Origin of the sequence: Streptomyces amakusaensis, assembly GCF_039532665.1 — a bacterium.
GTDB classification, from domain to species: domain Bacteria; phylum Actinomycetota; class Actinomycetes; order Streptomycetales; family Streptomycetaceae; genus Streptomyces; species Streptomyces amakusaensis.
Genome location: NZ_BAAASB010000004.1, coordinates 230,686 through 288,356, shown reverse-complemented (window position 1 = coordinate 288,356; position 57,671 = coordinate 230,686). Strand labels below are relative to the sequence as shown.

46 protein-coding genes and 1 pseudogene (2 of these 47 only partly in view) are annotated in these 57,671 nt (G+C 73.1%); 22 read left to right on the top strand and 25 right to left on the bottom strand.

Annotation, left to right across the window (positions count from 1 at the left end; genetic code table 11):
- On the top strand, positions 1-550 hold the 3' portion of the coding sequence (gene ligD / locus ABD371_RS08785; RefSeq protein ID WP_344474593.1) for a non-homologous end-joining DNA ligase. The gene continues 461 nt to the left of window position 1, outside the view; the window shows 550 of its 1,011 coding nt (coding positions 462-1,011); its start codon lies off the left edge, out of view; the stop codon is at positions 548-550.
- Between the two features lie 28 nt (positions 551-578).
- On the opposite strand, the gene ABD371_RS08780 is transcribed toward ligD, so the two are convergent.
- Together ABD371_RS08780 and ABD371_RS08775 are read right to left on the bottom strand one after the other, a co-directional pair.
- Entirely contained in the window at positions 579-2,816 is a 2,238-nt protein-coding gene (locus tag ABD371_RS08780) for an OmpL47-type beta-barrel domain-containing protein (protein WP_344474591.1), read from the bottom strand.
- Positions 2,813-5,311: a ThuA domain-containing protein gene (locus tag ABD371_RS08775; RefSeq protein ID WP_344474589.1), complete on the bottom strand. Its 2,499-nt coding sequence runs from the start codon at positions 5,309-5,311 to the stop codon at positions 2,813-2,815. The genes ABD371_RS08780 and ABD371_RS08775 overlap by 4 nt, the downstream gene beginning before the upstream one ends.
- A gap of 224 nt (positions 5,312-5,535) precedes the next feature.
- Here ABD371_RS08775 and ABD371_RS08770 point away from each other — a divergent pair, with 224 nt between their 5' ends.
- The 3 genes from ABD371_RS08770 (at position 5,536) to ABD371_RS08760 (ending at position 7,730) form a co-directional block, all read left to right on the top strand.
- Positions 5,536-6,519, top strand: coding sequence for a multicopper oxidase domain-containing protein (locus ABD371_RS08770; protein ID WP_344474988.1), 984 nt, complete (start codon positions 5,536-5,538; stop codon positions 6,517-6,519).
- A 95-nt stretch (positions 6,520-6,614) separates the two neighbouring features.
- The gene (locus ABD371_RS08765) at positions 6,615-7,406 is read left to right on the top strand and encodes a VOC family protein (protein ID WP_344474587.1); all 792 of its coding nucleotides are present in this window, start codon (positions 6,615-6,617) and stop codon (positions 7,404-7,406) included.
- Between the two features lie 69 nt (positions 7,407-7,475).
- Positions 7,476-7,730, top strand: coding sequence for a WhiB family transcriptional regulator (locus ABD371_RS08760; RefSeq protein WP_190123543.1), 255 nt, complete (start codon positions 7,476-7,478; stop codon positions 7,728-7,730).
- Between the two features lie 39 nt (positions 7,731-7,769).
- Here the strand turns inward: ABD371_RS08760 and ABD371_RS08755 are convergent, their stop codons facing one another.
- From ABD371_RS08755 to ssgD, 8 genes are all read right to left on the bottom strand, one after another.
- Entirely contained in the window at positions 7,770-8,348 is a 579-nt protein-coding gene (locus ABD371_RS08755) for a hypothetical protein (RefSeq protein WP_344474584.1), read from the bottom strand.
- A gap of 25 nt (positions 8,349-8,373) precedes the next feature.
- Positions 8,374-9,009 (bottom strand): hypothetical protein, encoded by a 636-nt coding sequence (locus ABD371_RS08750; RefSeq protein ID WP_344474582.1) that lies wholly within the window; start codon positions 9,007-9,009, stop codon positions 8,374-8,376.
- 72 nt (positions 9,010-9,081) lie between these two features.
- Entirely contained in the window at positions 9,082-10,323 is a 1,242-nt protein-coding gene (locus ABD371_RS08745; RefSeq protein ID WP_344474580.1) for a spectrin repeat-containing protein, read from the bottom strand.
- Entirely contained in the window at positions 10,316-10,612 is a 297-nt protein-coding gene (locus ABD371_RS08740; RefSeq protein WP_344474578.1) for a WXG100 family type VII secretion target, read from the bottom strand. Before ABD371_RS08740 ends, ABD371_RS08745 begins: the two co-directional genes overlap by 8 nt.
- Before the next feature lie 82 nt (positions 10,613-10,694).
- Complete coding sequence (locus tag ABD371_RS08735) at positions 10,695-11,669, bottom strand: acyl-ACP desaturase (protein WP_344474576.1); 975 nt, start codon at positions 11,667-11,669, stop codon at positions 10,695-10,697.
- A 226-nt stretch (positions 11,670-11,895) separates the two neighbouring features.
- Positions 11,896-14,190: an ATP-binding cassette domain-containing protein gene (locus ABD371_RS08730; RefSeq protein WP_344474574.1), complete on the bottom strand. Its 2,295-nt coding sequence runs from the start codon at positions 14,188-14,190 to the stop codon at positions 11,896-11,898.
- A 69-nt stretch (positions 14,191-14,259) separates the two neighbouring features.
- Positions 14,260-15,909 carry an ABC-F family ATP-binding cassette domain-containing protein gene (locus ABD371_RS08725; protein ID WP_344474572.1) on the bottom strand — a complete coding sequence of 550 codons (1,650 nt, stop codon included), beginning with the start codon at positions 15,907-15,909 and terminating at the stop codon, positions 14,260-14,262.
- A 366-nt stretch (positions 15,910-16,275) separates the two neighbouring features.
- The gene (gene ssgD / locus ABD371_RS08720) at positions 16,276-16,692 is read right to left on the bottom strand and encodes a spore wall synthesis regulator SsgD (protein ID WP_344474571.1); all 417 of its coding nucleotides are present in this window, start codon (positions 16,690-16,692) and stop codon (positions 16,276-16,278) included.
- A gap of 180 nt (positions 16,693-16,872) precedes the next feature.
- Here ssgD and ABD371_RS08715 point away from each other — a divergent pair, with 180 nt between their 5' ends.
- Both ABD371_RS08715 and ABD371_RS08710 read left to right on the top strand, forming a co-directional pair.
- Complete coding sequence (locus ABD371_RS08715) at positions 16,873-18,015, top strand: WD40/YVTN/BNR-like repeat-containing protein (RefSeq protein WP_344474569.1); 1,143 nt, start codon at positions 16,873-16,875, stop codon at positions 18,013-18,015.
- A 151-nt stretch (positions 18,016-18,166) separates the two neighbouring features.
- Entirely contained in the window at positions 18,167-19,900 is a 1,734-nt protein-coding gene (locus ABD371_RS08710) for a glycosyltransferase (protein ID WP_344474567.1), read from the top strand.
- Positions 19,901-19,925: 25 nt separating this feature from the next.
- Here the strand turns inward: ABD371_RS08710 and ABD371_RS08705 are convergent, their stop codons facing one another.
- On the bottom strand, positions 19,926-20,579 hold the full coding sequence (locus ABD371_RS08705; protein ID WP_344474565.1) for an NAD(P)-dependent oxidoreductase: 654 nt from the start codon (positions 20,577-20,579) through the stop codon (positions 19,926-19,928).
- Between the two features lie 102 nt (positions 20,580-20,681).
- Here ABD371_RS08705 and ABD371_RS08700 point away from each other — a divergent pair, with 102 nt between their 5' ends.
- On the top strand, positions 20,682-21,062 hold the full coding sequence (locus tag ABD371_RS08700) for a winged helix-turn-helix transcriptional regulator (protein WP_344474563.1): 381 nt from the start codon (positions 20,682-20,684) through the stop codon (positions 21,060-21,062).
- 316 nt (positions 21,063-21,378) lie between these two features.
- Positions 21,379-24,624, top strand: coding sequence for a S8 family peptidase (locus tag ABD371_RS08695; protein ID WP_344474561.1), 3,246 nt, complete (start codon positions 21,379-21,381; stop codon positions 24,622-24,624).
- A 67-nt stretch (positions 24,625-24,691) separates the two neighbouring features.
- Here the strand turns inward: ABD371_RS08695 and ABD371_RS08690 are convergent, their stop codons facing one another.
- The 3 genes from ABD371_RS08690 to ABD371_RS08680 all read right to left on the bottom strand — a co-directional run bounded on the left by ABD371_RS08690 (position 24,692) and on the right by ABD371_RS08680 (position 26,933).
- Positions 24,692-24,925: a hypothetical protein gene (locus ABD371_RS08690; protein ID WP_344474559.1), complete on the bottom strand. Its 234-nt coding sequence runs from the start codon at positions 24,923-24,925 to the stop codon at positions 24,692-24,694.
- 201 nt (positions 24,926-25,126) lie between these two features.
- Positions 25,127-26,044, bottom strand: coding sequence for an NAD(P)-dependent oxidoreductase (locus tag ABD371_RS08685; protein WP_344474557.1), 918 nt, complete (start codon positions 26,042-26,044; stop codon positions 25,127-25,129).
- Complete coding sequence (locus ABD371_RS08680) at positions 26,037-26,933, bottom strand: NAD(P)-dependent oxidoreductase (RefSeq protein ID WP_344474555.1); 897 nt, start codon at positions 26,931-26,933, stop codon at positions 26,037-26,039. The genes ABD371_RS08685 and ABD371_RS08680 overlap by 8 nt, the downstream gene beginning before the upstream one ends.
- Positions 26,934-27,058: 125 nt before the next feature.
- Between ABD371_RS08680 and ABD371_RS08675 the strand changes: the two genes are divergently transcribed.
- Entirely contained in the window at positions 27,059-30,193 is a 3,135-nt protein-coding gene (locus tag ABD371_RS08675) for an AfsR/SARP family transcriptional regulator (protein ID WP_344474553.1), read from the top strand.
- A 611-nt stretch (positions 30,194-30,804) separates the two neighbouring features.
- On the opposite strand, the gene ABD371_RS08670 is transcribed toward ABD371_RS08675, so the two are convergent.
- Positions 30,805-31,104 carry a YciI family protein gene (locus ABD371_RS08670; protein WP_344474551.1) on the bottom strand — a complete coding sequence of 100 codons (300 nt, stop codon included), beginning with the start codon at positions 31,102-31,104 and terminating at the stop codon, positions 30,805-30,807.
- Between the two features lie 117 nt (positions 31,105-31,221).
- On the opposite strand from ABD371_RS08670, the gene ABD371_RS08665 reads away from it, so the two are divergent.
- The gene (locus ABD371_RS08665) at positions 31,222-31,914 is read left to right on the top strand and encodes an endonuclease V (protein WP_344474549.1); all 693 of its coding nucleotides are present in this window, start codon (positions 31,222-31,224) and stop codon (positions 31,912-31,914) included.
- 12 nt (positions 31,915-31,926) lie between these two features.
- Here ABD371_RS08665 and ABD371_RS08660 read toward each other — a convergent pair whose 3' ends face one another.
- Positions 31,927-33,126 (bottom strand): saccharopine dehydrogenase family protein, encoded by a 1,200-nt coding sequence (locus tag ABD371_RS08660; RefSeq protein ID WP_344474547.1) that lies wholly within the window; start codon positions 33,124-33,126, stop codon positions 31,927-31,929.
- Positions 33,127-33,365: 239 nt separating this feature from the next.
- Between ABD371_RS08660 and ABD371_RS08655 the strand changes: the two genes are divergently transcribed.
- The 3 genes from ABD371_RS08655 (at position 33,366) to ABD371_RS08645 (ending at position 38,099) form a co-directional block, all read left to right on the top strand.
- Positions 33,366-34,508 (top strand): CaiB/BaiF CoA transferase family protein, encoded by a 1,143-nt coding sequence (locus ABD371_RS08655; protein WP_344474545.1) that lies wholly within the window; start codon positions 33,366-33,368, stop codon positions 34,506-34,508.
- A 64-nt stretch (positions 34,509-34,572) separates the two neighbouring features.
- Positions 34,573-35,790, top strand: coding sequence for an acetyl-CoA C-acetyltransferase (locus tag ABD371_RS08650; protein WP_344474543.1), 1,218 nt, complete (start codon positions 34,573-34,575; stop codon positions 35,788-35,790).
- Between the two features lie 80 nt (positions 35,791-35,870).
- Positions 35,871-38,099 (top strand): 3-hydroxyacyl-CoA dehydrogenase NAD-binding domain-containing protein, encoded by a 2,229-nt coding sequence (locus ABD371_RS08645; protein WP_344474542.1) that lies wholly within the window; start codon positions 35,871-35,873, stop codon positions 38,097-38,099.
- Between the two features lie 41 nt (positions 38,100-38,140).
- Here the strand turns inward: ABD371_RS08645 and ABD371_RS08640 are convergent, their stop codons facing one another.
- From ABD371_RS08640 to sph, 4 genes are all read right to left on the bottom strand, one after another.
- Complete coding sequence (locus ABD371_RS08640; protein WP_344474540.1) at positions 38,141-39,079, bottom strand: aminoglycoside phosphotransferase family protein; 939 nt, start codon at positions 39,077-39,079, stop codon at positions 38,141-38,143.
- Positions 39,080-39,089: 10 nt separating this feature from the next.
- On the bottom strand, positions 39,090-39,899 hold the full coding sequence (locus ABD371_RS08635; RefSeq protein WP_344474538.1) for a MerR family transcriptional regulator: 810 nt from the start codon (positions 39,897-39,899) through the stop codon (positions 39,090-39,092).
- 192 nt (positions 39,900-40,091) lie between these two features.
- Entirely contained in the window at positions 40,092-41,159 is a 1,068-nt protein-coding gene (locus tag ABD371_RS08630; RefSeq protein ID WP_344474536.1) for a S1 family peptidase, read from the bottom strand.
- 150 nt (positions 41,160-41,309) lie between these two features.
- Positions 41,310-42,296, bottom strand: a complete 987-nt coding sequence (gene sph / locus ABD371_RS08625) for a sphingomyelin phosphodiesterase (protein ID WP_344474534.1) — start codon at positions 42,294-42,296, stop codon at positions 41,310-41,312.
- 186 nt (positions 42,297-42,482) lie between these two features.
- On the opposite strand from sph, the gene ABD371_RS08620 reads away from it, so the two are divergent.
- The 4 genes from ABD371_RS08620 (at position 42,483) to ABD371_RS08605 (ending at position 47,943) form a co-directional block, all read left to right on the top strand.
- The gene (locus ABD371_RS08620) at positions 42,483-44,462 is read left to right on the top strand and encodes a Xaa-Pro dipeptidyl-peptidase (RefSeq protein WP_344474532.1); all 1,980 of its coding nucleotides are present in this window, start codon (positions 42,483-42,485) and stop codon (positions 44,460-44,462) included.
- Positions 44,459-45,739 (top strand): M14 family metallopeptidase, encoded by a 1,281-nt coding sequence (locus ABD371_RS08615; RefSeq protein ID WP_344474530.1) that lies wholly within the window; start codon positions 44,459-44,461, stop codon positions 45,737-45,739. The genes ABD371_RS08620 and ABD371_RS08615 overlap by 4 nt, the downstream gene beginning before the upstream one ends.
- 83 nt (positions 45,740-45,822) lie before the next feature.
- On the top strand, positions 45,823-47,544 hold the full coding sequence (locus ABD371_RS08610; RefSeq protein ID WP_344474528.1) for a BCCT family transporter: 1,722 nt from the start codon (positions 45,823-45,825) through the stop codon (positions 47,542-47,544).
- A gap of 156 nt (positions 47,545-47,700) precedes the next feature.
- Positions 47,701-47,943 carry a hypothetical protein gene (locus ABD371_RS08605; RefSeq protein WP_344474526.1) on the top strand — a complete coding sequence of 81 codons (243 nt, stop codon included), beginning with the start codon at positions 47,701-47,703 and terminating at the stop codon, positions 47,941-47,943.
- Between the two features lie 25 nt (positions 47,944-47,968).
- On the opposite strand, the gene ABD371_RS08600 is transcribed toward ABD371_RS08605, so the two are convergent.
- Positions 47,969-48,937 carry an FAD-dependent oxidoreductase gene (locus tag ABD371_RS08600; RefSeq protein WP_344474524.1) on the bottom strand — a complete coding sequence of 323 codons (969 nt, stop codon included), beginning with the start codon at positions 48,935-48,937 and terminating at the stop codon, positions 47,969-47,971.
- Between the two features lie 63 nt (positions 48,938-49,000).
- Between ABD371_RS08600 and ABD371_RS08595 the strand changes: the two genes are divergently transcribed.
- Positions 49,001-49,480, top strand: coding sequence for a hypothetical protein (locus tag ABD371_RS08595; RefSeq protein WP_344474522.1), 480 nt, complete (start codon positions 49,001-49,003; stop codon positions 49,478-49,480).
- 190 nt (positions 49,481-49,670) lie between these two features.
- Positions 49,671-51,308: an ABC-F family ATP-binding cassette domain-containing protein gene (locus ABD371_RS08590; RefSeq protein ID WP_344474520.1), complete on the top strand. Its 1,638-nt coding sequence runs from the start codon at positions 49,671-49,673 to the stop codon at positions 51,306-51,308.
- 71 nt (positions 51,309-51,379) lie between these two features.
- Here the strand turns inward: ABD371_RS08590 and ABD371_RS08585 are convergent, their stop codons facing one another.
- Positions 51,380-53,803, bottom strand: coding sequence for a Tex family protein (locus tag ABD371_RS08585; protein WP_344474518.1), 2,424 nt, complete (start codon positions 53,801-53,803; stop codon positions 51,380-51,382).
- A gap of 220 nt (positions 53,804-54,023) precedes the next feature.
- On the opposite strand from ABD371_RS08585, the gene ABD371_RS08580 reads away from it, so the two are divergent.
- On the top strand, positions 54,024-54,665 hold the full coding sequence (locus tag ABD371_RS08580) for a DJ-1/PfpI family protein (protein WP_344474516.1): 642 nt from the start codon (positions 54,024-54,026) through the stop codon (positions 54,663-54,665).
- 6 nt (positions 54,666-54,671) lie between these two features.
- Here the strand turns inward: ABD371_RS08580 and ABD371_RS08575 are convergent, their stop codons facing one another.
- Entirely contained in the window at positions 54,672-55,451 is a 780-nt protein-coding gene (locus tag ABD371_RS08575) for an enoyl-CoA hydratase/isomerase family protein (RefSeq protein WP_344474514.1), read from the bottom strand.
- Between the two features lie 75 nt (positions 55,452-55,526).
- On the opposite strand from ABD371_RS08575, the gene ABD371_RS08570 reads away from it, so the two are divergent.
- Positions 55,527-56,165: an HdeD family acid-resistance protein gene (locus ABD371_RS08570; protein ID WP_344474512.1), complete on the top strand. Its 639-nt coding sequence runs from the start codon at positions 55,527-55,529 to the stop codon at positions 56,163-56,165.
- A 150-nt stretch (positions 56,166-56,315) separates the two neighbouring features.
- Positions 56,316-56,765: pseudogene (locus ABD371_RS08565) on the top strand (ATP-binding protein); the annotation flags it as partial.
- A gap of 52 nt (positions 56,766-56,817) precedes the next feature.
- On the opposite strand, the gene idi reads toward ABD371_RS08565, so the two are convergent.
- The gene (gene idi, locus ABD371_RS08560) at positions 56,818-57,441 is read right to left on the bottom strand and encodes an isopentenyl-diphosphate Delta-isomerase (protein ID WP_344474507.1); all 624 of its coding nucleotides are present in this window, start codon (positions 57,439-57,441) and stop codon (positions 56,818-56,820) included.
- A gap of 169 nt (positions 57,442-57,610) precedes the next feature.
- Positions 57,611-57,671, bottom strand: the end of a protein-coding gene (locus ABD371_RS08555) for a cation diffusion facilitator family transporter (RefSeq protein WP_344474504.1). Its footprint extends 881 nt past the window's final position; only the last 61 of its 942 coding nucleotides appear in the window; its start codon lies beyond the right edge, outside the window; its stop codon occupies positions 57,611-57,613.

The following is a 57,671-nucleotide window of genomic DNA, read 5'->3' as shown; positions in this document are numbered from 1 at the left end:
GCGCGCCGTCCTCGACGAGGCCGGGCTGCGCGGCTGGCCCAAGACCTCCGGCGGGCGCGGCCTGCACGTCTTCGTCCCCATCGAACCCCGCTGGACCTTCACCCAGGTCAGACGGGCCGCGATCGCCGTGGGACGCCAGCTGGAACAGCGCATGCCGGACCGGGTCACCATCAAGTGGTGGAAGGAGGAACGCGGTGAGCGCATCTTCGTCGACTACAACCAGACCGCCCGCGACCGCACCATCGCCTCCGCCTACTCGGTACGCCCCCGCCCGCACGCCCCGGTCTCCGCGCCGCTGCGCTGGGAGGAGATCGACGACGCCGTCCCCCGGGACTTCGACATCGTCTCGATGACCGCCCGGTACGCGCAGGCCGGCGATGTCCACGCGGACATGGACGAGCACCGCTTCAGCCTGGAGACCCTGCTGGAGGCGGCCCGCCGCGACGAGGCGGACCACGGCCTGGGCGATCTGCCCTATCCGCCCGAGTACCCGAAGATGCCGGGCGAACCCAAACGCGTCCAGCCGAGCCGCGCCCGCCACCCGGAGTGACGGCGGACGCGGCTCTTCCGCCCCCCGGCTACAGCTCCTGGATCCGGATGTCGCGGTACGAGATCACATCCGCCGTGCCGTGGACCTGGAGCCCGATGTACCCCGACGCGTAGCGCCTGCCGTCGCTCCCCGGGTCCCCGTCGCGCGGCGGGACGAAGTCCTGGCCGCCGGTGTTCTCGAAGCTGTTGATCAGCACACCGTCGCGCAGCACCGAGTACGTCTGGCCCACCACCCGGATCTCGTAGTCGTTCCAGGTGCCCTTGGGCGTCACCCCGGCCCCGGCGAGCCCGACCCGGTCGAAGCCGTACACCGAACCGGTCTTGTACAGGTCGCCGTCGGGCCGGTCGAGGATCTGCACCTCATGGCCGAACTTCACGGCCACCCACTCGGGGCGCGGCTCCTCCGGATGGTCGTGCACCCCGGGGAAGCGGACGAAGACCCCGCTGTTGGCGTTCCCCGGGCCGGGGGCGTCGTCCCGCCACTGGAGCTTCAGCGAGAAGTCCCCGTACCGCCGCTGGGGGAACCACAGCATCCCCATGCCGCCCCGCTCGGTGCCGCTGGTCATCGAACCGTCGGGGTTGAGGGCGAAGGAGCCGCCGCCCACCTGCTGCCAGCGGTCGAACGACGAACGGGTGCCGTCGAAGAGGCTCCGGTAGCCGGTGTTCTGACCGGGCCGGCCGATGCCGGACCGCTCGGCCGCCGCGTGGATCTCCCGCCGCTCGCGCGCGTCGAGCACACCGTCCGAGAGCAGCCCGTCCAGGACCCCGCCGACGTGCTTGAGGAAGAGCGCGTGCGAGGACCAGGACTTCTCGTCCTCGATCAGTTCGTTGACCGTGCAGCGGGACCGGGTCATCCGGTTGGGCACCCCGCTGTCGACCGTGCCGACGATCACGGTGAGCCGCTCGTCCCACTCGGGGCACCCGGGAGCGGGCACCCCGCCGCCCTCGGCGACCGTGAAGGCCGTCCGCCGCGCCTGCGAGGTGTTGCCGGCCCCGTCGGTCGCCCGGTGCAGCACCGTGTGGAAGCCCACCCGGTCGACGAGCACCGGGGCCGTGTAGGCCAGATAGGGCCCGCCGTCGAGCGAGTACTCGACCTTCGCGACCCCCGAGCCCCCGGTGTCGGCCGCGTTGACCGTCACCCGCGCGCTCGTCACATAAGCACCGTCCGAATTCAGCCGCCCGGCCACCTCGGCGGCCGTCACCGGCGGCTCCCGGTCCGGCGGGGGCGTCGCGACCACGGTGAAGCGGACCGTCTGTTCGGCGGAGGTGTTGCCGGCCCGGTCGGTGGCCCGGTGGCGGAGGGTGTGCGCGCCGCTGGTGTTCACCACGACGGGCGCGGTGTACGGCTGCCACGCGCCGCCCCCGCCGAGCGCGTACTCGATCCTGTCGACCCCCGAACCGGCGTCGGACGCGGTCACGGTCACCGTGGCCGTGTCCAGATACCGCCCCTGGTCGTCGCGTTCGCCGCCGACCGTGCCCGAGGTCTCCGGCGGGGTGGTGTCGCCGCTCGGCGGGGCCGCCACGGTGAAGCGGACCGTCTGTTCGGCGGAGGTGTTGCCGGCCCGGTCGGTGGCCCGGTGGCGGAGGGTGTGCGCGCCGGTGGCGCTCACCACGACCGGCGCGGTGTACGCCTGCCAGGGCCCGTCCGCCCCCGTCGCGTACTCGACCCGGTCGACGCCCGAGCCCTCGTCGGTCGCGGTCACCGTCACCGTGGCGCGGCCGAGGTACGCGCCGTCCGCGTCGCGTTCGCCCTCCACCCGCGCCGAGACGGCGGGCGCGGTGGTGTCCCCGCCGGTGTTCTCGGTGACGGTCAGGATCCCCCGCATCGCCCCATGGCCGGGAAGGGCGCAGTGGAAGCGGTACCGCCCGGGGGTGAGGGTCACCTCCGCCGTGTACCGGCCGCCCCGGTCGTCGTCGGGCGAGGCGAGGATGTTCAGGGGTACGTCGCTGTTGAACTCCGGGTCCGAGACCTCGAAGGTCAGGGTGTGCGGCATCCCCGTCGTATTGCCCGTCGCCCGGCTGTTCTCGAAGACGATCGTCGTCCGCCCCGCCACCGCCGTGGCGGGCGAGGAGAGATAGCGGTCCACCGGATCCCCGGCCGTCCAGGTCAGCACCTGCTCCGCCGCCGCCCGGGCCCCGGATCCGCCCGGCCCGGACTGCGCGGCGGCGGACCCGGTCAGCCCGGTCAGCAGCCCGGCGACCAGCGCCACCGATGCCACCAGGGCCGTCCACAGCCGTCTCGGCCCATGTCGTGACGGATGCCTCATCGGGTCGCCGCCTTCCGCGCCAGCCGGTCCGCGGCCGGGGTGGGCCCTCCGCCGTGGTACGTGATCCGCCAGAGCGCCGACCGGGAGTCCGAGGTGAAGAAGCCGCGCCCGTAGTCCAGGACATAGAGCGAACCGTCCGGCGCGAACTTCCAGTCCATGAGGTTGCGGATGCCGTTCGCCCCGACTGGGACGATCCTCTTCAGGGACTCGGCGTGCACCGGGACACCGCCCCTGCCCACCGTCGCGGGGTCGGTGAGCACCGCGTGCCGGGGCTGGTCGCCGTCGTAGAAGTCGCCGAGGAACCACTTGCCGTCCCAGTACGCGGGCCACTTCACCGTGCTCGCGCTCGCCGCGTCGTGGCGGTAGACGGGACCGTTCATCGCCGCCTGCCCGCCGCCCTTGAGCCAGGGCAGCAGCAGCTTCTGCTCGGACAGCAGATAGGAGGGCACGCCGTTCGCGTCGCGCGGGAAGTCGGGGCCGCCGCCCTGGGGCGCGTACCAGACGGTGTTGGACGTGACCGGCGGCAGCCTCACCAGCCCGTCGTTGTTCGGGGACTCGTTCCTGGGGGCGGCGCAGTCGTACCAGCCCCGGGGGACGGCCGGATCGGGCAGGGCGCGGTCCCGGTAGGGCTGGTTGTTGCCCATGCAGAACGGCCAGCCGTGGTTGCCCGCCCGGGTGATCGCGGCGAAGGTGTCGTACTTCGCCGGGCCCCACACCGGGGACGGCGAACCCGCGTCCGGGCCGACCCACCCCGCGTACAGGATGTCCGTCCGGCGGTCGACGAAGATCCGCGCCGGGTTGCGCACCCCCATCACATAGATCTCGCCCCGGGTCTTCCCACCCCCTTCGTCCGGCTCCCGGCCGGTGAAGAGATTCCCCTCGGGGAGGGTGTAGGAGCCGTCGTCCTCGGGGTGGATCCGCAGGATCTTCCCGTTCAGATTGTTGGTGTTGCCGGAGGTGCGCCGGGCGTCGGCGAAGGACAGACCCCGGTACGCGGGCTCCGGATTGTTGCCCGAGTAGCCGCCGCTGAAGCCGGAGGAGTTGTTGTCCCCGGTGGCGATGTAGAGATTGCCCCGGGAGTCCCAGGCCATTCCGCCGCCCGCGTGACAGCAGCTGTGGATCTGCACCTGCCAGGAGAGCAGCACCTTCTCACTGGCGAGGTCGAGGAGGCCCGAGGCGTGGTCGAAGGTGAAACGCGAGACCCTGCGGTCGGCCGTCCGCCGCTCGCGGTCGATCCGCCCGTGCGGTGTGTAGTGCAGATACACCCGGCCGTTGGAGGTGAAGCGGGGGTCCAGCTCGATGCCGAGCAGCCCCTCCTCGTTCTTGACCAGCTCACCGCCGCCGCCCTTGTTGCCGAAGACGCTCAGCTCCCCGGCGAGGGTGACCCGCTTGGTGGCCGGGTCGTACACATGGATCTGGCCCGTGCCCCTGCCGACGTCCGGGCTGTTCCAGTCGGTGACCACGGGACGGCCGGCGTCCGCCCCGCCGCGCCCGATGTAGAACACCTTCCCGTCGGGCGCCACGACCAGGCCGTGCGGCTCGCCGATCTGGTCGTTGAGCCCCGGCTGATTGGGCCGGGTGACCCGCTCGGCCGTGTAGTTGGCGTCGATCGTCGCCGAGCAGTCGGCGCGCGAGAGCCGGGCGGTCCAGGCCAGCGCGCCGCGCAGATGCTCCCGGAAGTCGGTCTCGGCGAAGCTGTCGGCCGTACCGCCCATCCCGGTGTAGAAGGAGCGCCCGCCGTCGTAGTCGCGGCACCAGGAGATCGGGTGGTCCCAGCCGTTCGCCCCGGGGCCCGGGGTGTACGAACTCTCCCTGACCCGGGCCACCGTGTGCACCCGGCCCGAGGGGTTCACCGCCCAGTCGAACCACTTGTCCGGCCGCTTCCACCGGAGCGGCAGCCCCGCGGTGGCCGGATGCCGGCGGTCGCCGACCTCCACCACCGCCCGGGAGACGGCGCTCGCCGCTCCCGCCGGGCGGGCGCCGACCAGCCCGGTGAACCAGTCGGAGTACGGTTCCGTCCGCGCCGCGTCATGGATGCCGAGGAAGCCCCCGCCCGCCTCCATGTACGCCTCCAGGCCCGCCTCCTGCTCCGGGTCGAGCACATCGCCGCCGCCGGTGAGGAAGACCACCGCGTGGAAGGAGCCGAGCCGCGCCGCGTCGGTGAAGACCGAGGGATCGTCCGTGGCCCTCGTCGCGAACCGCCCGCCGGCCGGGCCGCTCAGCCCGATGGACTCGATCGCCGCGATGCCCGCGTCCACCGCCGGGGACTCGGCGGTCGCGGAGGCGTGGAAGACCAGCACCGTGACCTCCGCGCCGCCGGGCGGCGAGGGCAGGGACAACGTTGTCCGTCTCGGTTCCGGCGGCGGCTGCGCGGACGCCGCCGTACCCCCGCCGAGCAGGGAGACGGTCAGCGAGACAGTCAGGGCCCCGGCTCCGAGGAGCGCCGTCAGGGCGCGTCCCGGCGATCTCGACCCGCGACGCGGCGTGCGCTGCATGGGCCACCCACCCCTCTGTGGTGATGACAACAGCACTGGAAGCTAGACCTCTTCGCCCGCCGCGCCAAGAGGCGGGGACGCAAAAGAACGAACTTTGTCCTGAGCGTGGAAAAACGATGGCCCCCCGGCTACCGTATGGCCGTCCCGGGGGCCCGAAGACCCGTCAACGACCGGGGTGGAGCGGAGAGTTCGCCATGGGCATGGGCATGGGTATGGGCATGGGCATGGACCGGCGGAGCTTCGGCCGACGGCGGCTGCTGGCGGGCGGGACCGTCGCGGCCATGGGGGTGACATCGTTGTCGCTGCCCGACTCCCCGTTCGCCGGGGCCGCTTTCGCCGCCAACGTACCGAAGACCGCCCCGGCGGGCGGCCGGGTGCGCCATCTGCGGCTCTGCGCGGAGCGGCTCGCCGACGGGCGGATGGGCTACGGCCCGGCGAAGGGCGCGGCGACGGTCCCCGGCCCGCTGATCGAGCTGACCGAGGGCGACACCCTCCACATCGAGTTCGAGAACACCACGGACGTGGCCGTCAGCCTCCACGCCCACGGCGTCGACTACGACATCGCCAACGACGGCACCCGCCTCAGCCGCAGCCATGTCGAGCCCGGCGCCACCCGCACCTACACCTGGCGCACCCACGCGCCGGGCCGCCGCGCCGACGGCACCTGGCGGCCGGGCAGCGCGGGCTACTGGCATTACCACGACCATGTGGTCGGCACCGATCACGGCACGGGCGGCATCCGCAAGGGGCTCTACGGGCCGGTGGTCGTCCGGCGCGCGGGCGACATCCTGCCGGACAAGCAGTTCACGATCGTCTTCAACGACATGACGGTCAACAACCGGCCGGCGCACACGGGCCCCGACTTCCGGACCACGGTGGGCGAGCGCGTCGAGATCATCATGATCACGCACGGCGAGCTGTACCACACCTTCCATCTGCACGGACATCGCTGGGCCGACAACAGAACCGGTCTGCTCCAGGGCCCGGACGACGTCAGCCGGGTGATCGACAACAAGATCACCGGCCCGGCCGACTCCTTCGGCTTCCAGATCGTCGCGGGCGAGAACGCGGGCGCGGGCGCGTGGATGTACCACTGCCATGTGCAGAGCCACTCGGACATGGGGATGGCCGGGTTCCTGCTGGTCGCGAAGCCGGACGGCACGATCCCGGGGTACGAGCCCCACCACGGCTCCGCCGGTCCCGGCTGACCCCCGCCCCTCCGTATCGGATGCGGTCCCGTCCGTTCCGCAGCAGACTCGAAGGAGAGGGCCGAACGCGACCCCCCGCCCCGAGGAGCGCGCCCATGCTCACCACCCGGTATGTCACCGGCTCCCCCAACTGGCTCGATCTGGGGACGCCCGACGTCGCGGCGGCGGACCGGTTCTACCGAGGTCTGTTCGGCTGGGTCTTCGAGTCGGCCGGCCCCCAGGCCGGCGGCTACGGAATGTTCCGCCTGGACGACGCCACCGCGGCGGGCGGCATGACCGTGCCCCCCGAACAGGGCCCGGCCTCCTGGCACGTCTACTTCCAGTCGCCGGACGCCGACGCCACGGCCGAGGCCGTGCGTCTGCACGGCGGCACGGTCCTCTTCGAGCCCATGGACGTCTTCGACTTCGGCCGCATGGCCGTCTTCACCGACCCCTCGGGCATCGGCTTCGGCGTCTGGCAGCCCCGCGACTACAAGGGCCTCGGCGTCGTCGGCGTCCCCGGCAGCCTCTGCTGGCTGGAGCTGTACACCCCCGACACCGACGCGGGCCTCGCCTTCTACACCCAGGTCTTCGGCTGGGACACCTCCTCGATGCCCTACCCGGACGGATCCGGCTCCTACCCGCTGGCCCACCCCTCGGGCACGGGCGAGGACGCCATGTTCGCCGGGGCCGTCCCCGTCTCCGCCGACCCCACCGGCTCCGGCCCCCACTGGCTGCCCTACTTCGCCGTCCCTGACTGCGACACCGCCGTCGCCCTGGCCCGCGAGACCGGCGGCACCGTGCGCCTGCCCCCCGTCGACATGCCGGGCGTGGGACGATTCTCCCAGCTCACCGACCCCGCCGGCGCGAAGTTCGCCGTGATCCAGGGCGAGCCCCAGCCGGAGTGAGACCGTCCGCCCGAGGGCGTTGATGCTTCATTGAGCTGCCGTTTATCCGACTGGTGAAGGGTGAACGGCATGCCGATCACGCCGATCAACACCACCGTCGACGACGACCTCTCCTGGCAGGAAACCGCGCTGTGCGCGCAGACCGGACCGGAGTTCTTCTTCCCGGCCCCCGGTTCCTCCACCCAGGAGGCGAAGCTGCTGTGCGGGGCGTGCGAGGGGCGGGTGGAGTGCCTGGAGTACGCCCTGCGGCACGACGAGAAGTTCGGCGTCTGGGGCGGCATGTCCGAACGCGAGCGCGACCGCCTCAAGCGCGCCCGAGCCTGACCCCCACCCCCACCCCCACCCCCGCCCTCACCCTCACCCTCACGTCCTCCTGACCCTCCCCCCCTTCACCAACTCCGCCCGCTCCGCGAGCACATCCGCCTCGGCCCCGCCTCCCGGCCCGCCGCCCCCGGGGGGCTCGGGGACCACCCGTACGGGGAAGTGGCCGCCGACGGGGGAGATGACGCCGCCGTAGCGGGGGTCGCCGGCGAACCAGATGAGGTCGGGGGAAGGGTTCTGTTTTCTCGCGAGGTCCACCGCGAACGGTGTGAGCCGGAGAACCGGCGCGTGGTCGTCGGCGAATCTGACCCTGATGACTTTCGGGCTCTCGGCCGCACGGCGCGGGTAGTCACACGGGTAGGCCCGCCAGGGGTAGCTCTTGAGGATCCTGGAAACACGCGCTGTACGCCGCAGGGCGAGCGATGTCACCCACAGGAGCAAGGGGTAGACGCAGAGGCTGAAGACGGCCAGGCCCACCAGGTCCCGCACAGGCTTGCCGAAGCCCGCCCGGACGGCCGCGCCGGTCAGCAGCAGGACCAGGACCAGCCAGGCCCAGCGCCTCGCGACGAGACGACGGTGGCCCGCCGCGGTGGGGGGGGGTGCCCGAAGGCCGCACCGCATGGCGGTGGTGCGGGTGGCTGAGACGTCATGTGATCAGATCCTGAATACGGGAGTGGCGTCGGACAGGTGCGTCGGGAGCCGGTTCACTGAAGGACAACGTCCGGGCGATTGCTTCGAGGATGTCCGTGTACGCCTCGGAGTGGTGGACGGCGGCGCTGGTCAGGTCCGCGACCGCGCAATGTCCCCCGTCGGGGCAGGCCACTGCCAGCCGGGCCTGGAAGATCCCGGTCGGCTCGGCGGTGATGCCCACGGCGCTGAGCGCCTCTCTCGACGGGACCGCCAAAGATCCCGCGACCAGGGCGGCGGGACCGATGGGCAGCTCGACGAATCTGCGTGTGCTGTCGCTCCAGAGGGGTGAGTCGGCGAGCGCCAGCCCGCTCCGGGCGGTCGTCAGATTCCTTGTCGGGGACGCGGTCTCGACCACGGACAGCGAGAGCAGCGAGAGGCTCGTCCCGTACGCCTCGTCGGGATGCACGCCCATCGCCGTGTAGACGCTCCCGAGGCCTCGCATCTCATGGAGCAGCGTGACCAGCGTCCGGGCGTCCCTGATCGTGGCTTCGACCGCGGCCGTGCTGTCGAGTACCGGCGCCAGCAGTGACGTCGTGACCTCTTCCAGGGAGTCCAGATCGATTCGGTCGAGGGAGTGGTAGCCCGGAGGCACGCGAAACCACATGCGTGGCGGTGGAGCTGCGGATCCGTCGTGGATCACATCCATGCGATGTCTCCTTCGGTTTCAGCGGGAGAGGAATGCCCACGCGTGCGCGAGTTTGGCGGCGGAGCCGGGACCGTCATCGATCAGCACTCGCGCACCGTCCACGCCTGTCGCGCCGTCGGCGAATGTCTCGTTGTCGTCCCACGGTGTGTGATGGCCGACCGCTGTGGCCGCTCCGCCCGCAGGGAGGCCGTAGGCCACCGTCTTTCTCACCGCGCCGGGGGTGCTCTGCAGTGCCCACCCGGTCAGAGGGTTCTCCACGCTCCGCATCTCCCGCATCATGGTCTTCGCGCCGTCGGCGAACCCTTGGGAGCCCGCCCGCGCCGCCGCGGCCAGAGCGCCTGCTTCCGTGACGCCTCCGCTCGCCTGCACCGCGGCGGACGCGGCCTTGGCGCCGCCGGCGATGGCTGCCACACCTGGTACGGAACCGAGGGCGTCGCCGGCCAGCGTCACCGCGTTGTCCCAGAATTCGGCGTCGTACTCACCCTTGGAGAAGCCGTCGCGCAGTGACTCCCGAACCTCCGAATCGGTGACGTGAAGGGCGAAAGCACCCATGCTCGCGCCGGTCGCGACGAAGAGCACGGCCAGCCCCAGGGGCGGACAGGCCGCGCCGAGGAGAAGGGCGAGGAACCCGGCTCCGGCGGAGACGTCGGACAGCAGGTCTCCCAGCCCCTCTTCCTCCACCCACTTCAGAACCTTCTCCAACACCCCCGGCTCCTCCGGAGCCCACCTCTCCGCCGCCTCGTCCAGGGACTTCGCGATGCGCCGCGCCTGCGCGTGGTGTTCCTCCTCCAGCTCGCGGGCGAGGTTGAGGACGGAATCCAGGGCGTCCTGGGCGTCGGTGACGGCCGTGGCGGCGGTGCGGAGGGTGTGGGGTGGGGTGGTGGGGGTGGCGCGGAGGTGGAGTTCGTGGGTGCGGGCGCGGGTGAGGGCCTGGGCGCAGAGGCCGGCGCGGGTGTCGTAGCGGCGGGCGGTGGCCTGGTGGCTGAGGAGGTCGTCGTGCCAGCGGGAGAGTTCGCGGGCGGCGTGGGAGACGGAGCGGTGGGCGTCGCGGAGGTAGCGGGGGAGTTCGCCGTCGAGGGCGGTACGGAAGGCGTCGGCGGCCTGGCCGTGCCAGAAGGAGCTTTCGCCGAGGAGCTGGTCGAGCAGCCGGTGGGCGGTGGCGAGGGAGGCGGCGGAGGTGGCGAGCCCGGTGCGGAGGGCGGCGATCGCCGGGGGGCTGCCGGGGGTCGGGTTCCAGCCGAGGTGGGGGTGGTCACTCATGAGGGGCCACCGTGCGGAAGGAGGCCGCGACGGCCGCGTTGACCTGGGTGTAGCCCTGGTGGCTGAGTCGCACCCCGTCGTGGATGGAGCCGATCCGGTCCCGTAGGCGCTCGGCCCCGTACGCCCAGCGCTCCTGGAAGGCGTCGCAGGCCGCGTCCAGTTCGCCGGTGCCCAGCTGGTCCGCGCGGGCCCGGCTCAGGGCCCGTCCGGCGTCGGTGAGCGAGGACAGTGACCGCCTCAGCGCACGCGAGAGACGGTCCAGTTCATCGGTGTCCACCTGGAGATCCATGGCGGAACACCCCGGCAGATCATCGGGCCGGCTCCCCAACCGCTGTCCCCCGCACGGGTGACGGGGGAGACCGGCGGGTGGTTCAGCCGGCGGCGCGGGCGGCCATCCGGGCCTTGCGGGCGGCGAGCTTCTCGTCGAACTTGCTGGCCTCGGAGTCCAGGCCGTTCATGTAGAGACCCAGCTCCTCCTGGGCCTTGAGCCCCTCGGGGCCGAGCCCGTCGATCTCCAGGACCTTGAGGAAGCGCAGCACCGGGGAGAGGACGTCGTCGTGGTGGATGCGCATGTTGTAGATCTCGCCGATGGCCATCTGGGCGGCGGCCCGCTCGAAGCCGGGCATGCCGTGGCCGGGCATCCGGAAGTTGACGACGACGTCCCGCACGGACTGCATGGTCAGATCGGGGGCGATCTCGAAGGCCGCGCCCAGGAGATTGCGGTAGAAGACCATGTGCAGGTTCTCGTCGGTCGCGATCCGGGCCAGCATCCGGTCGCAGACGGGGTCCCCGGACTGGTGGCCGGTGTTGCGGTGGGAGACCCGGGTGGCCAGCTCCTGGAAGGCGACGTACGCCACCGAGTGCAGCATCGAGTGCCGGTTGTCGGACTCGAAGCCCTCCGCCATGTGCGCCATCCGGAACTGCTCCAGCTTGTCCGGGTCGACGGCGCGGGAGGTCAGCAGGTAGTCGCGCATCACGATGCCGTGCCGGCCCTCCTCCGCGGTCCAGCGGTGCACCCAGGTGCCCCACGCGCCGTCGCGGCCGAAGAGGGTGGCGATCTCATGGTGGTAGCTGGGGAGGTTGTCCTCGGTCAGCAGATTGACCACGAGGGCGATGCGGCCTATGTCGGTGACCTTGGACTGCTGCGGCTCCCAGGCCTCGCCGTCCTCGAAGATGCCGGGGAAGTTGCGCCCGTCGGTGAAGGGGACGTACTCGTGCGGCATCCAGTCCTTGGCGACCTTGAGGTGCCGGTTCAGCTCGTTCTCCACGACCTCTTCCAGCGCGTACAGCAGCCGTGCGTCGGTCCACGCGTCCGAGCTGCCGAGGTGGGGAGAGGTGATGGTCACGGGTGGCTCCTGAAAACGGGGAGAAGTACCTACGGGTTCGTAGGTTACGAAACCGTAGGTTAAGGGCGCTGTAAGCCCGCGACCAAGTCGGTCACCCGTTCGCTCCCCTCCCGCTCGATCACGAGGAGTCATGAACCCCAGGCCGGAGACGTGACCGACCGGCGCGCGGCAGGCGCTCCGCGCTCCGGGAAGGGGCGGGGCGACACACGTCACACCCCCTTTCGGGTCACTCGGACCGTCCGGCGGGCCCCAGGGCCCGGCGCAGATACTCCGCCGTGAAGGACTCCGGGTGCTCCAGCAGCCGCGCCGGAGTTCCCTCGAAGACCAGCTCGCCGCCGTGCTTCCCGCCGTCCGGCCCCAGGTCGACGATCCAGTCGGCGCGCTTGACCACTTCCATGTCGTGCTCCACGCAGATCACCGAGTTCCCCGCGTCCACCAGCCGGTCCAGCAGCCCGAGGAGGGTGTCCACGTCGGACAGGTGCAGCCCGGTCGTCGGCTCGTCCAGGACATAGACGCTGCCCGTGCGGTGCAGCTGGGTCGCGAGCTTCAGCCGCTGGCGCTCCCCGCCGGAGAGCGAGTTCAGCGGCTGGCCGAGGGTGAGATAGCCGAGCCCCACCTCGTCGAGGGTGCGCAGCTTCCGCAGGGCCTCCCGGTCCGCGAGTCCGGTGGCGGAGGCCGAGAAGAAGCCGGCCGCGCGGACCGCCGTCATGTCCAGGACGTCGGCGACGGAGCTGCCGTCCACCCGCAGCTCCAGCACCTCGTCCTGGAAGCGCCGTCCCTCGCACACCGGACAGCCGGTCGTCACCGGGTCCATGAACGCGAGATCGGTGTAGATCACCCCGCGCCCCGCGCACTCCCGGCACGCCCCCTCGGAGTTGAAGCTGAAGAGTCCCGGCCGGACGCCGTTCTCGCGGGCGAAGACCTTGCGTACGGTGTCCATCAGGCCCAGGAAGGAGGCGGGCGTCGACCGGGGGGACGCGGTGATCGCGCCCTGGTCGATCACGACCGCCTCCGGGTAGGCCGCCGTGAACACCTTCGACACCAGGGTCGACTTGCCGGAACCCGCGACTCCGGTGACCGCCGTGAGCACACCGGTGGGGAAGCGCACATCAATGCCCTTGAGGTTGTGCAGATCGGCCCCGGTCACCGGCAGCCAGCCGGAGGGAGACCGGAACGACTCCTTCAGCGCGGTGCGGCGGCGCAGCCGGCGGCCGGTGGGGGTGTCGGCGTCCCGGAGCAGCGCCCCCGGCCCCTGGTAGACGATCCGCCCGCCGTCCGCGCCCGCTCCCGGGCCCATGTCGACCACATGGTCCGCGATCGCGATCACATCCGGGTCGTGCTCCACCACCAGCACGGTGTTGCCCCGGTCCCGCAGCCGGACCAGCAGTTCGACCAGCCGGCCCACGTCGCGCGGGTGCAGGCCCACGCTCGGCTCGTCGAAGATGAAGGTCAGCCCGGTCAGCGAGGAGCCCAGATGGCGCACCGTCTTGAGCCGCTGGCCCTCGCCGCCGGAGAGGGTGGTGGTCTCCCGGTCCAGGGAGAGATAGCCGAGCCCGATGTCCACCAGCCGCTCCAGCCGGCTCCGCGCGGCGGCGGCGACCGGGCCGGCCACCGGATCGTCGATCCGGCCGAGGACCTTCACCAGGTCGGCCACCTCCATACGGGCGTAGTCGGCGATGCCCAGCCCGTCGATCCGGGTGGCCAGCGCCGCCTCGTTCAGCCGGGCCCCGCCGCAGGCCGTGCAGGGCAGGCGGGTCACGAAGCGGTCCGCGGCGGCCCGGCGCTTCTCGGAGAGCTCGGCGGTGTCCCGCTTGAGATGGAGCCGGGTGAACCGGTTGACGACCCCCTCGAACCGGGCCTCGTACGAGCCCGTCCTCATCTCCAGCCGGACCGTGAAGCCGGACCCGTGGAGCAGCAGCTCCCGGTCCGCCGCGGAGAACTCGCCGACGGGCTTGTCCGGGTCGAAGCGGCCGGACTCGGCGTACAGCTTCCACTCCCAGCCGCCCACCGAGAGTCCGGGCAGCAGCAGCGCGCCCTCGTTCAGCGACTTGGTCCGGTCGATGGCCCGCTCGACGTCGAGATGGAGGGTCCGGCCGATGCCGTCGCAGACCGCGCACATGCCGGCCGGGTCGTTGAACGAGTACGCGGTCGCGGTTCCCGCGCTCGGGGAGCCGTGGCGCGAGAACAGCACCCGGAGCACCGAGTTGATGTCGGTCATGGTGCCGACGGTCGAGCGCGCGTTGCCGCCCACGGGCCGCTGGTCCACCACGATCGCCACCGACAGCTCGTCGATCTCCTCGGCCTGGGGCCGCTCGTACTTCGGCAGCCGGTTTCTGATGAACCAGGAGTAGGTCTCGTTGAGCTGCCGCTGTGACTCGACGGCGATGGTGTCGAAGACGATGGAGGACTTGCCCGAGCCGGAGACGCCGGTGAAGACGGTGATCCGATTTCGGGGGAGGGTCAGGGAGACGTCCTTGAGGTTGTTCTCCCGTGCCCCGACGATGACGATGTTCCGGTTCATGCCGCCGAAGCTAGCCGGGAATCCAGACATCTTCTGTCCGGATTCCCGGCAGGATTCACCAGGGACCCACTACACCTCCGGCCGGTGCAGCCTGCCCGCGCGGACGTCCTCCGCGGAGACGTCGTGGAGACCGTCGTCCAGCAGCAGCCAGCGGGTGATCCCGATCGACTCCAGGAACGGCACGTCGTGGCCGGCCACGACGAGTGCCCCCTCGTACCCCTCCAGCGCCGCCGTCAGCTTCCGGACGCTCGCCATGTCCAGGTTGTTCGTCGGCTCGTCGAGCAGCAGCAGCCGGGGCGCGGGATCCGCCAGCAGCTGGGCCGCCAGGGCGGCCCGGAAGCGCTCGCCGCCGGAGAGCGTCCCCGCGGGCTGATCGGCGCGGGACCCCTTGAAGAGGAAGCGCGCCAGCTGTGCCCTGATCCGGTTGTTGGTCGCGGTGGGCGCGGTACGGGCGACATTCTCGGCCACGCTCAGCTCGTCGTCGAGGACATCGAGCCGCTGGGGCAGAAAGCGGAGCGGTACGTGTGCCGTCGCCTCGCCCGCGGCCGGGGCCAGCTCGCCCGCGATGGTGCGGAGCAGGGTGGTCTTGCCCGCGCCGTTGCGGCCCACCAGGGCGATCCGCTCCGGGCCGTGGATCTCGAAGAGGCCCTCGATCCGGCCGCCGTGCCGCAGTTCGAGGCCGTCCAGCCGCAGCACCCCCTGGCCGGGGTGGACCGCGGTGTGCGGCAGCTCGATCCGGATCTCCTCGTCGTCGCGGACCGCCTCCACGGCGTCGTCGAGCCGCTCCCTCGCCTGGGCGAGCTTCTCGTTCTGAAGGACCTTGTAGCGGCCCGCCGAGACCTGGGCGGTGCGTTTGAGGCCGTTCGCCACGATCTTCGGCACCCGCTTCTGCTCCTGCATCTTCTTCCCGAACCGCTTCCGGCGGGCCAGCTTGACCTGCGCGTCCTCCAGATCGCGCCGCTGCCGCTGCACATCGGCCTCGGCGACCCGCACCATGCGCGCGGCGGCCTCCTGCTCCACGGCGAGGGCCTCCTCGTACGCGGAGTAGTTGCCGCCGTACCAGGTCACCTCGCCGTCGTGCAGATCGGCGATCTGATCGACCAGCTCCAGGAGTTCCCGGTCGTGACTGACCACGATCATCACTCCGGGCCAGGAGGCGACCGCGTCGTACAGCCGCCGCCGGGCGTACAGATCGAGATTGTTGGTGGGCTCGTCGAGCAGCAGTACGTCCGGCCTGGCCAGCAGCAGCGCGGCCAGCCGCAGCAGTACGCCCTCGCCGCCCGAGACCTCGCCGATGGTGCGGTCGAGGCCGATCCGGTCGAGGCCGAGCTGATCGAGGGTGGCGCGGGCGCGCTCCTCCACGTCCCAGTCGTCGCCGACGGCCGTGAAGTGCCGCTCGCTCGCGTCGCCCGCCTCGATGGCGTGCAGCGCGGCGCGGGTGGCGGCGATGCCCAGCACCTCGTCCACCCGCAGCGCGGTGTCGAGGACCACGTTCTGCGGCAGCCAGCCGATCTCGCCGTTGACGCGGACGGTGCCTTCGGCCGGGGTCAGCTCCCCGGCGAGCAGTTTCAGCAGGGTCGACTTGCCCGAGCCGTTGAGGCCGATGAGCCCCGTCCGCCCGGGGCCCACGGCCAGCTGGAAGCCGTCGAAGACCTCGGTGCCGTCGGGCCAGGTGAAGGAGATCGAGGAACAGAGAACATGAGGCGCGGTGGTAGCCAAAACGGGTCTCCCGGTTGCGTGGAGTGGATGGGGGCAACAGGTGGAGACACCGGGGGGTGCGTACGACGGGGCCGAGGATTCGCCGAGGGTCACGGAAGGGGACGGAGAGTGTCCCGGCCGGAAGGAACGGCTCGAACGCCGAGGTCGCACACATCGCGCACACGCCGGATACGGCGGTGACGCACGGTGTCCCAAGACCTCAGACGAGCAACGTCCTTCTCCAATCGGCGGCAACAGAAGCGGTTCCACCGTAAGGAGAGGCGGGGGCGGGTGTCAAAGGGATTAGTTCCGGCCACGGCGGTTCCCGGCCCCGCACCGGCGCGCGCCGCCGTGTTCTCGTGCGTGCCGTGCCCGTCGTGCCCGCCGTCAGCGGGCGTCGCGCAGCAGCTCGGTCAGATCCTGGTCGAGATCGAGAAGGAGGTGCTCATGGCCGCCGGGGACGATCCCCTCGGCGCGCCGCAGAAACCGGCGCAGCTCGCTGGTGCGGACATGCACCAGCGCCACCCCCTCCTGGGCGTGGAACTCCAGCACCGTACGGCCGTAGCCGTACGGAGCCACCCGTACGTCGCCGACCCCGGCCGACTCCTCGATGCCGGCCGCCAGCAGTTCCCGCCCGAATCGCCAGGTGATGTCCGTCCCCTCCAGCGTCGCCTGCGCCGGGAAGTCGATCCGTACGGCGAAGGGGTCCTTCCGGTCGTAGCGGAGCGTGGCCGGAACGGTCTCCATCCGGGGCGCGGAGGCGACCAGTCTGGCCTGTACGGCCTGTTTGATGACGGTGGACAAAACCGGCTCCTTCTCACGCGGCTGACGTAAAACGCCCTCAACGGACAGTTGAAGAGACGTCGGGCGGGACTGTCGCGTCATCGCGCGGCCGGGTGAGCTGTGTCACCGCCCGGCGGGGGAGCGCTCGGGCCGGTCCGCCCCTCTGGACGGGCTTTGACGGGTGGGCTAGCTTCCAGCGCCATGACGTCCATGGGGAAGACGAGACGAATGGTGTCGGCAGTGGTGTGCGCGGTGGCGGTGGCCGCCGTGCTCGCCGCTCCGGCACGGGCCACGCCCGCGCCCGCGCCCGCATCCGTGCCGGCGGCGGACGACGGCCGGGCGGGTCCGGGGTGGAGCCTCAAGGAGACCGGCACGGACGCGCGCTTCCGGGGACTGGCGGCCGTCAGCCGCAGCACCGCCTGGGTCGCGGGCTCCCGGGGAACCGTGCTCCGGACCGCCGACGGCGGGCGCACCTGGCGCGATGTCTCACCGCCCGAGGCGCGCGGGCTGGAGTTCCGCGACATCGAGGCCTTCGACGGCAGCCGGGCCGTGGTGCTCGCCATCGGGGAGGGCGAGGCGTCCCGCGTCTACCGCACCGCCGACGGCGGAAACACCTGGACCGAGACGTTCCGCAACACCGATCCACGAGCGTTCTACGACTGCGTCGCCTTCTTCGACCGCCGCAACGGCCTCGCCATGAGCGATCCCGTGGACGGCAAGTACCGCATCCTGTCCACCCGCGACGGCGGTCGCTCCTGGCAGGTGCTGCCCACCGCCGGGATGCCCGAGGCCCAGCCGGGCGAGGCCGGGTTCGCCGCCAGTGGGCAGTGCCTGGTCACCTCGGGCGCCAAGGACGTCTGGCTGGCGACCGGCGGCGGGGCCACGGGCCGGGTGCTGCACTCCGCCGACCGGGGAGTGACCTGGACCGCCGCCGAATCGGGCATCCCGGCCGGGGACCCGGCGCGCGGAGTCTTCGCGCTAGCCTTCCGCGACCGCGCGCACGGCATCGCCGTCGGCGGCGACTACCGCACCGGACAGCCGTCCCCCCGGGCCGCCTCGGTCACCCGCGACGGCGGTCGCACCTGGCAGGGGTCGGCCCAGCCGCCGCCCGCCTACCGCTCCGGCGTCGCCTGGCTGCCCCACACCCCCGCGACCGCCCTCGCGGTCGGCCCCACCGGCACCGATCTCACCCTGAACGGCGGCCGCACCTGGCGAACCGTCGACACCGGCTCGTACGACACCGTCGACTGCGCCCCCGGCTTCGGCCTCGGCTGCTGGGCCTCCGGCGAGAAGGGCCGCGTCGCCCGTCTGGAGGCGGGCACCGAACCCCGGGACCGGCCGTAGAACCACTCCCGCCGGGCATTCGGGGAAGCCCGAACCCGGAGTGCCCGGCGGTCCGACATCCGTATCTTCTCTCTGGCGACACGCGTCACGTCACACGTCACGCGTCACGCGGCACACCGTCCGCACCACGACCAGAGACGGAAGAACTCCCATGGCCCCCGACACCCTTTCGCCCGCCGTCACCGCCGTCCGGCCCACCAGGGCCCGAACGTGGGCCCGGTACGGCGGGCTGGCCTGCACCGCGCTGACCGTCGGTCAGCAAGCGCTCCTGATCGCCGGGGGCGGCGGCCTCCTCCCCGGATGGCAGCCCTGGCCGCTGCTGCTGCTCGCCGCACCGCTGCTGTGGTGGGGCCGAGGCCGCCGCGCCCCCGCCGCCCGGCACGAGCGGCTCCGGGCCGTCGCCGCCCGCGTCCCCGGCCGGGCGGCCTTAGCCCTGGTCCTGGCCATGGCGGTGGCGGTGTGGGCCGTGCTCCAGGACCATGAACCCTGGATCGGGCACGAGGAATCGGTTTACGCCAACAAGGCCCGCTCATGGGCCGACCCCTCGATGCCGGCGGCGGGCTGGGGCCCCTACCGTCCGCCGGGGCTGCCCCTGCTCGGCTCGCTGGCGCTGCGCGTCCACGCCGATGTCGGGGCTCTGCGCGCGGTCGGCCTGCTCCTGGTGCTGGCCACCCTGACCCTGGGATACGCGATCGCCGCCCGCTGGACCACCCCCCGGCGCGCCGCCCTGGCCATGCTGCTCGTCCTCGGCGGACTGGGCTTTCTGCGCAGGATGCCCGCGTTCCTCAACGACACCGGCAGTACCGGCCTGTTGCTCGTCACCGTCTTCATCCTGGTCAGGACCGTGGAGAACCCCGGATCCTCCCGTGCGCTCCTCGCCCTGCCCCCGGTGGTGCTCGCCGCGTTCTACCTCCGCTTCGGAGTGGTGGGCAATCTGTGCGCCATCGCCCTGGCCGCCCTGCTGGCCTACGGCCCGCGCGCCTGGCTCCCCCACGGAAGGCGTCTCGCGGCGGCGGGCGCGGTCATTCTGCTGGGCCTGACACCGCACTTCGTGTACGCCACCCAGGTCACCGGATGGCCCCTCGGGCTCATCACCTGGGCCACTTCCCAGGCCGAGCGCAGCTTCATGGGCGACGGATTCCTCTACTACCTGGCGATATTCCCCTACCGGCTGGCCGGGGACCTCGGAGCCGTCGTCATGTTCGCCGGCCTGGCGGCGACCGTCCGCGCGGCCCGGTCACTGCGCGCGGCCCGCCGCGAACAGGGCACGCCCCGCGAACAGCGCACGCCCCGCGAACACGGCGCGCCCGCGGGCCCCGGGGCGAGGGACCGCCGGATCCTCTTCCTCGGCACCACCGCCGTACTCGTCCCCGTACTCCTCGGATTCGCGACCGACGGCGAGCCGCGCTTCGTCTACCTCTCCGTCATCCTGCTGACCGTCCTCGGCGTCGACGCCCTCGCGACCCTCGCCGACGGCGTGGCACGCCCCGTCCTCGCGGCCGTGACGGCGCTCGCCCTGCTCGCCGTCCCCGCCACCGCCCAGGTCGTGGCCCACGGAGCGATGCCCGGACCCATGTCCCAGCACCGCTCCACCGTCCCGGTGGCCCGCGCCCTGGCCGCCGGGGGCGCGCCCTGTCTGCTGGTCACCGGGTACGAGCCGGAGAGCGGCTGGTACTCCGGGTGCGACGCGATGACCTACCGCCAGTACCGCGCCCTGGACGGCCCGCCGTCCGGCACCCGCGTCAGCTTCATACGCTACGAACGGGGCCGCCTCCAGCCGAGCGCGGCGGGGGTCGAACGCCTCGTCGGCGGCCTTCCGTCCGAGGAGCGGCGCATCCCCACCGAGGGCGTCCTCGGCACGGCCACGGTCGTCACCGTCGGATGACACCGGCCGTGCCCCCGGCGGAGTGTCAGAAGCCCACCGCGGTCAGCGAACGGTGGTGCTTCGGGGCCTCGATCTCGTCGACGAGCGCCACCGCGAGGTCCGCGTAGGAGAAGACGGACGTGTTCTCCCCGGCGGGCAGCACCCGGCTGTCGCCGGTCCGGTAACGGCCGGTGCGCGCCGCCTCGTTGTCCAGGACGACGGGCGGCGGTGCGAGCACCAGCCAGTCGACGCCGGTCTCGGCGGAGCGGAGCGCTTCGAGTTCCGCCGAGTGGCCGAGGGAGAAGTTCCGTGCCTCCGGGGGGAAACCCGGGGCGTCGTGCACCGGCACTCCGGGGGCGGTCTCCAGCGTGGTCCCGATGCCGATCAGGATCAGCCGGCCGACTTCGGCGCGGGTCAGACCTTCCAGCAGGGCGTGCGCGGCGTTCACATAGAACAGCTCCGACGGGATGTCGAGGCGGGCGCTGGCGTTGATCGCCGCGTCATGGCCCGCCGCGACCGCCGCGACGCTGTCCGCCAGGGTGACGTCCCCGGCTGCCACGACGACACCGGGGCCGGTCAGGTCCGGGTGCCTGGCCGGATCCCGTACGACCGCGGTGACCTCGTGGCCCCGGGAGACCGCCTCGGCGACCGCGTGGCGGCCCGCTCGTCCACCGGCTCCGAAGATGACGATTCTGCTCATGAGGACTCCGTCCGACCGGGCCGGCGGAGTGCCGGCCGACGTGGTGAACGCTAGGCGCCGGCCCCTTGGTTACCGCAAAGATAGTTACGTACTCTCGCCAGTGTGAGCCAACCACTCAACCCCGAGATGTTCGCCGGATGCACCCACACCACCCCGCCGATCCGCATCGGCGGCAAGTGGACCGCGAAGGTCATCAGATGTCTGGAAGCCGGCCCCCGGCGCTTCTCCGAATTGCAGGTCCCGCTGCGCGGCATCACGCCGAAGGTGCTGACCGAGACGCTGCGGGCGATGGAGCGGGACGCGCTGATCACCCGTACCGTCCACCCCGAGATCCCGCCGAGGGTCGAGTACGGGCTGACCCCGCTCGGCCGCACGCTCCTCGCACCCATGAACGCCGGCTGCGCATGGGCCGAGGCACATCTGACCGAGTTGCTCGACGCCCGGGACGCGCACGACGCCCGTGAAGTGGTACCTGAGATGTAGAACCCGGGGCGGGCAATTCGCCTTCCCTCCTTATGGGGAATGACCAGGTGATTGCCCGGACGGGTCCTTGATGAGTACTGCTTGATTTGTACATCACGTGAATCCTGGAGGCCCGTCGCGGAATGGGTCAATACTGCCGGTCGATGGATGGGGCGGGGAATTCTCCGCCTCGCCGATTCGATTGTCTCCAGGGGGAGATGTGGGCAGTAGCAGGAAAAGAGCGTTTCTCTCCGCGACGGCTGTCGCGGTGACCGTCGCGCTGTCGGCGGGAATGGCCGGGCCGTCCTCGGCCGGGGGAAGCGGCGGGGAACGGGCCGTGGGGGAAGAGACGGCGGGATCCGGGCGGAAGGGCTTACCCGGGCACCGGATCACGCTGATCACGGGCGACCGGGTGCGGGTCGACGCCCGGGGCGAGGTCGTCGGCGTCGAGCCCGCCAAGGGGCGCGAGAAGGTGCCGATCCACACGCGGACGGGGCAGGGGCGCACCCTGGTGATCCCCTCGGACGCGCAGCGGCTCGTCGGCGACGGCACCCTCGACGAGCGCCTCTTCGACATCACCGAGCTGAACAGGCGCGAGAGCCGGGCGGTCTACGGCGACGGCGTCAAGGTGATCGTCGGCTACCGGGACACGGCCGCCCGGGAAGCCGGGAGCGGGATCCGCGCCGCCGCCGGGACCGCCCGAACCCTCGCCTCGCTGAACGCGGACGCCGTCACCGTGCCCGCCCGCGACGCGGCCGCCTTCTGGGAGAGCCTCACCCGTACCGCCGACGGCGGAGGCGGGCGCGGCGTGACCGCCGGGGTCGACCGGATCTCGCTGGACGGGGTGTACACGGCCCGTGCCGCCGCCGGTACGGCCCGGACCGCCGCGTCCGACGCGCACCGGCGGGCGGGGTACGACGGCACCGGGGTGAAGATCGCGGTACTGGACTCGGGGGTCGACGAGACCCATCGGGATCTCGCGGGCCGGGTCGTCGCCGAGCGGAACTTCTCCCGCTCCCCGGACAGTGAGGACCGTTACGGGCAGGGCACGCAGGTCGCGTCGGTGGCGGCGGGCAGCGGGGCGGCGTCGAACGGTGCCCACCGGGGTGTGGCCCCCGGGGCCGAGGTGCTCAGCGGCAAGGTGCTGGACGACCGGGGCAGGACCACCGCGTCGACGATCATCGCGGGGATCGACTGGGCCGTGGCCCGGGGCGCGGACATCGTCAATCTCAGCCTCATGGGCAGTGGCCGGGACGAGAACGACCCGCTGGAGACCCATGTCGACCGGGTCACCGCCGAGCGGGGTGTGCTGTTCGCCGTGGCGGCGGGCGACGACGGCCCCGATCCGCGCTCGATCGCCTCGCCGGGCCGGGCGGAGGGCGCACTCACCGTCGGCGCGGTGGACGGGCAGGGCCGGATCGCCGGCTTCTCCGCAGTCGGCCCGCGTGAGGGCGGCGGGGTCAAGCCCGATCTCACCGCCCCCGGTGTGGACATCACGGCGGCGGCCGCCCCCGGCACCTCGGACGGCCAGAGCCCGCCCGGCCATGTGTCCTTCTCCGGCACGGCGGCGGCCACCCCGCACGCGGCCGGTGTCGCGGCCCTGCTCAAGCAGCGGCACCCGAAGTGGAAGGCCGCCGAGCTGAAGAGCGTGCTGACGGGCTCGGCGAAGAACGGCACGCACAAGCACACGCCGTTCGAGCAGGGGGCCGGCCGGGTCGCGGCCGACCGGGCCCTGGAACAGCGGGTGTTCGCCGAGCGGTCGACCGTGACATTCGGGACACAGCGGTATCCGCACACCGACGACACGCCCGTGACCCGCTCGATCGACTACCGCAACACCGGCGGCGAGGATCTCACCCTCGATCTGACGGTGACTGCGGACGGCCCGGACGGCAGGCCCGCCCCGGAGGGCTTCTTCACCCTCGGCCGGAACCGGATCACTGTCCCGGCGGGCGGCACCGCCTCGGTGGAGCTGACGGCGGACACCCGGCTCGGCGGGGGCGTCAACGGCGACTACGCCGCGACCGTCGTCGCGAGCGGCGGCGGCCAGAGCGTGCGTACCACCGCCGGTGTGGAGCGCGAGGTCGAGTCGTACGACCTGACGGTGCGCCACATCGACCGGCACGGGAAGCCGGGCCGGGACTTCCGCACCGTCCTCGGCACGCTCCGGCTGGACAACCCGAAGTTCCACCGGCTGAAGCCGGGCGACGAGTCCGGCAGTTCCACCATTCGGCTGCCGCGGGGAACGTACCGGCTGGACTCCATCCACGCGGCGGATCCCCGTGATTCCACCAAGGGCTACGACTGGCTCTCGCAGCCCAAACTCTCCGTGGACCGGCACATGACGTTCACCGTCGACGCCCGTACCACCAGGCCTGTCGACATCACACCGCCGGACGCCAAGGCGAAGTCGTCCCATGTTTCGGTCTTCAGTTCCGTGCGGTTCTCCGAGGAATGGAATGTGGTGGAGGACATCGGGGCCGTCTCCTTCAAGAATTTCCGCACCGCGCACATCGGACCGGACGTCACCGACGGTTCGCTCACCCAGTCCTGGACGGGCCACTGGAGCAAGGGGAATTCGGTCCAGTACAGCACCGTCCACGGCGGTCCCGTCCAGCGGTTCGCGACCGGCCACGTCAAGCGCTTCAAGGCCCGGGACATGGCCACGGTACGGATCGGAGCAGGTGCCTCGGCCCCCGGGAAGCGGATGGGCGGCACGGTGCTCGGCCAACTTCCCCACGGGCTGGCCGCCCGGTCGCACGGCATATCGCCCCAGCCGGCCCCCGGCGTCCGGACCCTGTATCTCTCCGCCGTCGGCGGAGCCACCTGGGAGCTGACCGCCGATCAGTACGGCAAGAGCGGGGACAGGGCCGAGGCCAGGTACTACTTTCCGCGCGACGAGGCCTTCCGGGCGGGGAAGACCTACACGAGAACGGTGAACACCCCGGTCTTCGCACCGAGGATCGCCGACGGCGAGGGAGTCTTCCGCGAGGAGGACAGCATCACCGGCGCGCTGCCGGTGTTCTCGGACGGTGCCGGAAACGAGGGGTGGTCCACGTACTCCTCGGTGAAGACCACCCTCCACCGGGGCAAGACCAGGATCGGTGAGAACAACGATCCCCTCACCGGCGACGAATCGTTCGCGGTCGGCCCCGCCGACGCCCCCTACACCCTGTCCACCTCCGTCACCCGCTCGCCGGAGCTGGCGAAGGCCGGCAGCCGCATCGACGCGAGCTGGACCTTCCGCTCGAAGCGGCCCGGCACGGAGGAGAAGGTGGCGCTGCCGGTGTCCGTCGCCCGGCTGAAGGCGGCCGTAAGCCCGGACGGCACCGCTCCGGCGGGCCGTACCCAGCGGGTGCCGGTCACCGTGCAGGGCGCGGCGGCGGGCGGGAACCTCCGCTCGCTGGAGGTCTCGGCCTCCTACGACCACGGCAGGACCTGGAAGAAGCTCCCGGTCACCCGGGGCGGGGTGACGGTCGGGAACCCGGCGAAGGGCAAGGCGATCACCTTCCGTTCGGTGGTCACCGACAAGAAGGGCAACCAGGGAACGGTGACGCTCTACGACGCCTACTACGGCAAGTAGATCCCCCGGCCCCCGGTCCCCCCTGAGAGCTGATCCCCGTCGTCGGGTCCGGGCCCGGCGGCGGGGATCAGCCCGTGATCCTGCCGAGCACCAGCATCAGGACCAGCAGCACCGTGAGCACCGCCAGACCGATGAAGCCCGCCCGGCCGCCTCGCCGGGCCGTGAAGATCCCGAGGACCGTCACCAGCGTGGCCAGGGGCACTCCGTACCGCGCGATCGCCGTCAGCGTGCCGATGAAGCGGACGGAGCCCCGGACGCCGTCCTGGCAGGAGTCGCAGGCGATCGCGAGCAGTGGTCCCACCAGCCACACCAGACCGCCGAAGACCACTACCGCGAAGGCGAGAAGGACCAGCAGGCTCTTGGGGAGAGGCGCCTCGAAGGGGTCGGGACCGGCGGCTTCGGCAGCGGTATCGGCTTCGGGTGCGGTGCCGGTTCGGTATCGGTGTGATCCATGGGACGGACGCTACGCAGCCCTCCGCCCGGCCGGTATCCGCGCCCGTACTCAGCCGACCGGACCCCGCACCCGAGTACCCCCGCCCTGGGTGTTCCGGGCCCGCAGCAGTTCGAAGACGCTGGAGAAGCTGTCCTGCCCGTGCCCGTCGGCCGCCCGCCGGTCGAGCAGGGCCTTGAGGGGATCGTGTACGTCGGTGGCGACGCCGCCCGCGGCGCTGAGCCGGACGAGGTTGCCGACCGCGACCCGGTTCAGATCGACGGTGGAGACGCCCTCCGCGTACGCCCCCGACCCCGCCTCCCGTGCCAGCTCGGGAAGGAAGGCGGCCATGCCGTTGAGCCATTGGGCCGCGAGCGGGGCGAGGACCTCGGGAGGGGTGCCCACCGAGTCCAGCAGCGCGGCGGAGTGCAGGAATCCGGCGAGGGCGGCGTAGCCGGTGCCCAGCACGGCGAGGTCGTGGATCTCCGCCGCGCCGGGGTCGGTGCCGAAGTAGTGCGCGGGCGACATCACCTCCAGCTCGGGACGGAAGGAGGTGAAGGCCTCCCGGGAGCCGCTGTAGAGGAAGAAGCCGTCGGGGGTCGCGACCGTCTGGGGCAGGGCCATCATGGCCCCGTCGAGATAGTCGGCACCGTGCTCCGCGACCCAGGCGGCGATCTCCCGGGCCTCGTCGGGCGTGCTGTTCGCCAGGTTGACCACGGTTTTGCCGGGCAGCGCCGCGGCGGCCGGGCCCAGCGCCTGCCGTACCGCGCCGGGGCCGAGGAGGGGCACGATCACCAGCGGGGCCGCCGTCACGGCTTCGGCGGCGGTGGCCGCGCCAAGAGCACCCCGCGCCACCAGGGGCTCCGCCTTCGCGGCGGTACGGTTCCACACGGTCACCCGGTGACCGGTGCCGAGGAACGCGCCGGCGATCGCCGCGCCCATCCGGCCGAGCCCGAGGACCGTCACGGAGGGCTTCGTACGCTCAGACATTCCGCTCACCCTTCGCGATGGTCGCGACGACGCTCGCGACGCCGCTCGTGCCGTGGCCGTCGGCGGACGCCCGCTCCAGCAGGGTCTTGAACAGGTCCGGCACATCGGTGCCGATGCCCCGGCTCCCGCTGGTGTGCACAAGATGGTCCATCGCCGCCCGGTGCACCTCCACGGTGCCGTCGTCGTCCGGGAATCCGCCGTCCTCGATCTGACGGGCGTGCTCCGTCATCAGCGAGGTGACGAAGGACATGTGCTCCCGCGCCACCGCCGTGAAGACGGTCGGGTCCACGCCCGCCGTGCCCACCAGCGCGACCGAGTGGTAGAAGCCGGCCAGCGCGCCCCAGACCAGGCCGAACAGCGCGGTGTCGTACACCGGGGCCAGCGCCGGGTCACCGCCGAGGTACACCGAGTTGCCCAGGCTCGCCAACTCCTCCCGGTGCGCGGCGAAGGCGCCCTCGGAGCCGCTGAAGACGAACAGCGCCTCGGGACGGCCGACCAGCCGGGTGCCGCTCATGGCGGCCCCGTCGAGATAGCCGACGCCGTGCTCCGCCGCCCACCCGGCCACCCTGACGGCGTCCTGGGGAGTGCCGGAGGTCAGATTGACCAGCGTCCGGCCGCGCAGCCGGTCCGCCACCGGGCCGAGCAGGCCCTCGACGGCCGCGTAGTCCGGCAGGCACACCACGACGAGGGGGCTCGCGGCGACCGCCGCCGCCAGGCCGGCCGCCGGGACGGCTCCCTGCGCCGCCAGGGCGTCGGCCTTCGCGGCGGTACGGTTCCACACGGTCGTGGCGTGGCCCGCGCCGAGGAACGCCTGGGCCAGCCGGGTCCCCAACTGCCCCAGGCCGATCACCGACACCGCCGACTGCTCGTGCTTCTCGTTCTCGTTCACGGTCACTCCCGCACTTCCCTCGACTTCTCGTATGAGCCGTTCTCTTCGGCCGGTTCCACCTTCCCCAGCCGCGCTGTCGGGCCTCTGTCGGACCGCTGTCGGCCCCGCACGGCTACCGTGCGGTCATGTACTTCTCCGTGCTGGGCCCCCTCACCGTCTCCACGGCGACCGGCGAACAGATCGACGTCCCCGAGGCGAAGGTCCGCGCCCTGCTGGCCGCCCTTCTCGTCCACGAGGGCCGTACGGTCTCGTCCGACCGGCTGGTGGACCAGCTGTGGGGCGAGCGCGCGCCCCGGAACCCGGCCGGGGCCCTCCAGACGAAGGTCTCCCGGCTGCGCGCCGCGCTGGAGCGGGCCGGGACGGGGGCCGGAGCGCTGGTGGAGTCGAGGGCTCCGGGATATCTGCTGCGGACCGCCCCCGAGCGGGTGGACTCCCGCCGGTTCGCCGCCCTGACCGCCGAGGCGTACGACACCGAATCCCCGCGCGCCAGGGCGGATCTGCTGACGGACGCCCTGGCGCTGTGGAAGGGGGACGCCTTCGCCGGTCTGCGCGAGGTCGAAGTCCTGCGCACGGCCGCCGAGGTCCTTGAGGAGCAGCGGCTGACCGCGCTGGAGACACTCGCCGAAGCCCGGCTGGAACTGGGCGAACACCACGCGCTCACCGGGGAGCTGGGCGAACTGGCGGACCGTCACCCGCTGCGGGAGCGGCTGAGGGCCGTCCACATCCGGGCGCTGTACCGGGCCGGCCGGCAGTCCGAGGCGCTGGCCGCCTACACCGGGCTGCGGAAGCTGCTCGCCGAGGAGCTGGGGGTGGACCCCGGCCCGGAGCTGGCCGCGCTCCACCGGTCGATCCTCCGGCACGACGACGAGACGCCCGAGCGGGCACCGGCCGTCCGCGGGCGCGGTGACAGCGCCCTGCCGGCCCCGCTCACCGGGCTCATCGGCAGGGCGGAAGCGGTGTCCGCCGTGACCGAACTGCTCGCCGCGCACCGGCTGGTGACGCTCACCGGCCCCGGCGGCGTCGGCAAGACCCGGCTGGCCGAGGAAGTCGCCGGGCGGGTGGCCGCCGGCCGCCCCGACGGCGTCCGGATGGTCGGTCTCGCCGGATCCCTGGACGTGGCCGAGCAGCTGAGCGCCGCCCTGGGCATCCGCGAGGAGGGCGCGGCGGGCATCGAGGACGCGCTGCGCTCCCGGCGGCTCCTGCTGCTGCTGGACAACTGCGAGCATGTCGTCGACTCGGCGGCCGACGTCATCCGCCGGATCCTGGCCGCCGCTCCCGGGCTGAGCGTCCTGGCCACCAGCAGGGAGCCGATCGGGCTGGCCGGGGAGACGGTCTGGACGGTGCCGCCCCTGCCGCAGGCCGAGGCCGAGCTGCTGTTCGTCCAGCGCGCCGCTGCCGCCGCCCCCGGATTCACGGTGACCGGGCGGGACGCGGAGGCCGTCGCGGAGATCTGCCGCCGCCTCGACCGGATACCCCTCGCCCTGGAACTCGCCGCCACCCGGGTCCGCGCGCTCGGCGTCCACCAGCTCTCCGCCCGGCTGGACGACCGGTTCCGGCTGCTGGCCGGCGGCCACCGGGGCGTGCCCGCCCGCCAGCGGACCCTGCGCGCGGTCATCGACTGGAGCTGGGAACTCCTCGGCGAGGACGAACGGGCGGTCCTGCGGCGGCTGTCCGTCTTCGCCGACGGCTGCGGCCTCGAAGCGGCCGAGGCGGTGTGCGGCGGTGATGGTGGCGACCAGGAGCACCAGGACGTGCTGACCCCGCTGATCCGGCTGGTGGACCGCTCACTCGTCACGGTGGCCGACGGCCCCCGTTACCGGCTGCCGGAGTCCGTGGCCGCGTACGCCCTGGAACGCCTCGCGGAGGGGGGCGAGTCCGAGACCGCCGGCCGACGCCACCACGCCCACTACGCCCGGCTGATGGAGCGGGCCGGGGCCCGGCTCCACGGCCCCGAACAGCTGGGCCTGCTGACCCGTCTCGACCAGGAGAGCGCCAATCTGCGCACGGCGCTGGAGTGGGCCGTACGGCGGAAGGACGCGGCCGGGGCGGCACGCATGGCGCTCGCCTCGACCTGGTACTGGTTTCTGCGCGGCCGTCTCAGCGAGGCCCGGCGCTCGCTCGGCGACACTCTGCGCGTCACCGGGGAGGCGGGGGAGGCCGGGGAGACGCGGAGCCTCGCCCTGTGGCACGAGGGCTTCGCCCTGCTGGCCGGAGAGGCCCGGAAGGCTCCCGTGCCCGTGGCCGGGGCCGGGGCCGGGGCCGGGGAAGCGGAGGAGAGCGCCGACGACCCGGGCCCGGCGGCCGGGTCGGCACGGGCGCTCTGGTTCCTCGGCGACGCCGCGCTCAGGGCGGGGGAGGACCTGGCCCGCAGCGAGACCCTGGTGGGCCGGGCCCTGACCGGCTTCCGTACGGGCGGCGACCGCTGGGGAACCGCCGCCGCGCTGAGCACCCGGGCCACCCAGTCGCTGCTGCGGGGCGACCTCGCCGCCGTGCGGCGCGACGCGACGGACGCCCACGCGCTCTTCGAGGAGCTGGGCGACCCCTGGGGGCAGCTCCAGACCGTCTATCCGCTGGCGGCGCTCGCCGCCATCAGCGGCGACTACCCCCACGCCGCGCGACTGCACGAACAGGGTCTCCGGCTCGCCGAAGAGCTGGGATTCCTGGCCGACGCCGCCGACCGGCTCACCGGGCTCGGCCGGGTCGCCCTGCTGACCGGCGACTTCGCCCGCGCCGCCGAACTCCACCGGAACGCCATGGCCCGCGCCGCCGAGCACGGTTACGCGGCCGGGGAGATCCACGCCGAGATCGGCCTCGGCCTCGGGGCCCGCCGCGCCGGCGATCTCGACCTCGCCGAGAAGCACCTCCGCAAGACCCTCGCCTGGCACCGCGAAGTCGACTTCGGCCCCGGACCCGCGCTCCTCCTCGCCGAACTCGGCTTCCTCGCCGAACAGCGCGGCGACGCCGCCGAGGCCCTCGCCCTGCACCTCCGGGGCCTCGCCGTCGCCCGCGCCGGCGGCGACCCCCGGGCCGTCGCCCTCGCCCACGAAGGCCTCGCCGGGGCCCACTCCCTCGCGGATCGGCCCGCCCGGGCCGCCCGCCTCCTCGGCATGGCCTCCCGCGCCCGCATCGCCTCCGGAGCCCCGCTCCCCCCGGCCGAGCGGGCCGACGTGGACCGCGTCACCGCCCGTGTCCTCGCGGCCCTGGGCAGGGAGGCGTTCACCGCCGAATTCTCGACGCCCGACGCCTCCGAAGGCGTCTAGGGTCTGCCGTTTGAATCCTGCTGGGCTCGCGAGCCCAGGGCTTCGCCCGGGGGCCTGTACGGGCGGACGACGTCACTTCGAGGGCACGTCCCAGGGAGTGCCCTCGAACCGCGCCCGCAGGGCAGCGGGAGGGAGCGTGCGTGCCCGGGGGGTACTCCCCCCGGCTCCGCCGGTGGGGGTACCTCCCGGGCGAAGCCCAGGGGGGAGCACCCCCACCAGCCGTAGCCGGGGGAGGCGCGGCGGCCGGACGGGACTCCGGAAGCGTGGCCTAGGTCGTTTCTTACGGATCTTGCTGGGCTCGCGGGGCCTGGCACGCACTCCCCCTGGGCCTGGCGGCCCGGGTGGGGGTGCCCCCGGCGGAGCCTGGGGGAGTGCCCCCACGCCGCGTTGTCGTCAGTCGCCTACGGCCCCCTGGGCTTCGCCCGGGTGGGGGTGCCCCCGGCGGAGCCTGGGGGAGTGCCCCCACCGCGTGGGCTCTCCCCCTGGGCTTCGCCCGGGAGGTGCCCCCATCCTCCGCCTTGCGATCGGGGGGCACCTCCCTGGCCGAAGGCCCAGGGGGAGCACCAGGCCCCGCTCCCTGATCCAGCCAGATCCGTAAGATAAGAAACGACCTAGGCCGGCGGCGGCTGACGGTGGGCGGCGAGTGCCGGGGCGGTGCGCGTCGCGAAGAATTCGGTGATGCGGTACGCGCACACCCCGCCCACCGTGAAGGGATCGGCCGCCGCGATCTCCTCGATCCGCGCGCGGTCGTCCCCGACGGCCAGGATCACCCCGCCGTCACGGGGGTTCTTGCGTCCCGAGGCGATGAACACACCCTCCTCGTAGAGCGCGTCCAGCCAGGCGAGATGCGCCTCCATCAGCGCGTCGGCGCGCTCTACGGGGGCGGTGTACGTCAACTCCAGTACGAACATGACCGCCAGGCTACGCCACCTCGTACGAGGTCCCGGGGCCCGGACGGACGGCACTCCGGCGGCACCCGGCGGCACCCGGCGGCGCGCGCGGCGCGGCGCGCATAGTGTGGGGGCACCATGACGATCATCGACATACCCGAGGGCTGGCCCGCCGACGAGGCCCGGGCGCTGGCCGTGCAGGACGAACTCCGCGCCCGGGTCGTCCTGGACGAGAGCGGGCCGGAGCCCGGCACCGGCACGGTGACCGGGGTGGACGTGGCGTACGACGACGTCCGGGGCGTCGTCGCGGCCGCCGCCGTGGTCGTCGACGCCCGCACGCTCACCGTCGTGGAGGAGTCCACCGCCGTCGGCAGGGTCGCCTTCCCGTACGTCCCCGGGCTGCTCGCCTTCCGCGAACTGCCGGCGGTGCTCGCCGCGCTGGAGTCCCTGGCCTCGGACCCCGGGCTGGTGGTCTGCGACGGCTACGGCCGGGCGCACCCGCGCCGCTTCGGACTCGCGAGCCATCTCGGCGTACTCACCGGACTCCCGTCCATCGGCGTCGCCAAGAACCCCTTCGTCTTCGGCCACGGCGAACTCGGCCCGCACCGGGGCGACACCGCGGCGCTCCGCGCCGACGACGGGGAAGAGGTCGGCCGGGCGCTGCGCACCCAGCCGGGCGTCAAGCCGGTCTATGTCTCGGCAGGCCATCGCACCGCCCTCGACACGGCCTGCGCCCACACCCTCCTCCTCGCCCCCCGCTACCGGCTCCCGGAGACCACCCGCCGGGCGGACCGGCTCTGCCGCGAGGCCCTGGCGGCGGCCGTCCTCTGAGGGGCGTGGGCGTCAGCGCCGGGCCGCCACCCGGAAGCGGATCCCCGCCGCCTGGAGGCGGTTCAGCAGCGCGTCGCCCATCGCGGCGGCCGAGGTGACCTGCCCGGAGGTCCTCGGCAGCTCGTCGAAGGCGAGGCACAGCGCGGACTCGGCGAAGATCTTCGCCGTCTCGTCGTAGCCCGGATCCCCGCCCGACACCTCCGTGCACACCGTCCGGCCGCCGCCCTCGCCCACGAACCGCACCGAGAACCAGCTCCGCGCCCGGCGCCGCTCGTCGGGGCCCTCGCCCGGCTTGAGCCGGTCCGAGAACCAGCGCCGGGCGACGGGCAGCTGGGCGAGCCCCAGCACCGCGCCCACCGCCGCGACCCCGCCCACCGCCATCGGGAGCGTCTTGACCGCCGCGTAGTGCCGGTAGCGGAAGTCCGGGCCGTACCGTTCGAGCGCCCGCGCCGAGCGGGTGATGATCTGCCCGTCGAGCAGCGGCAGCGGCAGCGCCCAGGCGTCGGCCTCCCGGCTGTAGCGGGGCCCGCCGATCGGCGACCGGGCCCGCCGTCCCACCAGCCGGGGCTCGTGCAGCCGCCGCTGCCGCCCCGCCCGCAGCGACTGCCTGCCCCGGCTCATCACATTGAGCGCGGAGGCGAACGTCCCGCCCGAGAAGGTCCCGTTGGAGCTGACGAAGCCGTCCACGCGCAGCGGCACGCCCTCGGGCAGCTGCGACACGGTGAAGTACACGCCCAGATCGCCGGGCACGGTGTCAAAGCCGCAGGCGTGCACCAGCCGCGCCCCCGTCTCGCGGGCCCGCGCCTCGTGGTGCACGTACATCAGATCCACGAACTCGGGCTCACCGGTGAGATCGAGATAGTCGGTGCCCGCCTCCGCGCACGCGGCGACCAGCGGTTCGCCGTACCAGAGATAGGGGCCGACCGTCGTCGCCACGACCTCGGCGGAGCCGGCGAGCCGCCGCAGCGCCTCCGGGTCGCCGGCGTCCGCCTCGATCAGCGGCAGCTCCGCGCAGCCGGGGTGCTCGGCGGCGAGCAGACTCCGCAGCCGTTCCAGCTTCGCCCCGCTGCGGCCCGCGATGGCCCAGCGGCACCCGGCGGGCGCGTGCGCCGCGAGATACCGCGCGGTGAGCACGCCGACGAACCCCGTCGCCCCGTAGAGCACGATGTCGTAGGGACGCCTCGCGCGACCGGTTCCGTCCTGCCTGTTCACTGGCTCCTCCGGCGTTCCGTTTTTCGCGCGCTGTGGTCAGTGGCTGAGGCTAGCGCGCGGGGGCACCCGCGAAGAAGACGCGAATCGGGCCGAGGGCTCTGGTGACTTTCCCGCCGCGAACCGGTCCCGGCGGGGGTGAATCAGGGGCTCCGCCCGGGCCCGCCCCTTGTATGTACTGAAACGTGTTCTTACCATCGCTGGTGTTACATCAGTTGTGTCATATCCAGGCTGGGGGCTCGATGAGCACGACCGTGACCACGACGGAACCGACGGGGAACGGCCCGCTCGCCGGGGTCCGCGTCGTGGAGCTGGCGGGCATCGGGCCGGGCCCGTTCGCCGCGATGCTCCTCGCCGACCTCGGGGCCGATGTCGTCCGAGTGGACCGGCCCGGCGGCGCGGGGCTCGCCATCGACCCGGCGCGGGATCTCACCAACCGCAACAAGCGCTCCGTGCTGATCGACCTCAAGGCCGAGGACGGCCCCGCCCAGGTGCTCGACCTCGCCGAGCGCGCCGACATCCTGATCGAGGGCTACCGGCCCGGCGTCGCCGAACGCCTCGGCGTGGGCCCGGAGGCCTGTCTCGCCCGCAACCCCCGGCTGGTGTACGGGAGGATGACCGGCTGGGGCCAGGACGGTCCGCTCGCCGACCGGGCGGGCCACGACATCGCGTACATCGCCGTCACCGGCGCCCTCGGCATGATCGGCCGGCCCGACGAGCCGCCGGCCGTCCCCGCCAATCTCGTCGGCGACTACGCGGGCGGCTCGCTCTATCTCGTCATCGGCGTCCTCGCGGCCCTCCAGCACGCCCGGACCGAGGGCGGCGCGGGCCAGGTCGTGGACGCCGCCATCGTGGACGGGACGGCCCATCTCACCACCATGATCCACGCGATGATGGCGGCGGGCGGCTGGCAGGACCGGCGCGGGGCCAACCTCCTCGACGGCGGCTGCCCCTTCTACGGCTGCTACGAGACGGCCGACGGCGGATACATGGCGGTCGGGGCGCTGGAGAAGCGGTTCTACGACGAGTTCGTCAGCCTCCTCGGCATCGCGGACGAGGCCCCGGCCCGCAAGGACTTCTCCCGCTGGGACGAGCTGCGCACCGTCGTCGCCGCCGCCTTCAAGACCCGTACCCGCGCCCAGTGGGCGGCCGTCTTCGACCGGACGGACGCCTGTGTGGCCCCCGTGCTGTCGCTGGCCGAGGCCCCCCGGCATCCGCATCTCGCCGCCCGGGGCACCTTCGTCCACCACGGCGGGGTGACCCAGCCCGCGCCCGCGCCCCGCTTCTCGGCGACCCCCGGCTCGGTGCGCACCGGCCCCGCGCTGCCCGGCGCGGACAGCGCCGAAGTCGCCCGCGACTGGGGCCTGCCCCCGCGCACCGGGTGACGGCCGCCCGCCCGTACCCCGACCGACCCGGCACCCGGCCCCGTACCCCCGAAAGGCTGTCGACGTGAGCACCGAAGCGTATGTGTACGACGCGATCCGCACCCCGCGCGGGCGCGGCAAGGCCAACGGCGCGCTGCACGGCACCAAGCCGATCGATCTCGTCGTCGGTCTGATCCACGAGCTGAGGGACCGTTTCCCCGGGCTCGACCCGGCGGCCGTGGACGACATCGTGCTCGGTGTCGTGGGCCCGGTCGGCGACCAGGGCTCCGACATCGCCCGGATCGCCGCCATCGCGGCGGGGCTGCCCGACACCGTGGCCGGGGTCCAGGAGAACCGCTTCTGCGCCTCGGGCCTCGAAGCGGTCAACATGGCGGCGATGAAGATCCGCTCCGGCTGGGAGGACCTGGTGCTGGCCGGCGGGGTGGAGTCGATGTCCCGGGTGCCGATGGCGTCCGACGGCGGCGCCTGGTTCGCCGACCCGATGACCAATCTCTCGGTCGGATTCGTCCCCCAGGGCATCGGGGCCGACCTCATCGCCACCGTCGAGGGCTTCACCCGCCGCGATGTGGACGAGTACGCCGCCCTCTCCCAGGAGCGCGCCGCCGAGGCATGGAAGGACGGCCGCTTCGCGCGCTCGGTCGTCCCCGTCCGCGACCGGGCCGGGCTGACCGTGCTCGACCACGACGAGCACATGCGCCCCGGCACCACCGCCGACAGCCTCGCCGCCCTCAAACCGGCCTTCGCGACCATCGGCGACCTGGGCGGCTTCGACGCCGTCGCGCTCCAGAAGTACCACTGGGTCGAGAAGATCGACCACGTCCACCACGCGGGCAACTCCTCCGGCATCGTGGACGGCGCGGCGCTCGTCGCCGTCGGCTCGAAGGAGACCGGCGAGCGGTACGGGCTCACCCCGCGCGCCCGGATCGTCTCCGCGGCCGTCTCCGGCTCCGAACCGACCATCATGCTCACCGGCCCCGCCCCCGCCACCCGCAAGGCGCTGGCCAGGGCCGGGCTGACGATCGACGACATCGACCTCATCGAGATCAACGAGGCGTTCGCCGGGGTGGTGCTGCGCTTCGCCCGCGATCTCGGCGTCCCGCTGGACATCGTCAACGTCAACGGCGGCGCGATCGCCATGGGGCATCCGCTGGGTGCCACCGGGGCGATGATCCTCGGCACCCTCGTGGACGAACTGGAGCGCAGGGAGAAGCGGTACGGCCTCGCCACGCTCTGCGTCGGCGGGGGGATGGGGATCGCCACCGTGATCGAGCGCGTCGTCTAGGGCCTGATCCACACGACAGGCCCTGGCCGCGGCCCGAGTCCTCAGCCCCCTCCCGACCGGACCTCCTGGAGAGACCCGCCATGAGCGCGAGCACGGAACCCGTCACGAGCCCCGACCACCCCGAGCGGTGCACGGGGACCACCGCCATCCGCTGGGAGCGGGACGAGAGCGGTGTCGTCACCCTCGTCCTGGACGCCCCCCGGAGCACCGCCAACACCATGAACCAGGTGTTCCGCGACTCCCTCACCGCGATCGCCGAGCGCGCGGAGGCCGAGCGGGACTCCGTCCGGGGCATCATCGTCACCTCCGCGAAGAAGACCTTCTTCGCGGGCGGCGACCTCAAGGATCTGATCAGAATCGGTCCGGACCGGGCCCAGGAGGCCTTCGACGCCTCCATGGCCGTCAAGCACGCCCTGCGGCGGATCGAGACCCTCGGCAAACCCGTCGTCGCCGCGATCAACGGCAGCGCCCTGGGCGGCGGTTACGAGATCGCCCTCGCCTGCCACCACCGCATCGCGCTCGACGCGCCCGGCTCCCGGATCGGCCTGCCCGAGGTCACCCTCGGGCTGCTGCCCGGCGGTGGCGGAGTCACCCGCTCCGTACGCCTCCTCGGCATCGCCGACGCCCTGCTCGAGGTGTTGCTCCAGGGCACCCGGCACACCCCCCGGCGGGCGCTGGAGAACGGGCTGGTCCACGAGGTCGCCACGACCGCCGAGGAGATGCTCGCCAAGGCGCGCGCCTTCATCGACGCCCACCCCGAATCCGCCCAGCCCTGGGACGCCAAGGGGTACCGCATCCCCGGCGGCACCCCCGCCACCCCCCGGCTCGCCGCCGAGCTGCCCGCCTTCCCCGCCAATCTGCGCAAGCGGACCGGGGGCGCGCCGGGACCCGCGCCCCGGGCGATCCTCGCGGCGGCCGTCGAGGGGGCGCAGGTCGACTTCGAGACCGCGCAGACCGTCGAGGCCCGGTACTTCACCGAACTGGTCACCGGACAGATCGCCAAGAACATGATCCAGGCGTTCTTCTTCGACCTCCGGACCGTCAACTCCGGGGCCGCCCGCCCGGCGGGCGTCGAGCCGCGCCCGGTGCGCCGGGTCGCCGTCCTGGGCGCGGGCACCATGGGCGCGGGCATCGCCCACTCCTGCGCCCGCGCCGGGATCGACGTCGTCCTCAAGGACGTCTCGCTCCAGGCCGCCGAGCGCGGCAAGGCGCACTCCGCGCGCCTGCTCGACCGAGCGGTGGCCCGGGGCCGTACGACACCGGCCGAGCGCGACGCGGTCCTCGCGCGCCTCACCCCGACCGCCGACCCCGCCGATCTCGCCGGGTGCGACGCGGTGATCGAGGCCGTCTTCGAGGACACCGCCCTCAAGCGCGAGGTGTTCCGGGAGATCCAGGGGATCGTCGAGCCGGACGCCCTGCTCTGCTCCAACACCTCCACCCTGCCCGTGAGCCTGCTCGCCGGGTCCGTCGAGCGGCCCGCCGACTTCATCGGGCTGCACTTCTTCTCCCCGGTCGACAAGATGCCCCTGGTCGAGATCGTGAAGGGGCGGGCCACCGGCGACGAGGCGCTCGCCCGCGCCTTCGACCTGGTGCGGCGGATCGGCAAGACGCCCATCGTGGTCAACGACGCGCGCGGCTTCTTCACCTCGCGGGTCATCGGCACCTTCATCCGTGAGGGCGTCGCGATGGTCGGCGAGGGAGTCGAGCCCGCCTCCGTCGAACAGGCCGCCGCCCAGGCCGGCTACCCGGCCAAGGTGCTCTCGCTGACGGACGAGCTGACGCTCACCCTGCCGCGCGCGATCCGCGAGGAGAGCCGCCGGGCGGTCGAGGAGTCCGGCGGCGTCTGGACCGGGCACCCGGCGGACGCGGTCGTCGACCGGATGGTGGACGAGTTCGGGCGGACCGGCCGGGCCGGCGGGGCGGGCTTCTACGACTACGGCGAGGACGGCGGGCGGGTCGGGCTCTGGCCCGGGCTGCGCACCCACTTCACCCGGGCGGACACGGAGATCCCGTTCGCCGATCTGAAGGAGCGGCTGCTCTTCGCCGAGGCCCTGGAGAGCGTGCGCTGTCTGGAGGAGGGCGTGCTGACCTCGGTCGCGGACGCCAACATCGGCTCGCTGCTCGGCATCGGGTTCCCGCCGTGGACCGGCGGGGTGCTTCAGTACATCGACGGGTACGAGGGCGGCCTGCCGGGTTTCGCCGCCCGGGCGCGCGAACTGGCCGCGCGGTACGGCGAGCGGTTCGAGCCGCCCGCGCTGCTGCTGGCGAAGGCCGGGCGGGGGGAGCGCTTCGGCGGCCAGAGCGGGTAGGACGGCCACGACGGGTGGGCAGGGGCCCGGGGCCCCTGGTCTCACACCAGCCGCTCGGCGCTCGCCAGGAACGGCCGGGAGATGTCCTCCGCACCGTGGCGCAGGGTGTAGAGCCCGGTGGAGACGCGCTCCAGGAAACCCCACTCCCAGACGGCCCGCCGGTCCACGCCCGTACCGTCCGCGAGCAGTTCGCAGTACCGCCCGGCCAGCGCCCCCGCGTCCCCCGCCAGCAGCTGCGGGCACCAGTCCCGCAGCACGACCCCCAGGTCGTAGGCCGGATCGGCGAGAAACCCCTCGGGGTCGACGAAGACGAATCCCGACTCGGCCCCGGCCCGGGGCACGGGCACCCGCAGCGCGTTCCCCGGGTGGGGATCGCCGTGCACCAGCACGGAACGCGCCGGGTCGAACGCGGCGGCGCGCCGCTCGGCGAAGAGCAGCGCCCGGTCCACCACCCGCCGCGAGCAGGGGCGGCCCAGCTCCTCCCACAGCCGGCCGACCATCCGTCCCAGCCGGGCGGCCTTCTCCGTCCCCGGGCCCGTCGGCACTCCGGCCGGCACGGGCGTTCGCCAGGCCTCCCGCAGGGTCCGGCAGAGCACCTCGATCGTCCGCTCCGGGCCGAGGCCCGCATCCGCCAGGGACGGCCCCAGCGGTTCCAGGAGCAGCGCGCTCCGCCCGGCGTCATGGGCGAGCAGCCGCGCGTACCCCCGCCCCTCCGCCGCGCGCAGCACGTGTGCCTCGCCGAGCCCCTCCGGCCCCGGGAACGCCAGCTTCAGCACGGCGTCCCGCCCCTCGGCGGTCCGCACCCGCACCACATGCGCCTCGCTGCCCCCGTCCAGCGCCTCCACGGCGGTGATCGACCACCGCTCCTCCAGGGCGGCCACCAGCGCCCCGAGCCCGGCGAGCCAGCGCTCGCCCCCGGGGCCGAGCGCGACCGCCTTCCGCCGGACCAGCGACGACACCTCGGGCACGTATCGAGTCATCCGCCGATCATCACGGACGGGACGCGGGACCGGCCACCGAGTTCCCGGGAGCGGGCGGCGGGGCCGGATGTTCCGCCGCGTCCTCGCCCCCGGGGCCGAACGCGGTCCGCAGCTCCTCTCCCAACGACCGCTGGAAGGCGGTGACCAGGGCCTGGACCACCAGCGGGCGCATGGGCGCGGAGAGCGAGCGCATGGCCGCGACCCGCTCCTGACCGGGTTCCCGCTCCCGGTAGGGCTCCCACACCTCGTCCCGGAAGAGCCGGGTCAGTTCGCGGGCCGCCGAGCGGGTGTGCTCCGCGAGCACCGTACGGGCCGCGAGGATCGTCTCGTACCCGATGGGCACGTCCAGCAGCCGCACCCCGAGCCGCAGCAGCCCCGGGTCGATCAGATAGCGGCCGGTCCCTTCCGTCCGCCGCAGGGCTCCCATCGCCGCGAGCCGGTCGACGTCCTCCTCGGTCAGGGGCCGGCCCGCCCGCCGCTCCAGCTCGGGGTGGGTGGTCCGCTCGGCGGGGTCCGGTGTCCAGGAGGCGACCAGGGCCCGGTGCAGGGCCAGCTCATGGGGGCTCAGATCCTCCGGGAGCCGCTCCAGATAGCGTTCGATCGCGGCGAGCGTCATCCCCTGGTGCCGCAACTCCTCGATGAGGGCCAGCCTGGACAGATGCCCCGGGCCGTAGCGGCCGACCCGGCGCGGGCCGATCGCCGGGGGCGGCAGCAGTCCCCGGCCGCCGTAGAAGCGGATGGTCCGGACCGTCACCCCGGCCCGCGCGGCCAGCTCGTCCACGGTGAGAGTCGGTTCCTCGGTCTCGGCCCCGGTCGCCATCGCCGCACCTCGCTTTCCCCGGCCGGTCCTCGATCGGCGCCCGGTGCAACAGTATTGCTGTCGCACCGCCCCGGTGAAAGGCCGTCGGGGCGCCGGCACCTCCCGCTCGCGCGGTGCCGGCCGGACCGGCGGATCGTGCCGTCGGGCGTGGTCCGGGGCGGGGCCGGGCGGCCCCGCCCCGGACCGGCGGGGTCAGTACACGTTCACGCCGTACGCGCCGAGCGCCTCGTTCACCGGCTGGTGGATGGCCGAGCCGGCGGTCCCGCTGCACCCCGAGCTGCCGGAGTGGATGCCCAGGGCGGTGGAGCCGGAGAAGTGGGCGCCGCCGCTGTCGCCGCCCGCCGAGCAGGCCGTGGTGCGGACCATGCCGTAGACCGGGCCGTCGCTGTAGTTCACGGTGACGTTGACGGCGGTGACCCGGCCGCTGGTGAGCCGGGTGGTCGAGCCGCTCTTCTGGATGGCCTGTCCCACGATGGCGTCGGCGGCGGAGGTGATGTCCGCCGAGGAGCCGTTGTAGAGGTTGACAGTGCCGGGCGGCTGGGAGCCGTCGGTGTACCGCACGACACCGTGGTCGGCGGTCGGGAAGGTGCTGCCCTCGACCGTCCCGATCGACGGGCCGCCGGAGGTCGCCGACCAGCTGGTCGCCAGGTTGGTGCAGTGACCGGCGCTCAGGAAGAAGTAGTCGGTGCCGTCGGTGGCGTTGAAGGCGGCAGAACAGCGGTATCCGCCGCCGTAGATCGCGTCCCCGCCCAGCACCTCGCGGGTGAGGACACCGGGCACCCGGTCGATCCGCACGGCGTCGCCGAGGACCGCCGCCACCGCCTTGAGCCTGGCCAGGGAGCGGGCCGAGACCGACTGGTCGGCCTCCACCACGACCTGGTTGACGGAGGGGTCGATGCCCCAGGAGGTGCCGGTGATCTTCGCCCGGGACTCCAGTACGCCCATGACGTCCTGGAGCTGGGCGGTGTCGCGTTCGACGATCTCGGCGCGCGCTCCCTGGGCGCGCACCTCATCGGCGGCGGCCGCGTCGGTCACGGTGACCACCAGCTCGCCGGTGGCGGGGTCGAGATAGGAGCCGCCGGTGTTCTCGCCGAGGGTGCGCTCCAGCCGGGTGTCGAGGGCGTACTGGGTGGCGGAGGCGGTGACACCGGGCTCCGGCGTCGGTTCCGGGGCGGCTCCGGCGGTCCCGGTGCCGAGGCCGAGGGCGGGGAGGGTGAGCAGAACGGACAGGCAGATGCGCGCGCGAAGCGTGCGTCTCATGGAGGCTTCTCCTTCGGGATGGTCCGTGGGGGGTGCCGAGAAGCAGGGGCCGGCAGAGTCCGGCTCGCCGGATTCAATGTGGCATGGCCCTGTCATGCACACAAGGGTGCATGGAATCATCGGTTCCGCTCGCCGTCCGCGGGGAAACCCCTACCGTCCGATCACCGGGTAGTGGTCGGAGAGATGGGTGTACGTACGGGTCCGCCCCCAGGCGGAGACGGTCCACGGCGCGCTCCGCTCCTCGATCACCTCATTGGCCCAGCCCGCCGGCCTCGCGTGCCCGGCGCGGTGCAGGACATGGTCGAGATCCTCGCGGGGATCCTCCGGGTAGCGCTCGGCGGCGATCGAGTTCCGCGCGGTGTCGAAGGAGTACGGGTGCCCGGTGCGGGCGTCCGCCCCGGCCAGCCCCGCGTCCGCGAGCATCGAGGCGTACTCCGCGCTCCGCGAGTCCACGTTCAGATCGCCCGCCACCACCACCTGTTCGGACGCGGGTATCGCCTTGCGGTCGAGGAAGGAGTCCAGCTCACGGAATTGCCGGGCCCGCACCTGGGCCGCCTCGCCCGCGCGGCAGCCCGGGTCGGTGGACTGCGCGTGGGTGCCCACCACATGCGCCCGGACCCCGTTCACCTCCAGCACCGCGTACACGAAGCCCTTGTTCGACCACCAGTCCGAGCCGCAGCCGTCCCGGTAGACGTACTGCTCCCGGCGGACGACGGGCCACTTGCTCAGCACCGTCACCCCTCCGTCCTCCGGCGTCAGGGCGGAGTACGCGCCGCCGGTGGCGTCCCAGCCCGCGGTGGACCGGCCCAGCACCGGCGTCTGATGCGGATAGCGGTCGGCCGCGTGCCGCTTGAGCGCGTCCGAGGAGGAGTTGTCGAAGGCCTCCTGGAGGACCACCACGTCATGGCCCTGGAAGAAGGGCGCGGCGGGGATCGCGGACGCCCGGTGGTCCTGCCCCCAGTGGGGGGAGACGGTCCTGGAGAACAGGAAGGCGTTGTACGACAGCACCGAGAGCCCGGGCGTACGGCCGTCCGCCGGGGCGGAGGCGGCGGCCGGGGCCGCCGGCCCGGCGAGGGCGGTCGCGGCGAGCGCCGCGGCCAGGGCGGGGACGGCGAACCGGCGGAGGGAGGGCCGCATGAGGACTCCTGACGTCGGGGAGGGGGTGAACGGCCATCAAAGCAGCACCAGTTACCGTCGGGTAATACCCAGGTGTCCGGAATCTTGCCCGCACGTCACGATCCGTCCCGCGCCGCCCGCCCCGCCGGGCACCGTGCCCCTCCCGCCCCCTGTCGCCGCGTCACCACCGGGGAGTACGGTCCGCCCATGCCGATAGGTGCGCGGGTCACCCGCTTGACGTACAGATCGCTCGTGGCGGCGGCCTCGGCCGCCCTGATGTCCATGCTCCTCTCGCCGCCCGGCGCGCAGGCCGCCCCGGGACCGCTCCGGAGCGAGCCCGTCCACTCGTACGAGAACGCGATCCGCGAGTCCGTCTGGGTGGACACCCGGCTCGACGGCGACGGCGACGGACGGGGGGACCGGGTGGCCGTCGACATCGTCCGGCCCAGGGAGCCCGCGAGCCAGGGCCGGCGGATCCCGGTCATCATGGACGCCAGCCCCTACTACGCCTGCTGCGGCCGGGGCAACGAGAGCCAGCGCAAGACGTACGACGCCCAAGGGAACCCGGTCCTCTTCCCGCTGCACTACGACAACTACTTCGTCCCGCGCGGCTACGCCTTCGCCGCCGTCGACCTCGCCGGAACCAACCGCTCCGACGGCTGCGTCGATGTCGGGGGCCGCTCCGACATCCAGTCCGCCAAGGCCGTGGTCGACTGGCTCGGCGGCCGGGCCGAGGGCTACACCAGCCGTACCGGCGGCGAGCGCGCCCGCGCCTCCTGGAGCAACGGCGACACCGGGATGATCGGCAAGAGCTACGACGGGACCATCGCCAACGGCGTCGCCGCCACCGGCGTCGAGGGCCTGAGGACCATCGTCCCGATCGGCGCGATCTCCTCCTGGTACGACTACTACTTCGCCCAGGGCGCGCCGCTCTTCGGCTCGGGACCCGACTGGCTCTCCCGCTACGTCGGCAGTCCCGGCGCGCGCGAGCGCTGCGGGGCCGTGCAGCAGCGGCTGATCGACGGCGCTCCGCGCAGCGGCGATCTGACCCGGCTGTGGCAGGAGCGCGACCATGTGCCCGGCGCGGACCGGGTGAGGGCCAGCGTCTTCGCCGTCCACGGCATGCAGGACCTCAACGTCCGCGCCAAGCACTTCGGCCAGTGGTGGGACGCGCTCGCCGACGCGGGCGTGGAGCGGAAGGTCTGGCTCTCCCAGGCCGGCCATGTCGACCCCTTCGACTTCCGGCGCGCCGAGTGGGTGGACACCCTGCACCGCTGGTTCGACCACTATCTCCTCGGCTACGACAACGGCGTCGAGGACGAGCCGATGGCCGACATCGAGCGCGCCCCCGACCGCTGGTCCACGGACCGGCACTGGCCGCCGCGCGCCACCGCCGTCACCACCGTGCGCCCCGGCGGGGGCGCGGTCCCGGGCGTCGGCACCCTCTCGCTGAGGCCCGCCCGCCCCGGCACGGCCGAGACCTTCACCGACGACCGGAGCCTGGACGAGATCGACTGGGCCTCCGCCGTCGACCGCCCGACCCCGGCCAAGGCCGGGTTCGTCACCGGGCCCCTCGGACGTGATCTGCGGCTCTCCGGATCCTCCTCGGTGAAGGTCACCGTCACCCCGAACACCGAGACCGCCCATCTCTCGGCGGTCCTCGTCGATCTCGGCCCGGATGTCATCCGCGACTACGCGGCGTCCGGCGAAGGCATCACCACCCTCCCCGGGCGCACCTGCTGGGGGGCGAGCGCCCCCGGCGACAGCTCCTGCTACAAGGAGACGAAGGCACACACCAAGGCCGTCGGCCTCACCGTCTTCAGCCGGGGCTGGGCCGATCTCGGCACCTACGCCGACGCGGGCGAGGGCCGTCCGCTGACCCCCGGCAGGCCGCACTCCATCACCCTCGACCTGCACGCCGCCGACCATGTCGTCCCGGCCGGCCACCGGCTGGCGCTGATCCTCGCGGGCACCGACCGGGATCTGATCGAACCTCCGGCGAGCACCCCGACGCTCACCGTCGACCTCGCGCGCACCTCGGCGAAGCTGCCGGTCGTCGGCGGCGCGCCCGCCTTCGCCCGCGCCGCCGGAGCCCCGGCCGCCGCGCCCGCCGGGGACGGGGCGGGGCTCGAAGGCGTCGCCGGTCCCCGTCCGTTCCGGCCGGTCCCCGGAGGCGAGGCCCGATGAAGCGGCGCGACCGCGTCGTCGCGGTCACCGTGCTCGCCGCCGCGCTCGCGGTGCCCCTGATCACCGCCCCCGCCCAGGCCACCCACCGTCCGCCGCGCACCGGCTTCGAGCTGAGCGAAGGGGCCCGCTGGACGGGCCAGGCCGAGGAGCAGGACTTCCTCGCCGCCGTCGACCACGCGAGCGACCGGGTCTCGGTGACCCGGATCGGCACCACCCGGCAGGGCCGGCCGCTCCAGCTCGTCAGCGTCGGAAACCCGCGGGCCGCCGTCTCCGTACTGCTGGTCTGCTCCCAGCACGGCGACGAGCCCGCCGGCCGGGACGCCTGTCTGACCACCGTCCGCGACCTCGCCTTCGACCGGGACCGCGACACCCGCCGGCTGCTGGAGCACACCCGGGTGCTGGTCGTCCCCACCGCCAACCCGGACGGCCGGGCCGCCGACACCCGGGGCAACTCCGACGGCGTCGACATCAACCGCGACCATCTCGCGCTCAGGACCGCCGAGGGGCGGGCGCTGGCCTTCGCCGTCCGGGACCGGCGGCCGGACGTCGTCTACGACCTGCACGAGTACGGCGCGACCCCGCCGTACTACGACAAGCAGCTGTTCGACCTGTGGCCGCGCAATCTCAACACCCACCCCGATGTGCACCGCGAGTCGAAGACGCTCTCCGGCCGGTACGTCCGCGCGGCGGCGCGCGAGGAGGGCTACACCACCGGCACGTACGGCATCTGGACCGACCCGGAGACCGGGGACCCGATCCGGCAGGTCGCGGGCGACGGCCAGGAGCGCATCCTGCGCAACGCCTCGGGCGTCAAGAGCATGGTCGGACTGCTGGTGGAGAGCCGGGTCGACCCGCTGACCGAGGAGGAGAAGGCCGACGAGGCGCTGAACAACCGGCGCAGGGTCGGCAGCCAGCTCATCGCGGTGGACGGGCTGCTCTCCTTCGCGCGCGAGCGGCGGGCCGAGATCGCCGGGGCGACCTCGGCGGCCCGGCTGGAGGGCCTGCGGGACCGGGGCCCGGTCCATCTCGGCGGCGCGGACAACGATCCGGCCGCCCCCGGCGAGATCCTCGCGGACCCGCCCTGCGGCTACCGGCTGGACGCGGCCCAGTACGAGCGGGTCCGGGACGAGCTGGCGCTGCACGGAGTCGTGTCCAGGCCCGACGGCGACGGTGTGTTCGTGCCCCTGCGCCAGTCGCGGCGGAAGCTGATTCCGCTGCTGCTGGACTCCCGTGCGACATTCCATCTCACAAAGGGACATCCCATTACCGCCTGTTGACCCCGGTCATGTGCATTACCTGTGGTAGGGGGTAGCGGAGCACAAAGCAGTTCGTTCCGCGCAAACCCTGAAAGGTGCCACTCGTGTCGCACGAACAAGGACCGGACGACCGGGGAGCGAGGCCCGAGAAGGCCGAGCTCCCCGGTCATCCTCAGGAGACCGGGCACCCTTCGACGGACCGCGTGGTCTTCGGAGTCACCGCCGTTCTCACCCTGGCCTTCGTGGTCTGGGGATCGATCGCCACCGACGCGCTGCAGGACATCTCCAGCGCCATGCTGAACGGGCTGATCCACAACGGCGGCTGGGCCTTCGTGCTCGGCGCCTCCGGCTTCGTGGTCTTCGCCCTCTGGCTCGCCATCAGCCGCTACGGCAAGATCCCGCTCGGCCAGGAGGGCGAGGGGCCCGAGTTCCGCACGGTCTCCTGGGTCGCCATGATGTTCAGCGCCGGCATGGGTATCGGACTGATGTTCTACGGGGTGAGTGAGCCGCTCGCGCACTTCATCTCCCCGCCGCCGGGGACCGACCCCCAGGACGCCGGGGACAAGATGGAGATCGCCATGGCGACCACCCTCTTCCACTGGACGCTCCACCCCTGGGCGATCTACGCCGTCGTCGGGCTCGCCATCGCCTACAGCACCTTCCGCCGCCGCAGGCGGCAGACGATCAGCGCCGTCTTCGAGCCGCTGATCGGCGAACGCCACGCGCACGGCGGAGTCGGCCGCTTCATCGACATTCTGGCGATCTTCGCCACCCTCTTCGGCTCCGCCGCCTCGCTCGGCCTCGGCGCGCTCCAGATCAGCAGCGGGTTCAACGAACTCGGCTGGATGGAGAAGACCGGCACCGGACTGCTCGTGGGCATCATCGCGGTGCTCACCGTCGCCTTCGTGGTCTCCGCCGTCTCCGGGGTCGAGAAGGGGATCCAGTGGCTCTCCAACACCAATATGGTGCTGGCGCTGGTGCTGGCCCTGTTCGTCTTCGTCGCGGGACCCACCATCATCGTCCTCGATCTGCTCCCCACCTCGATCGCCTCCTACTTCGGCGAACTCCCGCAGCTCGCCGGGCGCACCGAGGCCACCGGCGGCGAGGGCGTGGCCGACTGGCTGGGCAGCTGGACCGTCTTCTACTGGGCCTGGTGGATCTCCTGGACGCCCTTCGTCGGCATGTTCATCGCGCGGATCAGCCGGGGCCGGACGATCCGTCAGTTCGTCGGCGGCGTCATCCTGGTCCCCAGCACGGTCAGCCTGGTCTGGTTCGCGGTCTTCGGCGGGGCCGCGATGACCCTCCAGAACGACGGCCGGCTCGGCGACGAGGCGACACCCGAGGGCCAGCTCTTCGCGGTGCTCCAGCAGTTCCCGATCCCCACCACGATGAGCCTGCTGGTGATGGTCCTGGTCGGCATCTTCTTCGTCTCCGGCGCGGACGCCGCCTCGGTGGTGATGGGCACCCTCTCCCAGAAGGGCACCTTCGAACCCTCCCGGATGGTCGTCGTCTTCTGGGGCGTGGTGACCGGCGCGGTCGCGGCCATCATGCTCCTCATCGGCAACGGCACCGGCGACGCCCTGGCGGGCCTCCAGAATCTGACCATCCTCGTGGCCGCGCCCTTCGTCGTCGTGATGGTGGGCATGTGCGTGGCCCTGATGCGCGACCTGCGCCACGACCCGCTGATCGTGCGCGGCGAGATGGGCACCGAGATGGTCGAGTCGGCGGTGATCGCGGGCCACGAGAAGTACGACGGCGGCTTCGAGATCCGCATCGGCCCCGGCGACGGCCCGGCGGACGGCCGGGACCCGGTCGGCCCGAAGTAGCCGCGGCCGTACCGAAGCGGCCGTACGGAACCGGCGGGCCCGTCCCGCCGGTTCCGTACCCCTCCCGGAGCGCGCGGCGGAACCGCCGAAGGGTCCCGGCGCGTCGATGAGGTCGGACAGCCGGCCGAGACAGCGCTCCCGGGGGGAAACCGTCAGATGTCGTTCCGCCGAAACGGGAAACGGACCGCAGGGGCGGTCCTCGCCGTCGTCGTCCTCGTGCTCACCCTCGCCGACAGCTGGATCGCCGCCCTCCTCACCCTCGCCCTCATGATCTCCGCGGTGGTCGGCTGGTTCATGCTCCGCGCCGAGTACGGGGACCCCGGCCCCCTGCGCGAGGCCGAGCCCCGCGCGCCCCGGGACACCCCGCACAGCCGCCGCCCCACCCCGCCGGAGCGCTGACCGGGAGCACCGCGGGGTACGCGGGTCAGCCGCCCGGCACCAGGGCCGCCGCCGCCCGGGCACAGCCCCACGCGACCGTGACGCCCGCGCCTCCGTGGCCGTAGTTGTGGACCACCGTCCCGCCGCCCGGCAGGGTCTCCCGCTCGATACGGACCCCGGCCGCCCGGGCCGGGCGCAGCCCCACCCGATGGGCCAGGATCCGGGCCCCGGCCACCTCGGGGCGTATCCGGGCACAGCGCGCCACGATCGCCTCCGCCGTCGCTGGCACCGGCTCCATGCCCCACGCGCCGTCCTCCGCCGTACCGCCCAGGATCAGCCGGCCCGGCTGCGGCAGCAGATACGTCGTACGCGCCGACTCCCCGTCCGCCAAGACGAACCACGTCTCCACGCCCGGGTTCTCCACCACCACCAGCTGGCCCCGCACCGGCCGGACCCCCTCGTCCGGAGCCAGCTCCCGCGCGCCCAGGCCGGCACAGTTGACCACCGTCCCCGCCGCGCCCGCCTCGCGGGCCGCCTCGGCCGGCGAACGCACCGCGCGCAGCTCCACCGAGCCGCCCGCCGCCTCCAGCCGCCGCCGCAGCCACCCCAGGTGAGCAGGCATGTCAACCAGCGGCACCCGCGCCCGTACCCCCTCCGTGTGTCCGCCGGGCAGCTCATCGGGGCGAGCCGCGCGCAAGCCCGCCACCTGCGCCGACCACGCCCCCAGCGCCCCGGGCGACTGCCCGGCCAGCACACCCGCGACCAGCCGTACGCCCGTCTCGTCCGGCCGCCGCGAGAACTCCTCGTACACCCGCAGGGTCGTCGCCGACCAGTCGGCGACCTGCTCCTTCGGCTCGATCCGGTACGGCCACCACAGCCCGCCCGCCACCGCCGACGTCGTCCGCTCCGCCTCCTCCCGGGTCCAGACACGCACCCGCAGCCCGCGTTCGGCCAGCACCACGGCGGTCGCCAGCCCGCTGACCCCGCCCCCCACCACGATCACATCGCCGCTCATACGGCGACCGTAGCGAAGCGGCGCACCGCCGGGGCACCGGCGACGGCCGGGGATACTCGGCACATGTCTGCCGAGTACGCGACCTTCGGGCTGGCGCCGGTGACGCGGACCGGGGGAGTCCCGCCGGACGGCGCCCAGCCCGCGCACCGGGAATTCATGGACTTCATCGTCGCCGGGCGGCCCCTGCTCCTCCTGCTCAGCGAATCCGGCGCGGTCTCCCCGCTCGCGGCCGATGTGCGCCCGGTGATCCTCACCGCCCGGACGCCCGCCCTGCTGCTGGAGCGGCCCGCTCCCCTGGCCGGCGGACGGTGTCCTCTGTACGGCTGCCCCGAGTGCCGGTCGCTGGAGTGCGGCATGGTCACCGCCGTCGTCGAACGGGCCGGCCCGGACGTCATCTGGCGCGATTTCGCCTGGCAGACCTCCCTCCACACCGGCCCGGACCACGACGGCTTCCCCGGAACGGGCCCCTTCCGCTTCCGCGGCGACCTCTACCGCGCCGCCCTGAAGCCCCTGGCCACCGGGACCGGACCGGCGGCCCCTTAGGGCCTGTCTGGCAAATCTCGCCTGGTGCGCGACGCCCGGCACGCACACTCGCCGCGTTGTCGGAGTCATCCAAGTACGTCCAGTACGAGGATGATCCTCCGCCTTGCGATTGCACGCACCGGACGCCGCGCACCCCGCCCTTCGGGCGGACGTCGACATTTGTCAGACAGGCCCTAGAATCGGCAGTCTGATGACTGCCACACTCGTCGCCAAGGACCTCGCCGCCGGCCACGGCGACCGCTCGCTCTTCACCGGCCTCGATCTCGTCGTCGCGCCCGGCGACGTGATCGGTCTCGTCGGCGTCAACGGAGCCGGGAAATCCACCCTGCTCCGGCTGCTCGCCGGGCTCGACCGCCCCGAGCACGGCGAGCTGAGGCTCTCGCCGCCCGCCGCGAACGTCGGACACCTCCCGCAGGAGCCCGAGCGCCGGGCCGGCGAGAACGTACGGGAGTTCCTCGCCCGCCGCACCGGCGTCGCCGCCGCCCAGATCGCCATGGACGAGGCGACCACCGCCCTGGTCGAGGGCGCGCCCGGCGCGGACGACGCCTACGCCACCAGCCTGGAGCGCTGGCTCGCGCTCGGCGGCGCGGACCTGGACGAGCGCGCCGAGGACACCGCCGCCACGCTCGGACTCACCGTCGGCCTGGAGCTGCCGATGACCGCCCTCTCCGGCGGCCAGGCCGCCCGCGCGGGCCTCGCCTCCCTGCTGCTCTCCCGCTACGACCTCTTCCTCCTGGACGAGCCCACCAACGACCTCGACCTCGACGGCCTGGACCGGCTGGAGAGCTATGTGCGCGGACTGCGCGCCGGCACCGTCGTCGTCAGCCACGACCGGGAGTTCCTCACCCGCACGGTCACCAAGGTCCTCGAACTCGACCTCGCCCAGCAGCAGGTCACCCTCTTCGGCGGCGGATACACCGCCTATCTGGAGGAGCGGGAGACCGCCCGGCGGCACGCCCGCGAGGAGTACGAGGAGTACGCCGACAAGAAGTCCGCGCTGGAGGGCCGCGCGCAGATGCAGCGCGGCTGGATGGACAAGGGCGTCAAGAACGCCCGCCGCAAGGCCGGCGACAACGACAAACTGGGCCGTAAATTCCGCAGCGAGGCCAGCGAGAAGCAGGCCGCCAAGGCCCGCCAGACCCAGCGCATGATCGAACGCCTGGACACCGTGGAGGAGCCCCGCAAGGAGTGGGAGCTGCGGATGGAGATCGCCGCCGCCCCCCGCTCGGGCTCCGTCGTCGCCACGCTCCGCGAGGCCGCCGTGCGGCGCGGCGGCTTCGCCTTCGGACCCGCCTCGCTCCAGATCGACTGGGCCGACCGCGTCGCCATCACCGGAGCCAACGGCTCCGGCAAGTCCACCCTGCTCGCCGCCCTGCTGGGCCGGCTCCCCCTGGACTCGGGCTCGGCCCACCTCGGCCCGGGTGTCGTCGTCGGCGAGGTCGACCAGGCCCGAGGCCTCTTCCACGGCCCCCAGACCCTGCTCGACGCCTTCTGCGCCGCCGTCCCCGACACCGAGCCGGCGGAGGTGCGCACCCTGCTGGCCAAGTTCGGGCTGAAGGCGGCCCATGTGCTGCGCCCGGCGACCACGCTCTCCCCGGGAGAGCGCACCCGGGCCGCGCTCGCGCTGCTCCAAGGCCGGGGCGTCAACCTCCTCGTACTGGACGAGCCCACCAACCACCTCGACCTGGTCGCGATCGAACAGCTGGAGTCGGCGCTCGACTCGTACAACGGCACCCTGCTGCTGGTGACCCACGACCGCCGGATGCTGGAGGCGGTGCGCACCACCCGCCGGATCCGGGTGACGGACGGAAGGATCACCGAGAGCTGAGACGGCGGCGGGGTCCCGGGCGCGCACCGCCCGCCCGGGCCCCCGCCGTACCCGGCCCCGACCGGCGGGTACTACCGCCGCCGGCCGGGATCCGTCAGCCCCGCGCGGCGCAGCGCGTCGGCCATCGCGCTGTTCGCCGGGGGCGGCCCCTGCCGCTCGCCGCGCCCACCGCCCTGGCGCTCACCGCCCCGTCCGCGTCCGTTGCCGCCGCCGCCGTCCTGCCGGCCGCGCTGCTGCTGCTGTTGCTGCGGCCGTCCGCCGCCGCGCTCCCGCCGTCCCCGTCCGCCCCCGCCGGTCCGCTCCTGGCCGTCGGCGGACTTCGGGGCCGCCTCGTCCTCCAGCCGCAGCGTCAGCGAGATCCGCTTGCGCGGGATGTCGATGTCGAGAACCTTGACCTTCACCACGTCGCCGGGCTTCACCACCTCGCGCGGATCCTTGACGAAGGTCCTGGACATGGCCGACACATGCACCAGACCGTCCTGGTGGACGCCGATGTCGACGAAGGCCCCGAAGGCCGCCACATTGGTGACCACCCCTTCGAGGACCATCCCGGAGGAGAGATCGCCGATCTTCTCGACGCCCTCCTTGAAGGCCGCCGTCCGGAAGGCGGGCCTCGGGTCGCGCCCCGGCTTCTCCAGCTCGCGCAGAATGTCCGTCACGGTCGGCAGACCGAAGGACTCGTCCACGAACTCACCGGGCCGCAGCGACCGCAGCACCCCGGCGTTGCCGATCAGCGAGGCGACCTCGCCGCCCGCCGTCCGCGCCATCCGGCGCACCACCGGATACGCCTCCGGGTGCACGCTGGAGGCGTCCAGCGGGTCCTCGCCGTCCCGGATCCGCAGAAAGCCCGCGCACTGCTCGTACGCCTTGGGGCCGAGCCTGGCCACCTTCTTGAGCGCCTTGCGGGAGTGGAAGGGCCCGTTGGCGTCCCGGTGGGCCACGATGTTCTCGGCGAGCCCGGCGCTGATGCCGGAGACCCGGGACAGCAGCGGCGCGGAAGCGGTGTTGACGTCCACCCCGACGCCGTTCACACAGTCCTCGACCACCGCGTCCAGCGAGCGCGAGAGCTTCACCTCGGCCAGGTCGTGCTGGTACTGACCCACCCCGATCGACTTGGGGTCGATCTTCACCAGCTCCGCCAGCGGGTCCTGGAGCCTGCGCGCGATGGAGACCGCCCCGCGCAGCGACACATCCAGCTCCGGCAGCTCCTGCGAGGCGAAGGCGGAGGCCGAGTACACCGACGCGCCCGCCTCCGAGACCATCACCTTGGTGAGACCCAGCTCCGGGTTGCGGGAGATCAGCTCACCGGCGAGCCTGTCGGTCTCGCGCGAGGCCGTGCCGTTGCCGATGGCGACCAGATCGACCGAGTGCTCCTTCGCGAGCCGCGCCAGCTTCGCCAGCGACTCGTCCCAGCGGTTCGCCGGGACGTGCGGATGGATCGTGTCCGTGGCGACGACCTTGCCGGTCGCGTCGACGACGGCGACCTTCACCCCGGTACGGAAACCGGGGTCGAGGCCGAGCGTGGCACGGGTGCCGGCCGGCGCGGCGAGCAGCAGATCCCGCAGATTGGCCGCGAAGACCCGTACCGCCTCGTCCTCGGCCGCCGTGCGCAGCCGCAGCCGCAGATCGATGCCGAGATGCACCAGGATCCTGGTCCGCCAGGCCCAGCGGACCGTGTCCGCCAGCCACTTGTCGCCCGGGCGGCCCCGGTCGGCCACGCCGAAGCGGCGGGCCACCATGGACTCGTACGCCGAAGGGCCGTCCACGGCCTCCTCCGGTTCGAGGGCCAGATCGAGGACGTCCTCCTTCTCGCCCCTGAGCATGGCGAGCACCCGGTGGGAGGGCAGCTCGGTGAACGGCTCGGCGAAGTCGAAGTAGTCGGCGAACTTCGCCCCCGCCTCCTCCTTGCCCTCACGGACCTTCGCGGCGACCCGGCCGCGCGTCCACATGCGCTCGCGCAGCTCGCCGATCAGATCGGCGTCCTCCGAGAACCGCTCGGTGAGGATCGACCGCGCGCCCTCCAGGGCCGCCGCGCCGTCCGCGACCCCCCGGTCCGCGTCGACGAAGGCCGCGGCGGCGGCCGGCGGATCCGCCGAGGGGTCGGTCAGCAGCCGGTCGGCCAGCGGTTCGAGCCCCGCCTCACGGGCGATCTGCGCCTTGGTCCGGCGCTTGGGCTTGAAGGGCAGATAGATGTCCTCCAGGCGGGCCTTGGTGTCGGCGGCCAGGATCCGCGCCTCCAGCGTCCCGTCCAGCCTGCCCTGCTCGCGCACGGACTGGAGGATCGCGCTCCGCCGGTCCTCCAGCTCCCGCAGATAGCGCAGCCGCTCCTCCAGCGTGCGCAGCTGCGCGTCGTCGAGCGTCTCGGTCGCCTCTTTGCGGTAACGCGCGATGAACGGCACGGTCGAACCGCCGTCGAGCAAGTCGACGGCCGCCCTGACCTGACGCTCCCGTACGCCGAGTTCCTCGGCGATCCTGCCTTCGATGGACGTCGTCACGTTTCCCCGACTCGCCTTCTCCTGCTGGCTCTGCTTGAGACTGCATTGTGCCGGGTGCGCGGTGGAGATGTCGCCTTTGGACCGTGTCCGCGCAGTCCCCCGGAGCCCGCCCCGGTTCCGTCGGCGTATGAGGCTCTACGGTTTCCTCTGTATCACCGGCCCCAACCGGCCTTTCCCGTACCGCAGTCACCGCGGTCACCGTCACCGAAGGGAAAACACCGTGCGTATCGCCGTACTGCTCTACGACCGCTTCACCACCCTCGACGCCGTCGGCCCCTATGAACTCCTCGGCCGCACGCCCGGTGCCGAGACCGTCTTCGTCGCGGAGCGGGCCGGACCGGTCCGCAACGACCAGGGCTCGCTCGCCCTGGTCGCCGACCGGACCCTCGACGAGGTGCCGGATCCCGACATCGTGCTGGTGCCGGGCGGTCCGGGCTCGGACGCGGCCGGGCGCGACCCGGCGGTACTCGACTGGCTGCGCACCGCCGACGCCACCAGCACCTGGACCACCTCGGTGTGCACCGGCTCACTGGTCCTCGCCGGGGCGGGACTCCTCACCGGCCGCCGGGCCACCACGCACTGGCTCGCCATGGACGAGCTGACCCCGCTGGGCGCGGTGCCGACGCGCGAGCGGGTCGTCTTCGACGGGAAGTACGTCACCGCCGCCGGGGTCTCGGCCGGCATCGACATGGCGCTGCATCTGCTGGGCCGGATCGGCGGCGACGATCTGGCCCGGACCGTCCAGCTGCTCACCGAGTACGATCCGCACCCCCCGTACGACGCCGGATCCCCCGACAAGGCCCCGCCGGAGATCGTCGCCCACTGGCGGGCACAGCCCCGGAACACCGCCGGTCAGGGCTGACCGCCCTCACCCGCACCAGGTGAAGCGGGGCGAGCGCCGCTCCAGGAAGGCGGCGACGCCCTCCGCGGTGTCGCCGCCCGGGGCGGCCTGCTCCACCGCCAGGGCGGCCCAGTGGGCGTCCCGGTCGGGACGGCCCGCCGCGAACTCCTTGGCCGCGGTCTGCGTCAGCGCCGAGCGCCCGACGAGGACCGAGGTGAACGCGGCCACCCGCTCGTCCAGCCCGCCGGCCGGGAGCACCTCGTCCACCAGCCCGGTGCGCAGCGCCCGCGCCGTGTCGATCAACTCGGCCGAGAACAGCAGGTATTTGGCCGTGGACGGCCCCGCCAGCGCGACCAGCCGGCGGGTGGAGGAGCCCGGATAGACGATCCCCAGCCTCGCCGGGGTGACCCCGAAGGACGCGCCCTCCTCCGCGAACCGCAGATCGCAGGCGGCGGCCAGCTGGCAGCCGCCGCCCACGCAGTGGCCGCGCACCGCGGCGAGCGTCGGCCGGGGGAAGGCGGCGAGCGCCTCCTCGGCGCGCACCGCCAGCTCCTGCGGGGACTCGCCAGGACCGTGCGGCCCCGGCAGCGAGGATATGTCCGCCCCGGCGCAGAACGTCGGCCCGTCGCCGGTGAGCACCAGGGCCCGTACGGCCCGGTCCCCGGCGAGCGCGTCGAGCAGCAGGGGCAGCGCCTTCCACATCCCGGTGGTCATCGCGTTGCGCCTGGCCGGGTTGCTGATCACGACAGTGGCGACGCCGCCGGCGACGGTGTGCGTCAGCCGCGGCGGGGATTCCGGCTGGTTCATGCGCCGGATGCTATCCCGCCCGCCCGGACTTACGATCAAGAAGGGGTACGAGGGGGGTGCGGCGAGGAGGAGACGATGGCCGATACCGTCCAGGGTCCCAAAGAGCTGAAGCGGGGCTTCGGCCTGCTGGCCGCCCTCGGAGTGATTCTCGTGATCGCGGGGGTGGTGGGGCTCGTCTACACGGGCCTCGCGACCCTCACCTCCATGCTCCTCTTCGGCTGGCTGCTGCTGATCGGCGGAGTGGTGGGCCTGGTCCAGGCGGTCCAGTCCCGCGGCAGCGAGTACTTCTGGCTGGCCGTGGTGGTCGCCGCCCTGAACATCGCGGCGGGCGTGGTCGTCATCCGCCACCCCGAGGGATCGGCGGAGACGCTGACCCTCTTCGCCGCGCTGCTCTTCCTGACCGGCGGGCTCTTCAGGCTGGTCGGCTCGCTGGTGGTGCGCGGCCCGCAGTTCGGCTGGACGCTCTTCCAGGGCGCTTTTCTGCTGCTGCTGGGCATTCTGGTGCTCGGCAACTGGCCGGAGAGCAGCCGGTACGTCCTGGGGCTCTTCTTCTCGCTGGCCCTGCTCTTCGACGGGCTCGGGCTGATCGCCATCGGCGTCGGCGGCCGGCGGATCGTCGGAGCGGTCACCGAGCCGGGGCCCGGGCCGCAGTCCGGCGCCGGCCCCGGAAGCGGTACGAGTGCTTCCGGTGACATCCCGGGCGACCGGCCATAAGCAGTCGTACACCTGCCCCTGTCATACGCGCTCGGTCAGAAAACGCCGATTGGCGCTGATTTCTGTTCAGTGCCCCGGTCCGGGGCGGCCCGCTGCCAACACTTGCTCCCCAGAAGCCGGGCAGTCGAGCCGAGGGTGGGTGCCGGATCCATGGAGAGCCGCGGGAGTGTCCCCGCCCGGCCACGGTCGTGCGAGGGGGTGTGGAGATTCACGGCCCCGGCGACCGAGGCGTCGGTGCCCAGGGCCCGGCACACCGTCCGGGATCTGCTGCGCCGCCAGGGTGTGCCGACGGGCGATCCCGTCGTCCACGGGCTGTTGCTGATCGTCTCGGAGCTGGTGACCAACGTCGTCCGGCACGCGGCCCCGCTCTCGCCGGAACTCTCCGTCGAGCTGGCCGTCCGGGGCGGCCGGATCAGGGTCTCGGTCGAGGACGACCACCCCTGCCGGCCCAGGGCGCTGGAGTCGGACTGCCGGCGGACCGGCGGGCGCGGGCTGATGCTCGTACGGGAGATCACCCGCGAGGCGGGCGGCCGTCACCATGTCGAGCGCACGGCGCGGGGCGGCAAGGTCGTCTGGGCCGAGCTGCCGCTGACCCCGGTGCCGGCGCCGGTGCCGCCGCCGGGAGCGGGCCCGGCGGCGGCACCGACGGGGTTCACCAGCCGCCGGCCGGGCCCGTCAGCTCCCTGATGGCGGGGCGCGCGGCGTCCAGCACGGTGTGGAACCAGGCGGAGAACGGGGCCGAGGCGTCGCGCTCGGCCAGCTCCGCCGGTGTCACGAAGGCCGTCTCGCCGACCTCCTCGGGGTCCGGCCGGGGCGCGGTCCGCGTCAGTCCGACGAAGAGATGGTTGTACTCCTGCTCCACCAGGCCCGAGGCCGGGTCCGGGTGGTTGTAGCGGACCGTGCCGGCCTCCGCGAGCAGCGTGGGCGAGAGCCCCAGCTCCTCGTGGGTGCGCCGGGCGGCGGCGGCGAAGGGGGCCTCGCCGGGGTAGGGGTGGCCGCAGCAGGTGTTCGACCAGACGCCGGGGGAGTGGTACTTCCCCAGGGCGCGGCGCTGGAGCAGCAGCCGTCCCCGCTCGTCGAAGAGGAAGACCGAGAACGCCCGGTGCAGCAGCCCGGGGGCCTGGTGGGCGGTGAGCTTCTCCGCGGTGCCGATGGTGTTGCCGTGCTCGTCGACCAGTTCGAGCAGGATCTCCGGTGGGGCACCGGTGGCTCTCGACGCGCTGTCCGTCGACGGGCTGTCCGTGGCGGTGGCCGGTGAGGTCGGTGAGGTCGGCATAACCATCCTTCGCTGAGGTCCTCGCCCTGAGGGGCCTGCCCAGTCTGCCGTACAAAAGCGGCTTGTCCTCACTTCGAACGGCCGGGCATGTCCTCCCCCGGGCCTCCCGGGCCCCCGCCGCCCGCCCGGCCCGCCGGGCCGCCGGCGGGCCGGGAGCGCGCTCCGGGCGTCAGTGGCAGAGGCTCGCCTCGTGCTCCGCGTGGCCGGCGGGCTCCAGCTGGAAGGTGCAG

What these genes read in the sequence shown, in the direction of transcription:
- ABD371_RS08675 (WP_344474553.1), top strand. Translation starts at nt 27,059, where the DNA reads ATGTACTTCTCCGTGCTGGGCCCCCTCACCGTCTCCACGGCGACCGGC.
- ABD371_RS08730 (WP_344474574.1), bottom strand. Translation starts at nt 14,190, where the DNA reads ATGAACCGGAACATCGTCATCGTCGGGGCACGGGAGAACAACCTCAAG.
- ABD371_RS08645 (WP_344474542.1), top strand. Translation starts at nt 35,871, where the DNA reads ATGAGCGCGAGCACGGAACCCGTCACGAGCCCCGACCACCCCGAGCGG.
- ABD371_RS08665 (WP_344474549.1), top strand. Translation starts at nt 31,222, where the DNA reads ATGACGATCATCGACATACCCGAGGGCTGGCCCGCCGACGAGGCCCGG.
- ABD371_RS08575 (WP_344474514.1), bottom strand. Translation starts at nt 55,451, where the DNA reads ATGAACCAGCCGGAATCCCCGCCGCGGCTGACGCACACCGTCGCCGGC.
- ABD371_RS08780 (WP_344474591.1), bottom strand. Translation starts at nt 2,816, where the DNA reads ATGAGGCATCCGTCACGACATGGGCCGAGACGGCTGTGGACGGCCCTG.
- ABD371_RS08570 (WP_344474512.1), top strand. Translation starts at nt 55,527, where the DNA reads ATGGCCGATACCGTCCAGGGTCCCAAAGAGCTGAAGCGGGGCTTCGGC.
- ABD371_RS08685 (WP_344474557.1), bottom strand. Translation starts at nt 26,044, where the DNA reads ATGTCTGAGCGTACGAAGCCCTCCGTGACGGTCCTCGGGCTCGGCCGG.
- ABD371_RS08710 (WP_344474567.1), top strand. Translation starts at nt 18,167, where the DNA reads ATGGCCCCCGACACCCTTTCGCCCGCCGTCACCGCCGTCCGGCCCACC.
- ABD371_RS08755 (WP_344474584.1), bottom strand. Translation starts at nt 8,348, where the DNA reads ATGCGGTGCGGCCTTCGGGCACCCCCCCCCACCGCGGCGGGCCACCGT.
- idi (WP_344474507.1), bottom strand. Translation starts at nt 57,441, where the DNA reads ATGCCGACCTCACCGACCTCACCGGCCACCGCCACGGACAGCCCGTCG.
- ABD371_RS08620 (WP_344474532.1), top strand. Translation starts at nt 42,483, where the DNA reads ATGCCGATAGGTGCGCGGGTCACCCGCTTGACGTACAGATCGCTCGTG.
- ABD371_RS08740 (WP_344474578.1), bottom strand. Translation starts at nt 10,612, where the DNA reads ATGGATCTCCAGGTGGACACCGATGAACTGGACCGTCTCTCGCGTGCG.
- ABD371_RS08775 (WP_344474589.1), bottom strand. Translation starts at nt 5,311, where the DNA reads ATGCAGCGCACGCCGCGTCGCGGGTCGAGATCGCCGGGACGCGCCCTG.
- sph (WP_344474534.1), bottom strand. Translation starts at nt 42,296, where the DNA reads ATGCGGCCCTCCCTCCGCCGGTTCGCCGTCCCCGCCCTGGCCGCGGCG.
- ABD371_RS08635 (WP_344474538.1), bottom strand. Translation starts at nt 39,899, where the DNA reads ATGGCGACCGGGGCCGAGACCGAGGAACCGACTCTCACCGTGGACGAG.
- ABD371_RS08655 (WP_344474545.1), top strand. Translation starts at nt 33,366, where the DNA reads ATGAGCACGACCGTGACCACGACGGAACCGACGGGGAACGGCCCGCTC.
- ABD371_RS08605 (WP_344474526.1), top strand. Translation starts at nt 47,701, where the DNA reads ATGTCGTTCCGCCGAAACGGGAAACGGACCGCAGGGGCGGTCCTCGCC.
- ABD371_RS08590 (WP_344474520.1), top strand. Translation starts at nt 49,671, where the DNA reads ATGACTGCCACACTCGTCGCCAAGGACCTCGCCGCCGGCCACGGCGAC.
- ABD371_RS08595 (WP_344474522.1), top strand. Translation starts at nt 49,001, where the DNA reads ATGTCTGCCGAGTACGCGACCTTCGGGCTGGCGCCGGTGACGCGGACC.
- ABD371_RS08745 (WP_344474580.1), bottom strand. Translation starts at nt 10,323, where the DNA reads ATGAGTGACCACCCCCACCTCGGCTGGAACCCGACCCCCGGCAGCCCC.
- ABD371_RS08760 (WP_190123543.1), top strand. Translation starts at nt 7,476, where the DNA reads ATGCCGATCACGCCGATCAACACCACCGTCGACGACGACCTCTCCTGG.
- ABD371_RS08630 (WP_344474536.1), bottom strand. Translation starts at nt 41,159, where the DNA reads ATGAGACGCACGCTTCGCGCGCGCATCTGCCTGTCCGTTCTGCTCACC.
- ABD371_RS08705 (WP_344474565.1), bottom strand. Translation starts at nt 20,579, where the DNA reads ATGAGCAGAATCGTCATCTTCGGAGCCGGTGGACGAGCGGGCCGCCAC.
- ABD371_RS08615 (WP_344474530.1), top strand. Translation starts at nt 44,459, where the DNA reads ATGAAGCGGCGCGACCGCGTCGTCGCGGTCACCGTGCTCGCCGCCGCG.
- ABD371_RS08770 (WP_344474988.1), top strand. Translation starts at nt 5,536, where the DNA reads ATGGACCGGCGGAGCTTCGGCCGACGGCGGCTGCTGGCGGGCGGGACC.
- ABD371_RS08600 (WP_344474524.1), bottom strand. Translation starts at nt 48,937, where the DNA reads ATGAGCGGCGATGTGATCGTGGTGGGGGGCGGGGTCAGCGGGCTGGCG.
- ABD371_RS08715 (WP_344474569.1), top strand. Translation starts at nt 16,873, where the DNA reads ATGACGTCCATGGGGAAGACGAGACGAATGGTGTCGGCAGTGGTGTGC.
- ABD371_RS08640 (WP_344474540.1), bottom strand. Translation starts at nt 39,079, where the DNA reads ATGACTCGATACGTGCCCGAGGTGTCGTCGCTGGTCCGGCGGAAGGCG.
- ABD371_RS08765 (WP_344474587.1), top strand. Translation starts at nt 6,615, where the DNA reads ATGCTCACCACCCGGTATGTCACCGGCTCCCCCAACTGGCTCGATCTG.
- ABD371_RS08670 (WP_344474551.1), bottom strand. Translation starts at nt 31,104, where the DNA reads ATGTTCGTACTGGAGTTGACGTACACCGCCCCCGTAGAGCGCGCCGAC.